The sequence below is a fragment of the Pseudooceanicola endophyticus genome (genome assembly GCF_018760365.1).
Lineage (GTDB): Bacteria > Pseudomonadota > Alphaproteobacteria > Rhodobacterales > Rhodobacteraceae > Pseudooceanicola > Pseudooceanicola endophyticus.
Genome location: NZ_JAHIAB010000013.1, coordinates 114,287 through 157,142, shown reverse-complemented (window position 1 = coordinate 157,142; position 42,856 = coordinate 114,287). Strand labels below are relative to the sequence as shown.

39 protein-coding genes (1 of these 39 only partly in view) are annotated in these 42,856 nt (G+C 68.1%); 14 read left to right on the top strand and 25 right to left on the bottom strand.

Annotated features, from left to right (window positions below; translation table 11 throughout):
• Nucleotides 1-72 precede the first annotated feature (72 nt).
• Both KM176_RS20255 and KM176_RS20250 read left to right on the top strand, forming a co-directional pair.
• Nucleotides 73-1,602 carry an aldehyde dehydrogenase (NADP(+)) gene (locus KM176_RS20255; RefSeq protein WP_160895500.1) on the top strand — a complete coding sequence of 510 codons (1,530 nt, stop codon included), beginning with the start codon at nucleotides 73-75 and terminating at the stop codon, nucleotides 1,600-1,602.
• A gap of 143 nt (nucleotides 1,603-1,745) precedes the next feature.
• A complete protein-coding gene (locus tag KM176_RS20250; RefSeq protein ID WP_160895501.1) occupies nucleotides 1,746-2,456 on the top strand; it encodes a ribonuclease activity regulator RraA in 711 nt (236 codons plus the stop codon).
• A 90-nt stretch (nucleotides 2,457-2,546) separates the two neighbouring features.
• Here KM176_RS20250 and KM176_RS20245 read toward each other — a convergent pair whose 3' ends face one another.
• The 5 genes from KM176_RS20245 to dctP all read right to left on the bottom strand — a co-directional run bounded on the left by KM176_RS20245 (nucleotide 2,547) and on the right by dctP (nucleotide 6,833).
• Nucleotides 2,547-3,011 (bottom strand): DUF3237 domain-containing protein, encoded by a 465-nt coding sequence (locus KM176_RS20245; RefSeq protein WP_215558814.1) that lies wholly within the window; start codon nucleotides 3,009-3,011, stop codon nucleotides 2,547-2,549.
• A gap of 3 nt (nucleotides 3,012-3,014) precedes the next feature.
• A complete protein-coding gene (locus tag KM176_RS20240) occupies nucleotides 3,015-3,950 on the bottom strand; it encodes an alpha/beta hydrolase (RefSeq protein WP_160895502.1) in 936 nt (311 codons plus the stop codon).
• 23 nt (nucleotides 3,951-3,973) lie between these two features.
• Nucleotides 3,974-5,269, bottom strand: a complete 1,296-nt coding sequence (locus tag KM176_RS20235) for a TRAP transporter large permease (RefSeq protein ID WP_160895503.1) — start codon at nucleotides 5,267-5,269, stop codon at nucleotides 3,974-3,976.
• A complete protein-coding gene (locus KM176_RS20230; RefSeq protein ID WP_160895504.1) occupies nucleotides 5,262-5,777 on the bottom strand; it encodes a TRAP transporter small permease in 516 nt (171 codons plus the stop codon). The genes KM176_RS20235 and KM176_RS20230 overlap by 8 nt, the downstream gene beginning before the upstream one ends.
• Nucleotides 5,778-5,840: 63 nt before the next feature.
• Complete coding sequence (dctP, locus tag KM176_RS20225; protein ID WP_160895505.1) at nucleotides 5,841-6,833, bottom strand: TRAP transporter substrate-binding protein DctP; 993 nt, start codon at nucleotides 6,831-6,833, stop codon at nucleotides 5,841-5,843.
• A 192-nt stretch (nucleotides 6,834-7,025) separates the two neighbouring features.
• Here dctP and KM176_RS20220 point away from each other — a divergent pair, with 192 nt between their 5' ends.
• Entirely contained in the window at nucleotides 7,026-7,709 is a 684-nt protein-coding gene (locus tag KM176_RS20220) for a TetR/AcrR family transcriptional regulator (protein WP_160895506.1), read from the top strand.
• A gap of 27 nt (nucleotides 7,710-7,736) precedes the next feature.
• On the opposite strand, the gene KM176_RS20215 is transcribed toward KM176_RS20220, so the two are convergent.
• From KM176_RS20215 to KM176_RS20185, 7 genes are all read right to left on the bottom strand, one after another.
• Nucleotides 7,737-9,110: an FGGY-family carbohydrate kinase gene (locus KM176_RS20215; RefSeq protein ID WP_160895507.1), complete on the bottom strand. Its 1,374-nt coding sequence runs from the start codon at nucleotides 9,108-9,110 to the stop codon at nucleotides 7,737-7,739.
• Nucleotides 9,107-9,421 carry an L-rhamnose mutarotase gene (locus KM176_RS20210; RefSeq protein WP_160895508.1) on the bottom strand — a complete coding sequence of 105 codons (315 nt, stop codon included), beginning with the start codon at nucleotides 9,419-9,421 and terminating at the stop codon, nucleotides 9,107-9,109. The genes KM176_RS20215 and KM176_RS20210 overlap by 4 nt, the downstream gene beginning before the upstream one ends.
• Nucleotides 9,421-10,440 carry an ABC transporter permease gene (locus KM176_RS20205; RefSeq protein WP_160895509.1) on the bottom strand — a complete coding sequence of 340 codons (1,020 nt, stop codon included), beginning with the start codon at nucleotides 10,438-10,440 and terminating at the stop codon, nucleotides 9,421-9,423. Before KM176_RS20205 ends, KM176_RS20210 begins: the two co-directional genes overlap by 1 nt.
• On the bottom strand, nucleotides 10,437-11,414 hold the full coding sequence (locus tag KM176_RS20200; RefSeq protein ID WP_160895510.1) for an ABC transporter permease: 978 nt from the start codon (nucleotides 11,412-11,414) through the stop codon (nucleotides 10,437-10,439). The genes KM176_RS20205 and KM176_RS20200 overlap by 4 nt, the downstream gene beginning before the upstream one ends.
• On the bottom strand, nucleotides 11,411-12,952 hold the full coding sequence (locus KM176_RS20195) for a sugar ABC transporter ATP-binding protein (RefSeq protein WP_160895511.1): 1,542 nt from the start codon (nucleotides 12,950-12,952) through the stop codon (nucleotides 11,411-11,413). Before KM176_RS20195 ends, KM176_RS20200 begins: the two co-directional genes overlap by 4 nt.
• 62 nt (nucleotides 12,953-13,014) lie before the next feature.
• Nucleotides 13,015-14,013: a rhamnose ABC transporter substrate-binding protein gene (gene rhaS / locus KM176_RS20190; protein ID WP_160895512.1), complete on the bottom strand. Its 999-nt coding sequence runs from the start codon at nucleotides 14,011-14,013 to the stop codon at nucleotides 13,015-13,017.
• A gap of 36 nt (nucleotides 14,014-14,049) precedes the next feature.
• Nucleotides 14,050-14,853, bottom strand: coding sequence for a DeoR/GlpR family DNA-binding transcription regulator (locus tag KM176_RS20185; protein WP_160895513.1), 804 nt, complete (start codon nucleotides 14,851-14,853; stop codon nucleotides 14,050-14,052).
• Between the two features lie 188 nt (nucleotides 14,854-15,041).
• Here KM176_RS20185 and KM176_RS20180 point away from each other — a divergent pair, with 188 nt between their 5' ends.
• The gene (locus KM176_RS20180; protein WP_160895514.1) at nucleotides 15,042-17,150 is read left to right on the top strand and encodes a bifunctional rhamnulose-1-phosphate aldolase/short-chain dehydrogenase; all 2,109 of its coding nucleotides are present in this window, start codon (nucleotides 15,042-15,044) and stop codon (nucleotides 17,148-17,150) included.
• A gap of 113 nt (nucleotides 17,151-17,263) precedes the next feature.
• A complete protein-coding gene (gene rhaI / locus KM176_RS20175; RefSeq protein ID WP_160895515.1) occupies nucleotides 17,264-18,535 on the top strand; it encodes an L-rhamnose catabolism isomerase in 1,272 nt (423 codons plus the stop codon).
• 63 nt (nucleotides 18,536-18,598) lie between these two features.
• Here the strand turns inward: rhaI and KM176_RS20170 are convergent, their stop codons facing one another.
• Nucleotides 18,599-19,609 (bottom strand): LacI family DNA-binding transcriptional regulator, encoded by a 1,011-nt coding sequence (locus KM176_RS20170; protein WP_160895516.1) that lies wholly within the window; start codon nucleotides 19,607-19,609, stop codon nucleotides 18,599-18,601.
• Nucleotides 19,610-19,876: 267 nt separating this feature from the next.
• Between KM176_RS20170 and KM176_RS20165 the strand changes: the two genes are divergently transcribed.
• On the top strand, nucleotides 19,877-21,214 hold the full coding sequence (locus KM176_RS20165) for an alpha/beta hydrolase family protein (protein ID WP_160895517.1): 1,338 nt from the start codon (nucleotides 19,877-19,879) through the stop codon (nucleotides 21,212-21,214).
• A 70-nt stretch (nucleotides 21,215-21,284) separates the two neighbouring features.
• On the opposite strand, the gene bglB is transcribed toward KM176_RS20165, so the two are convergent.
• Together bglB and KM176_RS20155 are read right to left on the bottom strand one after the other, a co-directional pair.
• The gene (gene bglB, locus KM176_RS20160; RefSeq protein ID WP_160895518.1) at nucleotides 21,285-22,382 is read right to left on the bottom strand and encodes a beta-galactosidase BglB; all 1,098 of its coding nucleotides are present in this window, start codon (nucleotides 22,380-22,382) and stop codon (nucleotides 21,285-21,287) included.
• A gap of 39 nt (nucleotides 22,383-22,421) precedes the next feature.
• Nucleotides 22,422-23,396 (bottom strand): TRAP transporter substrate-binding protein, encoded by a 975-nt coding sequence (locus KM176_RS20155; RefSeq protein ID WP_160895519.1) that lies wholly within the window; start codon nucleotides 23,394-23,396, stop codon nucleotides 22,422-22,424.
• 392 nt (nucleotides 23,397-23,788) lie between these two features.
• Here KM176_RS20155 and KM176_RS20150 point away from each other — a divergent pair, with 392 nt between their 5' ends.
• From KM176_RS20150 to kduD, 3 genes are read left to right on the top strand one after another with little or no spacing between them, the layout of a single operon-like run.
• Nucleotides 23,789-24,289: a TRAP transporter small permease gene (locus KM176_RS20150; protein ID WP_160895520.1), complete on the top strand. Its 501-nt coding sequence runs from the start codon at nucleotides 23,789-23,791 to the stop codon at nucleotides 24,287-24,289.
• Nucleotide 24,290: 1 nt separating this feature from the next.
• Nucleotides 24,291-25,619 (top strand): TRAP transporter large permease, encoded by a 1,329-nt coding sequence (locus KM176_RS20145; protein ID WP_236045387.1) that lies wholly within the window; start codon nucleotides 24,291-24,293, stop codon nucleotides 25,617-25,619.
• Nucleotides 25,620-25,631: 12 nt separating this feature from the next.
• On the top strand, nucleotides 25,632-26,372 hold the full coding sequence (gene kduD, locus KM176_RS20140) for a 2-dehydro-3-deoxy-D-gluconate 5-dehydrogenase KduD (RefSeq protein WP_160895521.1): 741 nt from the start codon (nucleotides 25,632-25,634) through the stop codon (nucleotides 26,370-26,372).
• Nucleotides 26,373-26,375: 3 nt separating this feature from the next.
• Here kduD and KM176_RS20135 read toward each other — a convergent pair whose 3' ends face one another.
• On the bottom strand, nucleotides 26,376-27,392 hold the full coding sequence (locus tag KM176_RS20135; protein WP_160895522.1) for a LacI family DNA-binding transcriptional regulator: 1,017 nt from the start codon (nucleotides 27,390-27,392) through the stop codon (nucleotides 26,376-26,378).
• Between the two features lie 247 nt (nucleotides 27,393-27,639).
• Between KM176_RS20135 and kduI the strand changes: the two genes are divergently transcribed.
• The 5 genes from kduI to KM176_RS20110 are packed head-to-tail and all read left to right on the top strand — an operon-like array spanning nucleotide 27,640 to nucleotide 34,975.
• Complete coding sequence (gene kduI / locus KM176_RS20130) at nucleotides 27,640-28,476, top strand: 5-dehydro-4-deoxy-D-glucuronate isomerase (RefSeq protein WP_202397891.1); 837 nt, start codon at nucleotides 27,640-27,642, stop codon at nucleotides 28,474-28,476.
• A 3-nt stretch (nucleotides 28,477-28,479) separates the two neighbouring features.
• Complete coding sequence (locus KM176_RS20125; RefSeq protein WP_160895523.1) at nucleotides 28,480-30,951, top strand: hypothetical protein; 2,472 nt, start codon at nucleotides 28,480-28,482, stop codon at nucleotides 30,949-30,951.
• Nucleotides 30,952-31,005: 54 nt separating this feature from the next.
• Entirely contained in the window at nucleotides 31,006-32,547 is a 1,542-nt protein-coding gene (gene glpD, locus KM176_RS20120) for a glycerol-3-phosphate dehydrogenase (RefSeq protein WP_160895524.1), read from the top strand.
• Nucleotides 32,544-34,025 carry a glycerol kinase GlpK gene (gene glpK, locus KM176_RS20115; RefSeq protein WP_160895525.1) on the top strand — a complete coding sequence of 494 codons (1,482 nt, stop codon included), beginning with the start codon at nucleotides 32,544-32,546 and terminating at the stop codon, nucleotides 34,023-34,025. The genes glpD and glpK overlap by 4 nt, the downstream gene beginning before the upstream one ends.
• 35 nt (nucleotides 34,026-34,060) lie before the next feature.
• Nucleotides 34,061-34,975, top strand: a complete 915-nt coding sequence (locus tag KM176_RS20110) for a sugar kinase (protein WP_160895526.1) — start codon at nucleotides 34,061-34,063, stop codon at nucleotides 34,973-34,975.
• Nucleotides 34,976-34,981: 6 nt separating this feature from the next.
• Here KM176_RS20110 and KM176_RS20105 read toward each other — a convergent pair whose 3' ends face one another.
• From KM176_RS20105 to KM176_RS20065, 9 genes are all read right to left on the bottom strand, one after another.
• Entirely contained in the window at nucleotides 34,982-35,890 is a 909-nt protein-coding gene (locus tag KM176_RS20105; protein ID WP_160895527.1) for a LysR family transcriptional regulator, read from the bottom strand.
• Nucleotides 35,891-36,003: 113 nt separating this feature from the next.
• A complete protein-coding gene (locus tag KM176_RS20100) occupies nucleotides 36,004-36,762 on the bottom strand; it encodes a LamB/YcsF family protein (protein WP_160895528.1) in 759 nt (252 codons plus the stop codon).
• Between the two features lie 187 nt (nucleotides 36,763-36,949).
• Entirely contained in the window at nucleotides 36,950-37,918 is a 969-nt protein-coding gene (locus KM176_RS20095) for a 5-oxoprolinase subunit C family protein (RefSeq protein WP_160895529.1), read from the bottom strand.
• Complete coding sequence (gene pxpB / locus KM176_RS20090) at nucleotides 37,915-38,571, bottom strand: 5-oxoprolinase subunit PxpB (RefSeq protein WP_160895530.1); 657 nt, start codon at nucleotides 38,569-38,571, stop codon at nucleotides 37,915-37,917. Before pxpB ends, KM176_RS20095 begins: the two co-directional genes overlap by 4 nt.
• 113 nt (nucleotides 38,572-38,684) lie before the next feature.
• Complete coding sequence (locus KM176_RS20085) at nucleotides 38,685-39,302, bottom strand: RraA family protein (RefSeq protein ID WP_160895531.1); 618 nt, start codon at nucleotides 39,300-39,302, stop codon at nucleotides 38,685-38,687.
• A complete protein-coding gene (locus KM176_RS20080; RefSeq protein ID WP_160895532.1) occupies nucleotides 39,302-40,522 on the bottom strand; it encodes a pyridoxal phosphate-dependent aminotransferase in 1,221 nt (406 codons plus the stop codon). The genes KM176_RS20085 and KM176_RS20080 overlap by 1 nt, the downstream gene beginning before the upstream one ends.
• 81 nt (nucleotides 40,523-40,603) lie before the next feature.
• Nucleotides 40,604-41,911 (bottom strand): TRAP transporter large permease, encoded by a 1,308-nt coding sequence (locus tag KM176_RS20075; RefSeq protein WP_160895533.1) that lies wholly within the window; start codon nucleotides 41,909-41,911, stop codon nucleotides 40,604-40,606.
• Between the two features lie 4 nt (nucleotides 41,912-41,915).
• On the bottom strand, nucleotides 41,916-42,434 hold the full coding sequence (locus tag KM176_RS20070) for a TRAP transporter small permease subunit (protein ID WP_160895534.1): 519 nt from the start codon (nucleotides 42,432-42,434) through the stop codon (nucleotides 41,916-41,918).
• A 53-nt stretch (nucleotides 42,435-42,487) separates the two neighbouring features.
• Nucleotides 42,488-42,856, bottom strand: the final stretch of a protein-coding gene (locus tag KM176_RS20065) for a TRAP transporter substrate-binding protein (protein WP_160895535.1). Its footprint extends 600 nt past the window's final position; only the last 369 of its 969 coding nucleotides appear in the window; its start codon lies off the right edge, out of view — the gene reads right to left on this strand; it ends in the stop codon at nucleotides 42,488-42,490.

Below are 42,856 nucleotides of genomic sequence, written 5' to 3'. Positions count from 1 at the left end.
CATTTTCTTGTTTTAAATACCTCTGGGGTCCGGGGGCAGCGCCCCCGGGGTCTCCACCGGAAAGGACATTTCATGGATGGCATGACACCCGCCTTCACCCCCCACGGCAAGCACCTGATCGCGGGCGAGTGGGTCGCGACCCAAGCCCGCTTCCCCTCCGAACCCGCCCATGGCCCGGTGCACAGCTTCTCCGTCGGCACCCCCGATCTGGTCAACGCCGCCTGCGAGGCAGCAGAAGAGGCCTTCTGGTCCTACGGCTATTCCACCCGCGCGGAACGCGCCGCCTTCCTCACCGCCATCGCCGATGAGATCGAGGCCCGCGCCGACGCGATCACCCAGATCGGCTCCCAGGAGACCGGCCTGCCCGAGGCCCGCCTGCAGGGCGAGCGCGGCCGCACCACCGGCCAGCTGCGGCTGTTCGCCGACCACATCCTGAAGGGCGCCTACCTCGACCTGCGCCACGACCCCGCGCTGCCCGAGCGCAAGCCCCTGCCGCGCCCCGACCTGCGCCTCGTGCAGCGCCCCATCGGCCCGGTCGCGGTCTTCGGCGCCTCGAACTTCCCGCTCGCCTTCTCGACCGCGGGGGGCGACACCGCCGCCGCGCTCGCCGCCGGCTGCCCGGTCGTCGTCAAGGGCCACTCCGCCCATCCCGGCACCGGAGAGATCGTCGCCGAGGCGATCCATGCCGCGATCAAGACCTGCGGCCTGCACCCGGGCGTCTTCTCGCTGATCCAGGGCGGCAAGCGCGAGGTCGGCACCACCCTCGTGCAGCATCCGCTGATCAAGGCCGTGGGCTTTACCGGCTCGCTCGGCGGGGGCCGCGCGCTGTTCGATCTTTGCGCCGCCCGTCCCGAGCCGATCCCGTTCTTCGGCGAACTGGGCTCGGTCAACCCGATGTTCGTGCTGCCGGGCGCGCTTGCTGCGCGGGCCGAGGCGATGGGCAAGGGCTGGGCCGGATCGCTGACCATGGGCGCGGGGCAGTTCTGCACCAACCCCGGCATCGCCGTCGTCCCGACCGGCGCCGAGGGAGACAGTTTCGTCGCCGCCGCCACCGCCGCGCTGAAGGAGGTCGCCCCCCAGGTCATGCTGACCGAGGGCATCGCCGCCGCCTACCGCGCCGGCAAGGAGCGTTTCGAGAGTCGCAACACCGTGCGCACCCTGCTGGCGACCCCGCAGGAGGGCCGCAGCGCCGCGCCGAACCTCTACGAGACCGATGCCGAGGCCTATCTGCAGGATCATGCCCTGGGTGAAGAGGTTTTCGGGCCGCTGGGTCTGGTGATCCGGGTGCCGGGCCAGGAGGCGATGGCGGTTCTGGCGAAGGGCTTCGAGGGCCAGCTGACGGCGACGCTGCACATGGACGAGGGCGACCTGGCCGATGCGCGTGCGCTGCTGCCGATCCTGGAGCGCAAGGCCGGCCGCGTGCTGGTCAACGGCTTCCCGACCGGCGTCGAGGTGGCCGATGCGATGGTCCATGGCGGGCCCTATCCGGCCTCGACCAACTTCGGGGCGACCTCGGTCGGCACCCTGTCGATCCGCCGCTTCCTGCGCCCGGTCTGCTTCCAGGACCTCCCCGAGGGGCTGCTGGGCGAGGACATGGTCTGAGACCGCTGGCCTGAAAGCCGGCACGGGAAAGGGGCGCTGCCCCTCTGCGCGTGCCGCGCATTCACCCCGGCATATTTCCTGAAAGTTGAATGCATAAGGGGGGCCTTGCGGGCCCCCCGGATGATCCCGGAGGAGATCCCAGAATGAATCCCGAAACCCGTGAAAAGCTGATGGGCGTGTCGGTGGCGACGCTGGCGACCGCGCTTTATCGGCGCGGCCTGCGCCACCAGGTGATCCAGGGCGTGCACCCGGTGGGCTGGAAGGGCGCCAACATGGTCGGCCCGGCCTTCACCCTGCGCTACATGCCCGCGCGCGAGGACCGCAACACGCTCGCGGCCTTCCGCGATCCCGAGCACCCGCAGCGCGTCGCCATCGAGACCTGCCCCGAGGGCCATGTTCTGGTGATGGACAGCCGCAAGCAGGCCGATGCGGCCTCGGCCGGGGACATCCTGATCACCCGGCTGATGAAGCGCGGCGGCGCCGGCGTGGTGACCGACGGCGGCTTCCGCGATGCCCGCACCATCGCCGGGCTGGAGATCCCGGCCTATCATACCCGGCCCTCGAGCCCGACCAACCTGACCAACAACGAGGCCATTGCCATCAACGACCCCATCGGCTGCGGCGATGCCCCGGTGTTTCCCGGCGACATCATCGTCGGGGATGCCGATTGCGTCATCGTCATTCCCGCCGACATTGCCGACGAGATCGCCGACGAGGCCGTCGAGATGACCGCCTACGAGGATTTCGTCGTGCACCAGGTGAAGGATGGCGCGACGATCATCGGGCTTTATCCCTGCACGAAGGACGAGCACCAGCTGGCCTTCAAGGCCTGGCGCGAGGCCGAGGGGCGCTGAACCTTTGGGGCTACCTGAAGGGGAACCGCCGCCGGTGTGCTGCACCGGCGGCGGTTTTCTTTGGGAGAAGGGGAGGGGGCGGCCCCTGGATCAGGGGACGCGGAACACGTCCACCGTGACGCCGCCGGGGCAGGGGGTGACCCGGCTGACGAAAAGCGTTTCCCGCAGCCACTGGAAGGGGCCGTCGGGCGCATCGAAGACCGGGGCCGCACGGAAGTAGAAGGCCGAAGGATCCACCGGGCGTCCGGCGATCAGATCGGCGCGCACCGCCGGATCGGCGACCCGCAGACCCCGGTTCTGCACGTAGATCAGCGTGCCGTCCTCGGTTTCGAGCGAATAGTGGGCGTTGATCTCGGCCACCCCGTCGGGGCGCTGCCAGAGCCAGTCCGACCCGCCCGAGAGGACCTTTCCCCTCAGCCGCGGCCCCTGGACCGTGCCGCCGGTGACCTCGATATGCTTGCGCTCGCCGTTGATGCCCGCCCCGTTGCTGCGGGGGCGGGCGATATGCACGTCGAGGGTGAAGACGTGGTCGGGGGCGGGGATCGGCGTCGGCATCGCTCAGGCGGCCGCGTAGCGGTCGGCCAGCCAGGCGGTCATGCGCGCGAGGCTGGCGCGGGCGTCGGCGCAGTATTCCATCGCGCGCAGGTAGCCGTGGATCAGCCCCTGGCCGGGATCGAGCTGCACCGCGATGCTCTCGGCGCGCAGTTTCTCGGCATAGGCATGGCCGTCGTCGCGCAGCGGGTCGTGTTCGGCCACGGCGATGAAGGCGGGGGGCAGGCCGGCATGGCTGTCGGCATGGAGCGGCGCGGCCAGCGGGTGCTTCAGGTTCTCCTCGTTGCCGCAGTACATCAGGTTGGTCTTGGCCATGCCGGCGGTCTGGATCAGCGGCCCCTCGGCATTCTCCTGGTAGGAGGGGAAGGACATGTCGAAATGGACGCAGGGATAGACCAGCATCTGCGCCATCGGGGCGGCGGCGGTGCCGCGCAGCGCCAGGCAGGCGGCGGCGGCCAGGTTGGCCCCGGCGCTGTCACCGCCGATGGCGATGCGGGTGGGGTCGATCCCGAGGCTTTCGGCGTTGGCATGGACCCAGTGGGCCACGGCGATGACCTCGTGGATGGCCTTGGGGAAGGGATGTTCGGGGGCCAGCGCGTAATCGACGCTGATCACCGTCTGGCCGTTGGCGGCGGCGATGCGGGCGGTGATGTCGGAATGGGTCATCGGGCTGCCCTGCATCCAGGCGCCGCCGTGCATGTAGATCAGGCAGGGCTGGGCGGGAAGGCCCGCCGTCGCGCGTTCGATCCGCATCAGCACGTTGCGCCCCTCGTGGGCCAGGAAGGCGGTCGAGACGGCGATACCCTCGGGCTGGGGCAGGCGCATCGCATCGGCGATGTATTCGAACAGCAGCCGGCGGTCGGTGATCGGGGCGCCGGCGGGCAGCACGGCCCAGCTGTCGTTCCACTTGGCCAGGAAGGTCTCGATTTCGGGGTTGATCATGGAAGGTCTCCGGAAAGGGGGGCTCAGCCCTGGTAGCCCAGCAGGCGGGGCAGGAAGAGGACGAAGTCCGGCACGAAGGTGATGATGCCGAGCGCGACAAGCAGCGCGACGATGAAGGGCCAGATGTCGCGCACGATGGCGCCCATGGGCTGGCGGGTGATGGAGGCGGTGATGAACAGCAGTAGCCCGTAGGGCGGGGTGATCAGGCCCAGCATGGCGTTGACCACCACGATGACGCCGAAATGCACCAGGTCGATGCCCATGGCCTGCACGGCGGGGATCAGGATCGGCACCACGATCAGCAGGATCGCGCCGCCCTCAAGGATGCAGCCCAGCAGCAGGATCAGGATGTTGATCGCGATCAGGAAGCCGGTCTGCGACAGGTCCATGCCCTGCAGGAAGGCGGCCAGAGCATTGGGCACGTCCTCGCGGGTGATGACGTAGTTGAAGGTCAGCGAGCCGCCGATCAGCACCCCGATCGCCCCGGCCGAGCGGGCGCCGGAAATCAGCGTCTCCCAGAAGGCGCGGAAGGTGACCGAGCGGTAGAGCAGCACCGAGATCACCAGCGCATAGGCGGCGGCGACGGCGGCGGCCTCGGTCGGGGTGACGATGCCGCCGTAGATCCCGCCCAGCAGGATGACAGGCAGCATCAGGGCGGGCAGGGCCTCCCAGGTGATTTTGGGCAGTTCGCGCAGCGGCACGGCCTCGTCCACGGGGAAGCCCCGGCGGCGTGCCATCACCCAGTTCATGAAGGCCATCACGGCGGCCATCAGCAGGCCCGGCGCCATGCCGGCGGCAAAGAGGTAGCCGACCGACTGGTCCGAGACCAGAGCATAGAGCACCATCGGGATCGAGGGCGGGATGATCGGGCCGATGGTGGCGGTGGCGGCGGTGATCGCGGCGGCGTAGCTGGGCGGGTACTTCCCGTCCTTGGTCATCATGTTGATGATGATCTTGCCCATGCCCACCGCATCCGCCACGGCCGAGCCCGACATCCCCGAGAAGATCACCGAGCTGAAGACGTTGACATGCCCGAGGCCGCCTCGGAAGCGTCCGACCAGGGCCTGGCAGAAACGCAGCAGCCGGTCGGCCAGGCTGCCGATGTTCATGATGTCTGCGGCCAGGATGAACAGCGGGATCGCCAGCAGGGTATAGCCGTTGAACAGGCCCTGAAGCAGTTGTTCCGAGGCGATGGAGGGGTCGAAGCCCGACAGGATCAGATACAGGAAGGAGCCGCTCATCATCGCCAGGCCCACCGGGATGCCAGCGATCGACAGCGCGACGATGGCGACCATCGCAAGCGTGAAGGGATCAGTCATAATCGTGGGTCTCGGCATGGGTTTCGGGGACCGGGGCACCGCCGGTCAGCCCGTTCCAGGCGACCAGCAGCATCCGGATGATCACCGCGATGTGGAACGGCATGTAGATCGCGAAGACCCAGGAGAACGGCAGCCGCATGTAGGCGGTGCGCTCGATGTCCATGAAGGTCACGTAGTCCCAGGCCTTGGGCAGGGTCCAGGCGAAGATCGCCGCCGTGACCAGCCCCGCCACCACGTCCAGCACCCGGCGCGCGCCGCGCGGCAGCAGCGCATAGATGATGTCGAGCTTGATCATGTTGTCGGTGGGGATCACGAAGGCCGCCGCCAGCAGGATCCCCCAGAGCCAGGCCAGCGTGACCCATTCGACGGTCCAGCCGACGGGCAGGTCAAGGGCGTAGCGGAAGACGATCTGCAGGATGAAGACCGCGAACATGCTGCCGAACAGCAGTGCGGAAAGATGCGCCGGCAGGGCCGCTGCCCTGCGCAGGAGCGGATGAAGCTGTTTCATGAGGGCACTCCGGAAGGAGGGGCCGGGGGGCGGCAGGCAGCGCCGCATCCCCCGGGACTGGGATCATTCGCCGACGGCGGAAATCTTGTCGAGCAGACCCGGCGGCCAGTCCTTGGCGTATTTCGAGTTCTGGTAGACCTCCAGCACATGCTTGCGGAAGGCGGCGTTGTCGGGGGTGTAGACGTCGATCCCCTCCTGCTTGAAGGCGGCCTCGTATTCGGCCTCCTGGTCCAGGGTCACCTTGTCCAGCGCGGCCTCGAAATTGTCGGCGCAGCTTTGCACCTTGGCCTGCTGCTCCTCCGTCATCGAATTCCATTTCTTCAGGGAAATGGTGAATTCGTTCGCGGCGATCAGGTGGGCGGTCTTGCCGATATGGTCGATGATCTCGTCGAACTTCATCGAGTGGATCGCCGGGAAGCCGTTGTCCTGGCCGTCGATGGCGCCGGTCTGCAGCGCGGTGTAGGTCTCGGCGAAGGGGATCGGCACCGGGGTCGCGCCCATGGCGGTGCCGACGAACTGCCAGCCCTCGCCCGGGGGCATCCGCAGCTTCACGCCCTTCAGGTCCTCGGGGGTCATGATCTCCTTGTCGCCCTTGTAGCCGATGTGGCGGGCGCCGATGTAGGGGAAGGACAGGATCTTGACCTTGGCCTTCTTCTCGATCTCGGCCAGCAGGTCATCCAGAACGTCGCTGTCGTAGACCGCCCGCATGTGGGCATAGTCGCGGAACAGGAAGGGCGTGCCCAGGATCGAGGTCGCGGGCACCTGGTTCTGGAAGTCGTAGATCGCCAGGTTGCCCATGTCGAGGTTGCCGCGCTGCATCGCGTTCAGCTCGGTGCCCTGCTTGAACAGGGTGGCGCCGTGGTAGTCCTTCAGCTCGAACCCGTCCCCCAGGCACTTGCCGAAGCTCTCGCGCAGGGTGGTGGTACGGATGTCGTTCTCCGAAACGGTATCGGAATAGATCAGCTGGACCTTCTTGTCCGCCGCCACGGCCGGCAGCGCCGCGTTCAGCGCGGTGACGGCAGCCCCGCAGGCCAGAATCGTTTTGAGAAAGCGCATGTCATCCTCCCTTTTGCGCCACTGTTCGCGGGATCCGAACCTGCCGTCCCCGTCCTCCTAACGGGCCCGGCGGGCCTCCTCCGGCCCCCGCTTGTCGTTTTATGTACCATGTGGTTCAATCATGTAAAGGAGAAGTTTTAACCTTGTTTCACCCTCTGCGGTGGGGCAGGTCGAAACGGAGGAGGACAGGCCATGACGGAAGAGGCACCCACGCGCGGTCGTTCGGGGCGGCGCAAGCTGAAGGCGGATCAGGACACGGCGGCGCTGGCCGAGGCGACAAGGGCCGACATCATCGCGGTGGCGACGCGCGCCTTCGTGCGCTACGGCTTCGACGGCGCCTCCGTGAACGAGATCGCGGCGGCCTCGGCCACCTCGAAGCGGATGATCTACTACCATTTCGGCTCCAAGCAGGATCTCTATCGCGCCGTGCTGGAGGCCGCCTATGAACGCGTCGGCCACCGCGCCCCGAGCGAGGCCCCGGCCTGTCCGCCCCTGGAAGAGCTGCGCGCCTATGCGGTCGATGCCTACGACAACTTCCGCCGCAACGAGGATTTCGTGCGTCTGGTCATGGCGGAGAACCTGAAGGACGGAGAGACGATCCTGGGGTCGGATTTCGTGCGCCAGCGCTCGGCGGCGAACCTTGCCTCGCTGGAGGAAATCGTCGCGCGGGGGCGGGCGGACGGCAGCATCCGCGTGGGTTTCCGGGTGGTCGATCTGTACCTCGCGGTGGTGGCGGTCTGCTTCCACGCGGTGTCAAACCGGATCTCGACCGGGATTTCCCTGCAGATGGATCTGGGTTCGGACAGCGAGGTCGCGTTCCGCCGCCAGCTGGTGGGCGATGTGGCCTGCCGTTACGCGGCCACGCCCGGCACCTGAGGCACCGGGCGTATCAGACCGGGGCGCTTACTGCGCGGGCAGGGGGGCGGTCAGCGCCTGCCAGCGCGCGGCATAGGCCCTGAGCGCTTCGGCATCAGCCGGGGGGGCGATGGCACGGGTGTCTCCGCTGCGCCGGTCCTCGAACAGCAGCGCGGCGCCGATGCTGGTGCCGGTGGCTGATGTCGCAACCCGTACGCCCTCGGGACGCAGGCACGCCAGCATCCCGGTGTAATCGGCATTGCGCCCGAAGGGGCCTTCCACGATCACCGGGCCTTCGGCCCCCACCAGCGTCAGGCAGGTGTCTGTGACAAGGGCCAGATACCACGACAGCGCCAGCATCTTCGCGCCTTCGGTCGCAGGCGACCGTGTCCAGCCGTGCCGCCGTCCCTGGAACGGCCCGCTGTCGGGGGTGACCGAGGGCAGCAGGGCGACGCCGGAAAGCACCTCGGCCCGGTCGGCATCGGTCGGGGTGGCGGTGCTTCCGTCGCGGATCACCTCGTAGGCGCGCCCACCCATGAACCGCGCCGAGGGCACCGGCTGGCCAAGCGCATTCACGTTGACCAGCGTGTCGCGCGCCGGATCCAGCGCCGCGGGGCTGCCCCCCATCGCCATGGCGACCACCCAGGTCCCGGTCGAGACAACCGAGAAGGCCCCCCTTTGCGAGAGCACATGAGGATAGAGCGAGGCATTGCTGTCATGGATGCCGCAGACCACGGGCACCTCGGGCGAAAGCCCGGTGCGCGCGGCGATCGCGGCATCAAGCCTTCCCAGCATGTCCGAGGAGCGATGCGCGGGCGCGATCTTCCCCGCCAGCCCCAGCCGTTCGACCAGGGTGGAGAACTGCGCGGTCTCGGGCTCCCACAGGTCGGTGTGACAGCCCAGAGAGGTGACGTCGGTGGCCATCTTCCCGGTCAGCCGATAGCCCCAGTACTGCGGATAGGTCAGCACATGGGCGGTGCGTTCGCGCAGCCCGGGGCAGGTCTCGAACTGCCAGAAAAGCTGCGCGCCAAGGTTCAGGCCCAGAGGCAGGCGGGGCGATCCGGTCTGCCCGAAGGCGGGGCGGATCGCGTCATAGGCGGCGGCCAGCGTGTCGGGGCCGGGGTGTTCGTAATCCAGCATCGGTGCGGCCAGCGCGCCGTCCTCCTCCAGCAGCACCGCCGCCGCCCCGTGGGTGGTGACCGAGATCGCGTCGATCCCGTGCGCGCCCTGGAAGGCGGCAAGGTGTTCCAGGAAGAAGGCCCAGTGCCCCTCCAGGTCGAAATGCGGCCAGGGCGGGCCGGCCAGCACCCGGTTGGGGCGGGTGACGACGGCGATCTCGCGCAGGGTGGCGGCCTCGACGAGGGCGAGCTTGGCGTTGGTCTTGCCGACGTCGATCACGGCGATATGGCGAGGGCGGCTCATGGCAGGTGGAACACCGGGATCAGCGGCGCCTCCCGGGGTCGGTTGTCGGGATGGGTCGCCATGATGTCGGCCATATGCGCCCACCATTGCTGCATCACCGGATGATCGGGCAGGGCGGCCATGGCGTGATCCTTGCGCCGCCACAGCACGCCGAACAGCGCGTTCGTCTCCGGGTCGAAATGGATCGAGTAATCCTCGACCCCGGCGTCCTTCAGCAGGGTGACCAGCTCGGGCCAGATCTCATCATGGCGCTTGCGGTACTCCTCCAGACAGCCGGGGTTCAGGGTCATGCGGAAGGCGTGCTTTTCCATCAGGCCCTCCGCAGCTTCTTCCAGAGGCGGGGCAGGGCGATGACCCCGATCAGCAGCAGGCCGATGAAGATCGACATGACGATGCCCGGCACGTTCAGCAGGCCCAGCCCGAAAGTCACCAGACCCATCACGAAGGCCGCGATGACGACGCCCGCGATGCTGCCCGATCCGCCCAGGATGTTGACGCCGCCGAGGACGACCATGGTCACCACCTCAAGCTCCATCCCCGTGCCGATGGAGGGGCGGGTGGAGCCCAAGCGCGAGGTCAGGCAGACCGCCGCGATGCCGGACATGAGGCCTGTCAGCAGGAAGAGGATCATCTTCACACGGCCCACCCGGATGCCCGAGAACAGCGCGGCGGTGGCATTGTTGCCCACCGCATAGACCGCCCGCCCGAAGTTGGTGCGGTGCAGCACCACGGCGTAGATCACCGCCAGCACGGCAAACAGCACGAATTCGAAGGTGAAGACCCAGAACACGTAGCCCTGCCCGAAGAAGGCGAAATCGGCCGGGTAGCCGCGGAAGGCGCCATCCCCCAGAACGATGTAGCTGATGCCGCGAAACAGGCTCATGGTGCCGATGGTCACCACGATGGAGGGCAGCCCCAGCCGCGTCACCAAAAGCCCGTTGAAGGCGCCGCACAGCAGCCCCACCACCAGCCCGGTCGCCACCAGCGCGGGCGTGCCGAAGCCCGCCTGCATCATCAGCCCCATGGCGGTGGAGGCCAGCGCGATGATCGAGGCGACGGAAAGGTCGATTTCCCCCGCGATGATCAGAAGCGCCATGGCGAAGGCGATCATCGCCTTCTCGGTGAAGTTGTAGGTGGCGTCGGACAGGTTCCAGGCATCCAGGAAATAGGGCGAGGCCAGGGCGTTCATCAGGAAAATCGCCACCGCCACCAGCAGCAGCAGGCTTTCCCAACTTTTCAGTGCCTTCGTCGCCGGAGAGCTGAGCTGATCGGGGATCTTGCGGGGCCCGGCGCTGTCGCGGGGGGCGTGGTTCGTGCTGAGGGTGCTCATTGCGCATGCTCCGCCGATTTCAGGATGACCCGGCCCCGGGCGCGGCCCGAGCGGGAGTTGAAGGTGACCGCGACCAGGATCGCCGCTCCCGAGATCGCCATCTGCCAGAAGGGCGAAATGTCGATGACCGGCAGGGCGTTCTTGATCACCCCCAGGAACAGCGCACCAAGGATGGTGCCGACCACCGTGCCGACGCCTCCGGCAATCGAGGCGCCGCCGATCACGCAGGCCGCCACCACGTCCAGTTCGAACCCGCCGGCGATATCCACGTAGGCGACCGCGTAGCGCGAGATCCACAGGTAGCCCGCCAGCCCCGCCAGCGTGCCCGAGATGGTGAAGGCCAGGAACTGGCTGCGCCCGACGTCGATGCCGGTGTAGACGGCGGCATGGGGGTTGTTGCCGGTGGCGTAGAAGCTGCGGCCCATCGGGGTGCGCGACATCACCACGGCCATGATCAGCGCCACCACGATGGCGATCCAGCCCAGCAGCGGCAGGCCCAGGATCTGGGTGCGCGGCACGCCGGTGAAGGCGCGGCTCATTTCATGGGAGTTCACCCAGGCGCCGCCCGAGAGCAGGAAGATGATGCCGCGATAGATCGTCATCGTGCCCAGCGTCACCACGATGGGGGGAATATCCAGTTTCCAGACCAGCAGCCCGTTCACCGCACCCATCAGCGCGCCGCAGGCCAGCGCGATGACCATGATCACGCCGATGGGCATCCCCGGCCAGGCGACGTTCAGCATGGCGCAGACCATGCCGGTCAGCGCCAGGTTCGCCGCCACCGACAGGTCGATGCAGCGCGTCAGGATCACCACCATCTGACCAAGGGCCAGGATGATCAGCGGCGAGGTGTCGTTGAACACCTCCAGCAGGTTCTTCGGTTCGACGAAGGCCGGAAAGCGGGTCGCGATCAGCACCAGCAGCGCGACAATCGCCGCCCCAAGGATCGCTTCGCGGGATTTCAGCAGGCTCATGCGGCGGCCTCCGACGGGGTGTGGGTGATGCCCGCCGCGTGGCGGACCAGGGTTTCGGGGGTCAGGGCGTCGCCTTCCAGTTCGGCGGCGATGCGCCCCTCGCGCATGACGATGACCCGGTCGGACATGCCCAGGATCTCGGGGATTTCCGAGCTGACCATGATCACCGAAAGCCCCTCTGCGGCCAGTTCCGACATGAAGTCATGCACGGCGGCCTTCGATCCGATGTCGATGCCCTTGGTGGGTTCATCCAGGATGATCACCTTGGGCTGGGTTGCCAGCCACTTGGCGATCACGACCTTCTGCTGGTTGCCCCCCGACAGTGCCCCCACCCGGGTATCCAGCGAGGCCGCGCGCAGGTCCAGCCGTTCGGTATAGTGCCGCGCCAGCGCGAATTCCTCGGCCATGCGGGTGAAGCCGCGCTTCGAGGTCTGCCCGAGAGAGGGCAGGGTGACGTTCTGGAAGATCGGCATGTCGAGGATCGCCCCCTGCTTGCCGCGATCCTCGGGCACATAGACGATCCCGGCAGAGATCGCCTCGGCGGGGGAACGGATGACCTTGATCTTGCCGTCCAGCTTCACGGCGCCCTTCGAAGGCCGCGTGATGCCGATCAGGCTTTGCATGAACTCGGAGCGCCCGGCGCCAACCAGCCCGTAGAAGCCCAGGATCTCGCCCCGGCGGAGGGTAAAGTTGATGTCCTCGAACTCCGTCGGATGGGCATAGCCCACGACCTTCAGGACCTCTTCGCCGATGCGGGCGGCGCGCTTGGGGAAGATCTGGTCGACCGAGCGGCCCACCATCATGCGCACCAGATCGCCCTCGTCCACGTCGCGCATCAGCCCCTGGCCGACGAACTGGCCATCGCGGAAGACCGCCCAGCGATCGGCAATGCGGAAGATTTCGTCGAACTTGTGCGAGATGAACAGGATCGCCTTGCCCTGCGCCTTGAGCGTATCGACCAGCTCGTAAAGCTCCTCGATCTCCTTCTGGGACAGGGCGGCGGTGGGTTCGTCCATGATGACAACGCGGGCCTCAACCGACAGGGCGCGGGCGATGGCGACCAGATGGCGCGAGGCGATGCCCAGATCCTTCAGCTTGACGCCCGGGTCGATCTGCGCGCCGATCCCGTCCAGCAGCGCCCTGGCGCGGGCCTTCATGGCGGCGGTGTCGATCAGGCCGAAGCGGCCGCGCGGCGCATGGCCCAGGAAGATGTTCTCGGCCACCGACAGCTCGTCGAACAGCACGGTTTCCTGGTGGATGGCGGTCACGCCATGGTCCTGCGCCGCCTGCGCGGTGGGAAAGGCGACGGGCTGGCCGTCCATCAGGATCTGGCCGCCGTCGGGCTGGTAGATGCCGGTCAGGGTCTTGACGACGGTGGATTTGCCCGCGCCGTTTTCGCCGATCAGCGCGGTGACCTCTCCGGGGTAAAGCGCCAGCTTCACACCGTCGAGCGCCTTCACGCCGGGAAATGTCTTGGTGATGCCGTCGAGCGCGAGCACGGGATGCTCGGCTCCGGCCTTGGAACGGGTGTCGTCCATGGGGGCCTCGCGGTCTGGAAGGGGGGGGCGGCACGGGATGCGTGCCGCCCGGAAAGAGCCGATCAGAAGATGGTCTTGAACTGTTCGATGTTGCTCTTGTCGTAGACGAACGGGTCCGCCATGGCGGCCGAGTTGGTCTCGTCCAGCGTCACGCTGCCCATGCGCCCGATCGGGATCTCGGCCTCGGGCTGGGGTTTCACGTCGCCCTTGGCGATGTGATAGGCCATCATCGTCGCGGAATAGCCAAGGTCGATCGGGTTCCAGATCGCGAAGGATTTCGACGCGCCGCTCTCGATGGCGCCGGCCATCTCGGAGGGCAGGCCCAGCCCGGTCACGTTGACCTTGCCGACCTTGCCGGCATCGACCACCGCCTGGGCGGCCGCCACGATCCCCACCGAGGTCGGCGCGATGATCGCATCGAGGTCCGGATAGGACTGCATCAGCCCCTGCGCCTCGCGGTAGGACTTGTCGGCCAGGTCGTCGCCGTAAACCGTCGCCTCGAGCTTGATGTTGGGATAGTCGGCCTTCATCGCCTTCTTCATCTCGTCGATCCAGATGTTCTGGTTCGTCGAGGTGGTGGTGGCCGACAGCACGGCAACCTCTCCGGTCTGGTCGGGCAGGTTGTCGGCGGCAAGCTTGATGATCATCTTGCCGATCAGCTCGTTCGAGGAGGGGTTGAGGTGCGCCATGCGCCCCTCGGGGGCGACGGCGGAATCCCAGGAAATCACGGTGATCCCGCGTTTCATCGCCTTCTGCAGCGTCGGCACCAGCGCGTCGGTGTCATTGGCCGAAATCGCGATGGCATCCACCTTCTGCGCGATCAGCGAATTGATCACCTCGATCTGGCCCTCGGCGGTGGTATCGGTCGGGCCGGTGTAGATGATGTCGACATCCCCCAGCTCCTTCGCGGCCTCCTGCGCGCCCTTGTTGGCGGCTTCGAAGAAGCCGATGCCAAGGGCTTTCACCACCAGCGCGATGCGCATGTTGTCGGCCTGCGCCCCCGAGGCCATGAGCCCCGTCGCCATGGCCGCGGTCATCATCAGTCCCGCAAGTTTCTTCATGTTTTCCTCCCTTTTCTCCTCCCGACGATGCCGGCCCTAGCCGGTGTTGACCTCCCCTCTCGTGGCGGTCGGGCGCGCCACGATCAGTTTCACATCCGCGCTCTCCACCATGGCGGCGGCGCGGTCGCTGATCCCCTCGTCGGTGATCAGCACGTCGATGCGCTCCAGCGGGCACAGCACCAGCGAGGAGCGGTTCTCGAATTTCGTCGAATCGACCAGCAGCACCAGCTCGTCGGCCTGTCCGATCAGCTTCTGCTCGGCCTGGATCAGCAGCGGGTCCGCCTCCATCAGACCCAGCGGACCGACGCCCTGCGCCCCCATGAACATGCGCCGCGCATAGAAATTGCGCGTCACGTCGTTGTCGAAGGGCGACAGGATGATGTTCTGCTCGCGGTAGATCGCGCCGCCGGACAGCATGATCGTGTTCCTCGAATGCTTCAGCAGGTGCTCGGCGATGGGAAAGCTGTTGGTGAAGATCTGCATCCGGCGCGAGGCCAGCGGATGCACCATCTGGAACGTCGTGGTGCCGCCGTTGATGATGATCGGATCCCCTTCATCGCAAAGCTCCACCGCGGCGCGCGCAATCGCGCGCTTCTGCTCGATCATGATCGTTTCGTTGATCGAGAAGGGCCGCCCCGCCAGCCCCGGGAAGGCGTTGGGATTAAGCGCCTCTGCCCCGCCCCGCACCCGCCGCAACTTCTTGGCGACATGGAGCGCGGCGATGTCGCGGCGGATCGTGGCCTCCGAAGCCCCTGTCAGCGCACAGAGTTCCACCACCGTCACGACGGGGCGGTCCTGTATCGCGGACAGGATGATCCGATGGCGTTCCTTCTCGTGCATGATGTCCTCCTGGTAACCTTGTCCTGAATCGCAAAATCAAAGTCAATCATTTTTGATCATGAAAACCTTCTCTGCGACGCAGAATGATTGTTCATGATCGTTTTTGATTGACAAGCCCCGGTGCGCCCGTGCAGCTTCGGGCCAGTTCCAGGACCTTTACCAGACCGTTCACCGGGAGGAGAATACCGATGACGACCGTCGACAAGCGGCTGCATGCGCGGCTGCAATCGCTGTGGGATGATGCCCGCGCCGCCGGGATGAGCGAACCCGAGAAGCTGCTCTACCGGTCCAACCTGCTGGGCTCGGACAAGCGGATCACCAATTACGGGGGCGGCAACACCTCCTGCAAATGCACCGAGGTCGATCCGCTGACCGGCGCGGGCGCCGAGGTGCTCTGGGTCAAGGGCTCGGGCGGCGATGTCGGATCGATCCGGATGGACGGGTTCGCGACCCTCTACATGGACAAGCTGCGCGCCCTGAAGGGCAAGTATCGCGGCGTTGACTTCGAAGACGAGATGGTCGGCTACCTGCCGCATTGCACCTTCAACCTGAACCCGCGCGCCGCCTCCATCGACACGCCGCTGCATGCCTATGTGCCCAAGGCGCATGTCGATCACATGCACCCCGACGCGATCATCGCCATCGCCGCCTCGAAGAATTCGAAGGCGCTGACCGCCGAGATCTTCGGAGACGAGATCGGCTGGCTGCCCTGGAAGAAACCGGGCTACGAGCTGGGCCTCTGGCTGGAAAAGTTCTGCCTGGAGAACCCCGAGGCCAAGGGCGTGGTGCTGGAATCCCACGGCCTGTTCACCTGGGCCGATGATGCGAAGGACTGCTACGAGCTGACGCTCGAGATCATCAACAAGGCCATGGCCTATTTCGACGACAAGACCAAGGGCAAGCCGGCCTTCGGTGGCGCCGTGCATGACAGCCTGGCGCGTCCCGAGCGCCGCAAGGTGGCCGCCGCCCTGATGCCGGTCATTCGCGGCTTCGTCTCGGGCAACCAGCACATGGTCGGTCATTTCGATGACAGCGAGGCGGTGCTGGAATTCGTCAATTCCGCGCAACTTCAGCCATTGGCGGCGCTTGGCACCTCCTGCCCGGACCACTTCCTGCGCACCAAGATCCGCCCCCTGGTGCTGGGCTTCGACCCGGCGGCGATGAACCTCGATGCGGTTCTGGCGGGCCTGCCGGACCAGATCGCCGCCTATCGCAAGGACTACGCCGCCTATTACGACCGCTGCAAGCACGACAACTCGCCCGCCCTGCGTGACCCGAATGCGGTGGTCTACCTGGTGCCCGGCGTCGGCATGATCACCTTCGCCAAGGACAAGGCGACGGCGCGCATCTCGGGCGAATTCTACGTCAACGCGATCAACGTCATGCGCGGCGCCTCCGCCGTCTCCGAATATTGCGGCCTGCCCGAGCAGGAGGCCTTCGACATCGAATACTGGCTGCTGGAAGAGGCCAAGCTGCAACGGATGCCAAAGCCCAAATCCCTCGCCGGTCGCGTGGCGCTGGTCACCGGGGGCGCGGGTGGTATCGGCATGGCCACGGCGGCGCGCTACCTGGCGGAAGGCGCCTGCGTGATGCTGGCCGATATTGACGAAGGCGCGCTGGCCTCCGCCGCCACGGCCCTGTCGCAGGCGCATTCCGGCGACGTGGTGCGCACCATCGCCATGAACGTCACCGACGAAGCGGCGGTTGCCGCCGCCTATGACGCCCTCGCGGTGGAATTCGGCGGGCTCGACATTCTGGTCTCGAACGCCGGCATCGCCTCCTCGGCCCCGATCGAGGAGACCACGCTCGATCTGTGGAACAAGAACATGTCGATCCTTTCCACGGGCTATTTCCTGGTCTCGCGCGCGGCCTTCACGCTGCTGCGCAAGCAGGCGATGGGCGGTGCGGTGGTCTTCGTGGCCTCCAAGAACGGCCTTGCCGCCTCTCCCAATGCCTCGGCCTATTGCACCGCCAAGGCCTCGGAAATCCACCTCGCCCGCTGCCTCGCCCTGGAAGGCGCCGAGGCCGGGATCCGCGTCAACGTGGTGAACCCCGACGCGGTGCTGCGCGGCAGCCGGATCTGGCAGGGCGAATGGCTCGACCAGCGTGCCTCGACCTACGGCACCGACAAGCAGGGCCTGGAAGAGATGTATCGCAACCGCTCCATGCTCAAGCGCTCGGTCCTGCCCGAGGACATCGCCGAGGCCGCCTATTTCCTGGCTTCGGACCTCTCGGCGAAATCCACCGGCAACATCCTTAACGTCGACGCGGGCAACAAAGAGGCCTTCACCCGCTAGATCCCGGCAGGCGGGGCCTTTCCCGCCTTTCATCTTTCCACAAATATGCCGGGGGGAGCGCGCTGCAGGCGCGTGGGGGGCAGAGCCCCCCGGCCCCCCGAGGGAGGAGACCCATGTTCGACGAATCCAGCATCCACGCTGCCAACGAGACCGTCCAGGGCGATCTCGCCCGCGATTACGACGCCCTGGGCGAAAAGCTCGCCCGCGAGGGCATCGACATCGAAACGATCCGCAAGCGCGCCACCGATTTCGCCGTCGCCGTCCCCAGCTGGGGCACCGGCACCGGCGGCACCCGCTTTGCCCGCTTCCCCGGCGGCGGTGAGCCCGCCACCATCTTCGACCGGCTCGACGATTGCGCGGTGATCAACGACCTGACGCGGGCCACGCCCACCGTCTCTCTGCACATCCCCTGGGACAAGGCCGACCCCGCCGACCTCCTGGCCAAGGCCGAGGAAACCGGCCTCGGCTTCGATTGCATGAATTCCAACACCTTCTCGGATACCGGCGGCGATCACAGCTACAAGTACGGCTCGCTCTCGCATACCGATGCCGCGACCCGCGCCCAGGCCATCGCGCACAACCTCGAATGCATCGAGATCGGCGCGAAGCTGGGCTCGAAGGCGCTGACGGTCTGGATCGGCGACGGCTCGAATTTCCCCGGTCAGACCCATATGGGCCGCCAGTTCGAGCGCTACCTTGGCTCGATGAAGGAGATCTACAAGGGCCTGCCCGAGGACTGGCGGATCTTCTCGGAGCACAAGATCTACGAACCCGCCTTCTATTCCACCGTGGTGCAGGACTGGGGCACCAGCCTGCTGACCGCGCAGGAGCTGGGCGAGAAGGCCTTCTGCCTTGTCGATCTTGGCCACCATGCGCCGAACGTGAATATCGAGATGATCGTCTCGCGCCTGATCCATGCCGGCAAGCTGGGCGGCTTCCACTTCAACGACAGCAAGTACGGCGACGATGACCTCGACAGCGGCACCATCGAACCCTACCGGCTGTTCCTGGTCTGGAATGAACTGGTCGATGCCGAGGCGACGCCGGGCCTGAACCTGGCCCATATGATCGACCAGAGCCACAACGTCACCGATCCGATCGAAAGCCTGATGGTTTCCGCGATGGAGATCCAGCGCGCCTATGTGCAGGCCAGCCTTGTCGATCGTGCGGCGCTGGCGGGCTACCAGGCGGACAACGATGCGCTGATGGCCTCGGCCACGCTGCGCCGTGCCTTCCGCACGGATGTGGAACCGATCCTGGCGCGCGCCCGGCTGGATGCGGGCGGTGCCATCGACCCGATCCGCGCCTATCGCGCGGCGGGCTACCGCGCCCAGGTCACCGCGCGCCGTCCGAAGGTTGCGGGCGGCGGCGGCGGTATCGTCTGAGCTCTGCTGCGGCGGTCTTCCCGGGACGGGGGCCGCCGCTGCAACAGCGGGACCAGGGCCGGCTCAGCCGGGGCGCAGGTGCAGCCGGTGCGGCAGGAAGCAGCGGCTGCCGGCGCGCGGCGCGGGCAGCTGCGCCAGGACGGCGGGGCCGAAGGCCGCCGGGTCTACCGCGACCGAGCTCAGCCAGGGCGCAACCCAGTCGTTGAACAGCAGGTTGTCGAACCCGTAGAGGTCGAAGCCCTCCTGTCGCCCGGCCTCGCGTGCGCCGCGCCAGGCGCCGTAGGCCAGCGCATCCGACAGGCACAGGACCGCACGGGGCGGGTCCCGCAGCGACAGCACCTGGGCCATGGCCTGCAGGCCGCCGGTCAGCTGGTCCAGCCCCGGCGCTTCCACGGCAATCAGTTCTGCATCCGGAACGGCGGCGAAAGCGGCGCGGATGCCGCGCGCGCGCTCGGTCCCCGCCGTGCGCTCAAGGCTGCCGTGCAGCAGGATGGCGCGCTGCGTGCCCAAGGCCAGCACATGCCGGGCCAGGGCCTCTCCGGCGGCGGCATTGTCGATGCCGACATAGGCGCCGCCGGGCGCCGGGCCGGGATCGGGGCGGTTGACGAAGATCAGCGGTGCGCCGGCGGCCCGCAGCCGGGTCAGGCCGGGGCTGTCCACGGCCCCCACCAGCACGAAGGCCCGGGCGTTCTGGGCCTGCATCTCGGTCAGGAAATCGTCCTGGATCGCGGCGTCCTCATGGGTGTCGCACAGCGCCATCACCAGCCCCTCGGCGCGCAGCGCATGGCCGATGGAGGCGACGATGGTGGCCATCACCGGGTTGATCAGCGCGGCGGCCAGCACCGCGACGATCCGGCTTTCGCGCCGCCGCAGCGCCTGGGCCGCCCCGCCGGGCCGATATCCCAGCCGTTCGGCGGCCTCGCGCACCCGTAGCACCGTTTCCGCCGAAGCCTTGTCGGGGCCGTCGTTCAGAACCCTCGAGGCCGTGGCAATCGACACGCCGGCGGCCTGCGCCACCAGGCGCAGCGAGACGCGCGGCCGGGCCTGCCAGTCTGCGGTACTGTCCTGGGTCATCGCGGGCCCCTCCTTCCTGTCCGTCAGGCATAGCCGGTTTCGGCGCGCCGGGCAGCCCCGAGTTGCGCCCCGGGGGATCCGAACTATGCCTTGATCCTGCAACCGAAACGGGTCAGCCTGCGGTTGGGTAATCGTTTACCTAATGGAGGACATCCCATCTTGGGACGCGGGCCGAAGGCCCGTCACGGAGCTGTCGGGAAGGGCCCGGCGGCGGCGCCGTTGCGTGGAGGGCCTGCGGGCCGTGGCGGCGCCTGGAGGAGAAAAATCATGACATTCCTGAAGCATACCGGCGCGGTATGGCTGGCCGTGCTGTACCTGCCGTCGCTGGCCCTGCCTCTGGCGGCAGAGAATAGGATCGACGTGATCCGGCCCGATGCACCGGAACTGGCGGCCTACGGGCCGCACCGGATCGGCGTCCGCGAGATCCTGTTGCACCATGCCGACCAGCCCGACATCGCGCGGGCCGCCAAGGGCGACACCCTGGCCACGATCCCGCGCGCCGACCGGCCCCTGCCGGTCGAGATCTGGTACCCCGCCGCTGCCGATGCCGAGGGCGCGACGGTGGTGCAGACCTACCTGCGCGACGGCCACACCCGGATCGACCTGCATGCCCGCGCCATGGTCGATGCCGCCCCCGAGACCGGCGCGCGCTATCCGCTGGTCATCGTTTCGCATGGCTACCCGGGCAACCGCTTCCTGATGGCGCCGCTGGCGGAAAACCTGGCCTCAAAGGGGTATGTCGTGGCGTCGATCGACCATACCGACACGACCTACAGCACGCTGAGCTCCTTCGCCTCGGCGCTGGTGAACCGTTCGGAGGACCAGCTTTTCGTGCTGGACCAGATCGCCCGGCAGGAGGCCGATCCCGGCAGTTTCCTGCACGGGCTGGTCGATGCCGACACCACCGCGATCATCGGCTACTCGATGGGCGGCTACGGCACGCTGATCAGCGCCGGGGCCGGGCTGACCGAGGCCGCCGTCACCGCGCGGGAGGGCATGTGGTCCGCGCCGCCCGGCACGCTGGATCAGTACCGTGCCGGAAGCGCGGCTTTCGCGGCGCAGCACGATCCGCGCATCAAGGCCGCCATCGCCTTTGCGCCGGCGGGCTACCGGGTGGGCTTTTTCGATGACGAGACGCTGCGTGGCATCCACATCCCGATGCTTTTCATCGGCGGATCGCGCGATGACACGGTGGGCTACGAGGACGGCGTGCGTCCGACCTTCGAGGCGGCGGTGAATTCGGACCGGGCGCTGCTGACCTTCCTGGGGGCGAACCACAATGTCGGCGCCCCGATGCCGCCCCCGGAAGAAGCCTTCACCTTCGATCCGGAACTGAACTTCAACCTGGCGCTGCACTACTTGGATTTCACCTGGGACAATACGCGGATGAACAACATCTCGGCGCATTTCGCCACCGCCTGGCTGGATCTCTACCTCAAGCATGACAGCGACCGGGAACGGTTCCTGGACCTGATCCCGAATTCCAATGACGGGGGCTGGGACATGCAGGACGGCAAGCCGGCCGCCGATCACAGCTACTGGGCCGGGTTCGACCGGCGCACCGCGCAGCAGCTGACCTTCGAACGCCGTTCCGCCGGGCAGTGAGACATCAGACGGCCCGGTCCTTTGCAGGACCGGGCCGCAGGCCGGGAGGGCAGGGAACTTGGACAGGCCGTCAGCCTTCTGCGTGATGCAGCGCCTCGACCAGACAGAGCAGGGCCATCGACTGGCCGTAGCCGGTGGGCTGGATCGGGATGTCGCGGTAGAACTGCAGGTCGTGGCCCATCCGGGTCCCGTAGGAGACCTGCTGGACCACGCCCTGGGCATCGATATTGTCCAGCACCGCGCGCAAAGCCTTCAGCCCGGCATCGCGCCAGCGGGCGTCGCCCAGACCCAGTCGATGGCCCTTCAGCAGCGCATAGCCGATGGCGGCGGTGGCCGAGATTTCCTCGTAGGAGGTCGGATCGTCGACCAGGGTGCGCCAGGCGCCGCTGTCGCACTGGTAGCCGATCAGGGTTTCCAGCTGGCTGGTGACGATCCAGGACAGGAACCGGTGATCGGCGGGCGAAAGTTCGGCCAGATCGAAAAGATCCAGCACACCGGCCGAGATCCAGCTGTTGCCGCGCGCCCAGCGGGCGCGGGCAAAGTTATGGTCGCCCTCGAAGGTCCAGCCGTGGAACCACAGGCCGGTCTCGCGTTCGGCCAGGTAGTGGGTGTGGACGAGGAACTGGTAGACCGCCTCGTCCACCAGCTCGCGCCGGCCCGAGGCCTGGCCGTAGCTGGCCAGGAACAGCGCCAGCATGAACAGCGTGTCATCCCACAGCTCGCCCTTGTTGACCTTGTCGGAGACATCGTGCTGGAAGCCGCCCGAGGCGGTGCGCGGCGCCTCGCTCATCAGGCGCTGCGCCCAGTCCTGCATCGCCGCGTCCCACTTCGGATCGCGGCTTTCGGACCACAGGATCGACAGCGCCAGCATCGGCGCCGTCGTGTTGACGTTCAGCCCGGGGAGCCCGCGGGCGAACTGGGTGTCGTACCAGTCCTCCAGCAGGGCCTTCGCCGAGGCATCCCCGGTCTGCCGCCAGAGCTGCGCAATGCCGTAGAGGCCGACGCCCTGAGGCCATTCCCAGCTGTCAAAGCTGACGTAATCCCCGGCGGTGCCGTCCAGGTTGGGTTCGTCGAACCGGCCTTCGTCGCGCAGGTTGCGCAGCCCGGTGACGATCAGGCCGATCTTGTGCCGGATGTCATCCTGCAGGGTCGCGGTCTCGGTGGTCATGATGCGTCTCGCTTGGTCTGGGAGGCTGGGGGCGTGGGCTTACTCGGTGGCGAGGATCTGGGTCAGGATCTTCCCGAAGTCCGGATCGTCGCGGTATTCGTCGAGCAGCGGCATCACCTTTTCGCGGAAGGGGGCCTGGTCGGGCTTGATGAAGGTCACGCCCATGGCCTCGGCCTTGGTGCGGGCATCGGCGATGGCCTTGTCCCAGATGCCGCGGAAGGCCTGGGTGGCGTGGACGGCGGCTTCCTTGACGATCTTCTGCTGCTCGGGCGTCAGTTTCGCCATCGCCGCGTTGGAGATCACCAGGAAGTCGGGCACGCGCAGGTGTTCGTCCTGGCTGTAGTACTTGGCGACCTCGCCGTGGCGGCCGATGGTCAGCGCGGTGACGTTGTTCTCGGCGCCGTCGATGACGCCCTGCTGAAGCGCGGTGTAGATCTCTCCGTAGGGCATCGGGGTCGGGGTGCCGCCCATCATCTCGACCATGCGGATCGAGCTGTTGGAGTTCATCACCCGGATCTTCAGCCCCTTGAGGTCGGCGGGCGTGTTGATCGGTGTGTCGCGGGTGTAGAAAGAGCGCGCGCCGCTGTCGAAGAAGGTCAGCCCGATAAAGCCGCTGTCCTTGGTGGCATTGTAGACCTCGTCGGCGACGGGGCCGGTCATCACCCGGTAGAACTGGTCCTCGCTGGTAAAGATGTAGGGCAGGGTGAAGGCCTTGAAGATCGGATCGAAGTTCTCGAGGTTGCCGGCGCTGACGCGGGTCATGTCGACGGCACCGTTCTGGAGCTGCTCCAGCACCTCGCGTTCAGAGCCCAGGACGCCGTTGAGGTAGAGCCGGATCGAGACCTCTCCATCGGTCTTCTGTTCGACTTCGTCGGCGAACTGCTTGAGCGCGGCGCTGGTCGGATGATCCTCCGAGAGCGAGTTGGCCAGGCGCAGGCGGGTTTTCGCATCCACGCTTCCGGCCATGAGCGCGACAACGGCGGTGGCGGCAATGGCAAGTGTCTTGAGCTTCATGATTTCCTCCCTGGGTGGGGCCGCCCCCTCCATCGGGCGGCGCTCCGGTGTCGGCCCGCGGGGGCTGCGACGGGCCCAGAATGCGCGGTATGAAAATTGCTTGCTAGATGTAAATTTATTACACAAATCTTTTGCGGGTGCAGATTGCGGGGCATTTTTCCGCAACGATCTGATTTAAAAAGGTTTCAAGGAAGTCCTTCGGCAAGGCTGATCCGGGCAGGATGCCGCGCTGCGGCACGCCTCACGCGAATGCGGGGTCAAAACTTTTCGTTATGCAACATAATTTCATATTGCATAGGTGATTTTCACAACCCATGCTCCGGCCAGGCACACCACCGCGGGAGGGACGCGAGGCTCCGGTGTTCCGCAAGGCTTCGAGAGGAGGCGAAGACATGCTGTTTCTCAAGAGGGCCCTGGAGCGTCTGCTCCTGGTCCTGATCTGCGTATTGCTGGTGATCATGGTCTGCCTGATGCTGTGGCAGGTGTTCACCCGCTACGTGCTGGCCACCCCGGCGCTGTTCACCGAGGAAACCCTGCGGTTCACCATGATCTGGATGGCGCTGCTGGGCACGGCCTATTGCTTCGGGACCCGGCGCCACCTGTCGCTGGAACTGGTGATCCACCTGTGCCCGCCGATCCTCCAGCGCATCCTGGGGGTGTTCAACGGGCTTGTGTCCATCGCCTTCGCGGCGCTGGCAATGCTGATGGGCGGCTGGCAGGCCAGCCAGTCGGCGCTGACCCAGCTGTCGCCGATCATGCAGATCTCCATGGGAATGGTCTACCTGGCGGTGCCGGTGGCGGCGGTGCTGATCATCCTGCTGCAGGGCATGAACACCCTGCTGATCGCCACCGGGCAGACCAGCCCGGTCGATGTCCCCGAGGAGACGCTCTGACATGGATGCCCTGATCGACTACATGCTGGACCCCGCCGGGGCCGCAGTGACCCTGTTCGCGCTGTTCTTCGTCCTGCTGGTCCTCGGCACGCCGATCTCGGTCGCCATCGGGGTCTCTTCGCTGCTGCTGGGGCTGGCCTACCTGCCACCGGACGTGATCTTCTTCGTCGGTGCGCAGAAGATGTTCTCGGGCATCGACAGCTTCACCCTGCTGGCCATCCCCTTCTTCGTGCTGGCCGGCAACATCATGAACAAGGGGGGCATCGCGATCCGGCTGATCAACCTGGCCAAGCTGCTGGGCGGGCGGATGCCGGGGGCGCTGGCCCATACCAACGTCATCGCCAACATGCTGTTCGGCTCTATCTCGGGCTCCTCCATCGCGGCGGCGGCGGCAGTGGGCGGGGTGATGGCGCCGTTGCAGGCCAAGGAAGGCTACGATCCGCGCTTCTCGGCCGCCGTCAACATCGCCTCGGCCCCCACCGGCATCCTGATCCCGCCCTCCGGGCCGCTGATCCTGTTTTCGCTGGTTTCGGGCGGCACCTCGATCTCGGCGCTGTTCATGGGCGGCTACGGGCCGGGCATCCTGATGGGCCTGTCGGTGATGCTGGTCATCATGATCATCGCGCACCGGCGCGGTTATCGCAGCGAAGCGCGCACGACGGCGGGCGAGGTGCTGCGCACCTTCTGGGCGGCGGTCCCCTCTCTGGCGATGGTCGTGGTGGTCATCGGCGGCATCGCCGTCGGCGCCTTCACCGCCACCGAGGGCGCGGCGGTGGCGGTGCTCTATTCCTTCGGGCTCTCGCTCTGCTACCGGATGGCCAGCTGGCGGGAATACCTGGAGGCGCTGAAATCCTCCGCCGTGACCAGCTGTTCGATCCTGTTCCTGATCGCGGCCTCGGGGATCATGTCCTACGTGATGACGATTGCCGGCATCCCGGACATCATCGCCGACGGCATCCTCAGCTTCAACAGCCCGATCACCATCCTGCTGATCATGAACATCAGCCTGCTGATCATCGGCTTCTTCATGGACCTGACGCCGGCGGTGCTGATCTTCACGCCGATCTTCCTGCCGATCGCGCAGCAGATCGGCATGGACCCGGTGCACCTGGGGATCATGATGATCTTCAACCTCGGCGTCGGTTCGATGACGCCGCCGGTGGGCAGCGTGCTGTTCGTCGGCTGTGCCGTCGCCGGGCTGCGCATCGACCAGGTGATCCGCCCGATCCTGCCGTTCTTCCTGGCGACAAGCCTCGCGCTTGCGCTGGTGACCTACGTGCCCTGGTTCACGCTGGCGCTGCCGCGGTTCCTGGGCCTTCTCCAACCCTGAGGGGAGTTTCCCATGTCCGCCTTTTCGCTTTCCGGCCGCACCGCCCTTGTCACCGGCGCCAACACCGGCATCGGCCAGGCCATCGCCGAGGCGCTGGCCCGTGCCGGGGCCCGCGTGATCTGCGCCGGCCGCCGCAGCAGCGCCGAAACGGTCCGGCGCATCACCGAAGCCGGTGGCCGCGCCGAGGAGGTGCAGGTGGATCTGAGCGATCCGATGGCCGCCGTGCCGCTGTTCGAGGGGGCCGGGATCGACGTGCTGGTCAACAACGCCGGGATCATCCGGCGCGCCGACAGCACCGATTTCACCGAGGCCGACTGGGATGCGGTGATGGACGTGAACCTGAAGGCGGTGTTCTTCACCTCCCAGGCCTTCGCGCGCGAGGTGCTGGCGCGGGGCGGCACCGGCAAGATCGTCAACATCGCCTCGCTGCTGTCGTTCCAGGGCGGTATCCGGGTGCCCTCCTACACGGCGTCGAAACACGGCGTGGCGGGGCTGACCAAGCTTCTGGCCAATGAATGGACGGCGCGGGGAATCACCGTGAACGCCATCGCGCCGGGCTACATCGCCACCAACAATACCGAGGCGCTGCGCGACGATCCGGTCCGCGCCCAGGAGATCCTGGGCCGCATTCCCGCCGGACGCTGGGGCCGGGCCGAGGATATCGCCGAAAGCGCCGTCTACCTGGCGGCGCCGGCCAGCGATTACGTCTCGGGCGCGGTGCTGAATGTCGATGGCGGCTGGCTGGCCCGCTAGGGCCTAGCCCTGCGGTGCCGGGCCCGCGCTGGCCCGGTGCAGCAGCTCGCAGGCCAGCTCGATCCGGCGCGAGGGCATCTGCACGCCTGCCGTGCGCAGCTTCACCGTTTCGACCAGCAGGTCCAGCGACAGGCCGCCCACGGCGGGCATCGGGATGCGCACCGAGGTCAGCGCCGGCGACATGTACTGGCCCTGCGGCAGGCCGTCGATGCCGATCACCGAGATGTCGCCGGGCACCGACAGGCCGCGGGTCTGGATGGCCTGGATGGCGCCGGCGGCCAGGATGTCGGCGGCGGCCACGACCCCGGTGAAGGCCAGGCCCGCGTCCAGCGCGCGGGTGATCGTCTCGGCGGCGGCCTCGGCGGTCCAGTCCTCCACCTCCAGCTCCAGTGCCTTGGTGGCGCCGCTGCCCAGCACGTCGCGCCAGCCCTCCAGCCGCCGGGTGATGGTGCGCCGGCCCGGGCGGCTCAGGAAGGCGATGCGCTCATGCCCCATGCGCACCAGGTGCCGGGTCGCCAACGCTGCCGCAGAGCGGTTGCAGGGGGTGACCGAGCTTAGGCACATCTCCGGGTCGTCGCCGTTGACCAGCACCGCCGGCACGTCGAGCCCGCGCACGAAATCCAGCACATGCTCGTCGACCGAGACCAGCAGCAGCCCGATCAGCGCCTCGTCCTCGGTCGCGGTCTTCAGCGCCGCCAGATCGCGGGAGCCCTGGTAGATATGGGTTTCCAGCCGGATATCCTGGGCCTCGGCCCGGTCGCGCAGCCCCTCCAGCACGTACATGGTGAACTGGCTGCGCTTGAAGTCGATGATGGCATCCTGGGAGGAAACGATCAGCGCCTTCTGGCCCGCCGCCGTGCCCGGCATCGCATAGTTCATCTCGATCGCGACCGAGCGGATCCGGGTCGCCAGCGCCTCGCGCACATAGCCGTTGCCGCTGAGGGCGCGGGACACGGTGGCGGTCGAGACGCCAAGCTTCTGGGCAATGTCGCTGATGCGGGGACGCGAGGAACCGGCCATGGATGTCTCCCTCCGGAGCGGGTGGCTGTTCTGTTCATTATGCAATTAAATTACACGTTGCACAAATATTTTCCTAATGGGATTTCTGAGGAAGGAAGCGCGGGAGGATGCGCTTCGGGGAGGATGACGGTTGCCCGGACGGGCGGGAACGCGGCGTGCCGCGCGCCCGGGATCCGGTCGCTCTCTCCCCGCATGACGATGGCTGCCGGCAGGGCCGGTGGCGCGAACTCGGAAGGAGGATCATCCCATGGGGATGCTGCAGAAATACGGCGCCGGGCCGGATCAGATCGACGGGATGAACACCGACCGCCTGCGCGAGGCCTTCATGGTCGAAGGCATGTTCACGCCGGGCCGGATCGGCTTTGCCTATACCCATTTCGACCGGATGATCGTCGGCGGGGCGGTGCCCACCGACAGCGTTCTGGGCTTTGGGGACGGTGCCGATGTCGGCACCGAGACCTTCTTCGAGGCGCGCGAGATGGGCGTGGCGAACCTGGGCGGCGCCGGCTGGATCGAGGTCGACGGCGCCCGTTACGCGCTGGCCAACCGCGACGTGCTCTACATCGGGCGCGGCAGCGGTGCGGTGACCATGGGCAGCGACGATCCCGCCGCCCCGGCCTGGTTCTACATGAACTCGGTGCCGGCGGGCGCCGATATCCCGACCCGGCTGATCCCGCGCGCCGAGGCCAAGGTGCTTGAGATGGGCGCGGCCGAGAAGAGCAACATGCGCTCCCTGGCGATGTACATCCACCCCGAGGTCGCGCCCTCCTGCCTGCTGCTGATGGGCATCACCGATCCGGCCCGGGGCTCGATCTGGAACACCATGCCGCCGCATCTGCACGAGCGCCGCATGGAGGCCTACTGCTACTTCCAGATGGCCCCCGAGGACCGCGTGATGCATTTCATGGGCCGTCCCGACAACACCCGCCACCTGGTCGTGCAATCGGGCGATATCGTGATGTCGCCGGCCTGGTCGATCCACATGGGCGCCGGCACCGGCCCCTACGGTTTCGTCTGGGGCATGACCGGAGAGAACCAGGCCTATACCGACGTCGATCCCGTCCAGATCTCGGAGCTGCGCTGAGCCATGCTGAAACCAGGTGCCCCCATTCCCTACTGGCAGGTCACGCCGCTCGAGGAAGCCGAGTACAACGTGGCCGACATGCCCATGGAAGGCGAGATGGATTCGACCTTCTTCCTGACCAAGGAGAAGAACTTCATCCCGCACACCTATCCCTGCCGGACCGCCTATATCGAGGAGCGCCGCGACCGCGCGCTGCCCGCCGAGGAGGCCCCCGACTGGGAAGGCGCGCGCAATATCCTGCCCTTCGGCTCTCCCTTCGCGGATCTGTCGGGCTTCTGGTTCCGCGCCACGAAGGTCCGCGGCTGGGCGCGTACCTCGATCGAGGCCGAGACCGCCGGCCCGGCGCGGCTGCGGCTGGGCATCTGCGGCGCGGCGCGGGCCTATGTGAACGGCCAGCCGGTGGCCTGGCTGTCGCCCGCGACCCGCAATGCCATGGACGAGGTCGATTTCGACGTCGATCTGGTGGCGGGTCCCAACGAGGTGGCCATCCGCTTCGAGGACCTGGCCGAGCGTGACGCGGTGATCCGGATCGCGCTGAGCTGGCTCGACGGGCCGGCAGCCCGGGCCGGCCATACCTTCCCCGCCACGGCCGAGGTCGTCTCGGGCGTCGAGGCGGCGCTGGAGGCCATGCACCTGGACCGCAAGGTCTACGACGGAGAGGACATCGTGCTGAAGCTGCCGGTGCCCTTCCCGGCGGCGGTTTCGGGATCCATCCGGGTGGCGGGGCATTTCATGTCCCATGACCACGACGAGGTGGCCTTGGCCATCGCGCCCGGCGCAGAGGCGGTCCGGCTGGCCTCTTCGGCGGATTTCCCGGCGGACTACCGGTATTTCGACTTCCGCCTGGACTGCGGCGGCTTCACCACCGAGGCCCGGCTGGGCGCCGAGGTGACCTGGCGCAGCCGCACCGGCCCGGCGCCGCAGGACGCGCAGGCGCGCATTGCCGAGACCATCCACTGGATCGCCCGCCATGCCGAGACCGACACCGAGACGGCGCTGGCCTGTGCCGATCTGGGCGATCCCGAGGCGCTGGCGCGGGCCGAACGCATCCTGACCACCGCCCTTCCGGGGATCGAGCGCTGCTTCGACTGTGCCGATTTTGCCCTCGTGCCGCTGCTGTGGACCCGGATGGTCTATCCCGACCGGCTCTCGCCCGCGCTGCTAAAGCGGATCGACGCCGCGATCCTCGATTTCCGCTACTGGATGGACGAGCCGGGCAACGACGTGCAGTGGTACTTCTCGGAAAACCACGCGCTGCTGTTCCATACTTCGGCCTATCTGGCCGGGGCGCTGCTGCCCGAGGCGCGGTTCCGCCGCTCGGGGCGGCTGGGCGCCGAGCAGAGCCGCATCGGCCATGACCGCCTTCAGGCCTGGTTCGACCATTTCGAGGCCGCCGAGATGGCCGAATTCAACTCGGCCACCTATTTCCCCATCGACCTCAAGGGGCTGAGTGCGCTCTACGCGCTGGCCCCCGATGCCGGGATCCGCGCCCGCGCCCATCGCGCCATCACCCGGCTGGTCACCATGGTTGCCCATTCGGCGCATCACGGGGTGATCACCGGGGCGCAGGGGCGCAGCTACGAACATTCGCTGCTGGTCGCCGATACCTCAGAACTGACCGGCATGGCGCGGCTGCTCTGGGGCAGGGGCCAGTTCGGTGCCCATGTGAACTGCCTCGCGCAGATGGCGCTGGCGCTGCGCGATCACGCTCTGGATCTGCCGGACCTTACCGCCATCGCCAACTGGGAACGCCCGGAGGCGGCGCAGGAATGGAGCTTCTGGCAGGGCGAGAACGCCTTCTGCCGGCTCTACCACTACAAGACCGCCGAGACGGCCCTGGGCAGCACCGCGCTCTATCGCTGGCAGGACTGGGGCTACCAGGAGACACTGATCCAGGCGCGGATCGGGCGTGACCCCTCGGCGAGCCTGTTCATCAACCACCCCGGAGAGATCGTGCAGTCGGGCTTCGGGCGACCCTCCTTCTGGGGCGGCTCGGCCAGCGTGCCGCGGGTGCAGCAGTACCGGGACCTCGCCATCGTGCGCTTCGACGGTGTGGCGCCGCAGCCCGATTTCACCCATGCCTGGTTCCCGGCCCCGGTCTTCGACGAATGGGCGGTCGAGGGGCACCGGGCGCAGGCGCGCGCGGGCCGGGGGGCGCTGCTGCTGCGCGCCTCGGGGCCGCTGGAGCTGATGCGCCAGGGCGGCTCTGCGGGGCACGAGCTGCGGCTGGCCGGGCGTCAGGGCCTCTGGGTCGTGCGGCTGGGCGAGACGCAGGACCTGTCGGGCTTCGCCGCCGCCCATCCGCTGGAGGTCGCCGAGACCACCGATGGCACCTTCGTCATCGAGGATGCCGATTACGGCCCGGTGCAGTTCCGCCGCGACGGCAAGGTGATCGCCGAGGGGCGCACCCTGGATCCGCTGGCCTGGACCCTGGCGGGGCACCGCCAGGAACTGCCGCTGAAGGTCACCGCCTGAGGCCGGCTCGGGGCCGCCCGCCCGGGCGGCCCGTTTCCCAGAAGGAGAGCGGGGATGGAAGATCCTTACGACGTGCTGGTCATCGGCGGCGGCGTCAATGGCTGCGGCATCGCGCGGGACGCGGCGGGGCGGGGCCTGTCGGTGCTGCTGGCCGAACGGGGCGACCTGGCCTCGGGCACCTCTTCGGCCTCGACCAAGCTGTTTCACGGCGGGCTGCGCTACCTCGAACACCGCGAATTCCGCATGGTGCGCGAGGCGCTGATCGAACGCGAGCGGCTGCTGGGCGCCATGCCCCACATCAGCTGGCCGCTGCGCTTCGTGCTGCCGCTGGGCGGCGGCGGTGGGCGCCCGGCCTGGGTGCTGCGGCTGGGCCTGTTCCTGTATGACAGCCTCGGGGGGCGGAAGATCCTGCCGGGCACCACGCGGCTGGACCTGCGGCGCGGCCCCGAGGGGCGGATCCTGAAGGATCACCTGTCCCGCGCCTACGAATATTCCGACTGCTGGGTCGATGATGCGCGGCTGGTGGTGCTGAACGCCCGCGACGCCGCCGCGCGCGGCGCCGTGATCTGCCCGCGCACCACCGTGACCGGGGCCCGCAGCGGCCCCGACGGCCTGTGGGAGGTCACGCTTGAGGACAGCGAGACCGGCGTTCGCCGGAGCGTGCGCAGCCGCGCGCTGGTCAACGCCGCCGGGCCCGCCGTGGCGCAGGTGCTGGGCGGCCCGCTGGGGCAGGCAACCCGCGATCATGTCCGCCTGGTGCGCGGCAGCCATATCGTCGTGCCCCGGCTTCAGGACCACGACAAGGCCTATTTCCTTCAGGGCGAGGATGGCCGGATCATGTTCATCCTGCCCTACGAGGACGACTTCTCGCTGATCGGGACGACCGATGTGGATCATGGCGACCCCGACCAGCCGCCGGTCTGCACCGGGATCGAACGCGACTACATGCTGGCCTTCGTGAACCGCTACCTGTCCACCCCGCTGGGCGCCGAGGACGTGGTCTGGAGCTATGCCGGCGTCCGGCCGCTGCATGACGACGGCGCGGGCGAGGCCGCGCGGGCGACCCGTGACTACGTGCTGCGGCTTCAGGACGGCGCCGGGCCGCCGCTGCTGTCGGTCTTCGGCGGCAAGATCACCACCTACCGCCGGCTGTCCGAGCAGGCAGTGGACCTGCTGGCGCCGCAGCTTGCAACGACCGGCCCGGCCTGGACCGCCGGGGTGGCGCTGCCGGGCGGTGATTTCGCGGTCTCCGACAGGCCCGCGCTCCTGGCCCGGCTGAAGGCCGATTTCCCCTTCCTGAGCGCGGCCCATGCGGCGCGGCTGTTCCGCCAGTACGGCACAGAATGCTGGAAGATGCTGGAGGGCGCCCGGAGCGAAGGCGATCTGGGCCGCCATTTCGGCGCCACCCTGACCGAGGCCGAGGTCCGCTGGCTGATGGATCACGAATATGCCCGCAGCGCTCAGGACGTCACCCATCGGCGGACCAAGCTGGTGCTGCGCATGACGGAAGCGCAGGTCGCCGCACTCGACGCCTGGATGCAGGCCCAGCAACCGCCCGCCGTGGTGCCCCTGCGTGCCGGAGGGCCCGCCGCATGAGCCGGATCATCGCCATCGACCAGGGCACTTCCTCAAGCCGGACGATCCTTTACGATGCCGCGCTGACGCCGCTGGCCAGCGCGCAACTGCCGATCACCCAAAGCTACCCGCAGGGCGGCTGGGTGGAGCAGGACCCCGAGGCCACGCTGGCCTCCGTGCTGGAGACGATGCGCCGTGTGCTGCGTGAAAGCGCGACCGATCCGGCGCGGATCGCCGGCATCGGGCTGACCAACCAGCGCGAGACGGTGGTGGTCTGGGATGCGCGCACGGGGCGGTCCCTGCATCCGGCCATCGTCTGGCAGGACCGGCGCACGGCGGCGGACTGCGCCGCGCTGGACGACGCGGTCCGAGAGCTGGTGCGGGCTCGCACCGGGCTGGTCGCCGATCCCTATTTCTCGGCCACCAAGCTGCGCTGGCTGCTGGATCACGTCCCCGGCCTGCGCGCGGGCGCGCAGCGCGGAGAGGTGCTGTTCGGCACCATGGACAGCTACCTGCTGTGGCATCTCAGCGGCGGGCGCATCCATGCCACCGACGCCACCAATGCCAGCCGCACCATGCTGTACGACATCCACAAGGGCCGCTGGAGCCGCACGCTCTGCAGCCTGTTCGACATCCCCGAGGCGATGCTGCCGCAGGTGCGCGACAGTGCCGCCGACTATGGTGTCACCGATGCGGGGCTGTTCGGCGCGGCGATCCCGCTGCGCGGCGTGGCCGGGGATCAGCAGGCCGCCGCGCTCGGGCAGAACTGCCGGGTGCCGGGGGCGATCAAGGCGACCTACGGCACCGGCTGCTTTGCGCTGCTGAATACCGGGGCGCAGCCGATCCGCTCGACCCACCGGCTGCTGACGACGATCGCCTGCCAGCTTGACGGGCAGGTCAGCTATGCGCTCGAAGGGTCGATCTTCGTGGCCGGTGCCGGGGTGCAGTGGCTGCGCGATGGTCTGGGCATCCTTGACCAGGTGCCGCGCAGCCAGCTTCTGGCCGAGGCCGCAGACCCCGCGCAGCGGCTGGTGCTGGTGCCGGCCTTCGTGGGGCTGGGCGCGCCCTGGTGGGATGCCGAATGCCGGGGTGCGGTGTTCGGCCTGACGCGCGGCAGCGGCCCGGCGGAATTCGCCCGCGCCATGCTGGAAAGCATCGGCTTCCAGACCCGCGACCTGCTGGATGCGATGATCGCCGACCTGCCCGAGACTCTGCGCCCCGGGGCGCTGCGGGTCGATGGCGGCATGGCGGCCTCGGACTGGACGATGCAGTTCCTCGCCGACATCCTCGAGATGCCGGTGCAGCGCCCCGGCGATACCGAAACCACGGCGCGCGGCGCCGCCTGGCTGGCCGGGCGGCAGGCCGGGATCTGCCCCGAGACCGTCGAGGCGGCGCAGGACCGCACCTTTGCCCCGGCGCTGGATCCCGAACAGGGCGCCCGCCTGCGCCGAACCTGGCGCGCGGCGGTCGATGCCGCCCGCGCCGTGCCGGTCTGCTGAGGCGGGACACGGGCGACAGGAAAGGGAAAGCAGCCATGAAGATCACCTCTATCGGCGAATGCATGATCGAGCTTTCGGGCACCGGACAGCCCGACCAGTGGCGGTCCGGCTTTGCCGGCGACACGTTCAACACCGCCTGGTACCTGGCCCGGCTGGTGCCGCCGGGCTGGCAGGTGTCCTACCATACGCAGGTCGGGTGCGATCCGCGCTCGGAGGCGATGCTGGCCTTCTTCGCGGCCGCGGGGCTGGGGACGGGCAGCATCGCGCGGCATCCGACCCGGGTGCCGGGCCTCTACATGATCGACCTGCAGGACGGCGAGCGCAGCTTTACCTACTGGCGCGACAGGTCTGCCGCGCGCGCGCTGGCGCAGGACGGGGAGGCGCTGGCGCGGGTGATCGCGGCGGTCGATGTCGTCTATGTCTCGGGGATCACGCTGGCGATCCTGCCCGAGGCGGGCCGCGAGACGCTGGTCGGGCTGCTGGCGGACAGCGGCCGCCATGTGGTCTTCGATCCGAACCTCAGGCCCCGGCTGTGGGAGGACGGCGCGCAGATGCGGCACTGGATCACCCGCGCCGCCGCCACCGCCCGCACCGTGCTGCCCAGCCATGACGACGAGGCGCAGCATTTCGGCGATGCCGACCCGGCGGCCACCGCGCGGCGCTACCTGGGGCTGGGCGCCCGAGAGGTGGTGGTGAAGAACGGCGGCGGTCCGATGGTGCTGGGCACCCCGCAGGGCATCACCGCGCTGCCACCGCTGCCCCGGGTCGATCCGGTCGACACCACCGGCGCCGGCGACAGTTTCAACGCGGGCTACCTGGCGCGGCGGCTGGCCGGCGCCCCGCCCGGGGAGGCCGTGGCCGAGGGGCACCGGGTTGCGAGCGCCGTCATCGGCGTGCGCGGCGCCCTTACGCCCGATCTTGCGCCCGCCGCCCCGGTTCCGGGCGGCTGATCCCCCTCAGGCCTGGTAGCTCTGGTCGAAATTGGCGCAGTCTCGGGCCATTTCGGCGACCTGGTGAATGAAGGCATGCGGGCGGTCTTGCCGGTACATCGCAACATAGGGCACCGCCGGCAGCGGCGTGTCGGTTTGCACGATGCTCAGCTTGCCGTCTTCCACGAGGCTCTGGAAGCAGTGGTTCGGCAGGTAGGAGATCCCCAGCCCCGCGACCACCAGCCCCAGCAGCGCGGTCATGGAATCGCAGACCAGCGTCGAGGGAAAGCGGATGCCCTGGTTGCGCATCCACTTGTCGTAGAACAGCCCCGATCCCGACTGCCGCCCCTGGATCAGCATCGGGTGCTCGGCCAGGTCGAGCAGGCTGTAGACCCGGTCCTCGTCCAGCAGGCCGCGCCGCGCCATCCAGGTGTTGCCGACCTCGCGCAGCGGCACCGAGACGAAATCGGGCAGGCTGAACATGCGCGGCACGATGATCAGGTCCAGCTGGTCCTGCTCCAGCTCGGCAAAGAGGTTGCGCGACATGTCGACCTTGGGGGAAAGCCGGGTCTGGCCGAACCGGTGCTGGATGCCGGTGATCAGCCGGGGCAGCCAGGTCATCGCCGTCAGCTCGGTCACGCCGATGCGCAGGTGGCGGGGCTGGTCGATCTCTCCGGTGCGCAGGCCCTGGATGCGGTCCTGCATCTCCAGCATCTCGCGGGCGATCTCGTAGAGCTCCTCTCCGCGCGGGGTCATCCGGGCGCCCCGGGCGCTGCGGTCGAAGATCTCGATGCCGGAGCTGCGCTCCAGCTCGGCGATCCGCTTGGAAACCGCCGACTGGGAGGTATAGAGCCGCGCCGCCGCCCGGTCGAAGGTGCCAAGCCGGGCAATCCAGTAAAGCGTTTCAAGCTGCTTGAGGGTGATCTGGCTGGTCATCGTCGGGTCGCTGCGCTGTTCAGTCCGTTTCTTCCAGCTTTCCGGCGGATATGCATGAGAATTCGGAATGTATGGCGCCGTTTCGGAGCGCATTGCCCGAAACGGCGGCAGGTTCAGCCATAGGCGGCGATGGTCAGCCCGGCATCGGCGATGCCGGCCCGGATCGCATGGGCCAGCTCCAGCGCCCTGGGCGTGTCGCTGTGCACCAGCACCGAGCGCGCCCGCAGCGCCACCTTGCTGCCGTCGACCAGCGTCAGAAGGCCGGTGTCCAGCGTCTCGGCAACGCGCTGGCGGACCGCCTCGGTGTCGGTGATCAGCGCGCCGGGGACGCCACGCGGTGCCAGCCGACCCGGGGCGCTGTAGCCGCGATCGGCCAGGAAGGACGGGATGACCTCGATCCCCAGCCGGTCGGCGGCGCGCACCGCCTCGGTCTCGGGCAGGCCCACGAATTTCAGCGTCGGATCAAACGCCTTCACCGCCTTCAGCAGGGTGCGGGCGACATCCGTGTCGGCGAAGGACAGGTTGCCGAGCGCGCCGTGGAAATTGGCATGGCTCAGCTTCTGGCCGCGGTGTTCGGCCAGGGCGCGCAGGGTGCCCAGCTGGGCGATGGTGGTCAGTTCCAGCTCGCGCAGCGACAGGGCCATGGCGCGGCGGCCAAAGCCCGGCAGGTCGGGATAGCCGACATGGGCGCCGATCTTCACCTGATGCGCCGAGGCCAGCGCCACGGTTTCATCCATCACCATCGGATCGCCCGCATGGGCCCCGCAGGCGATGTTGGCCGAGGTGATCAGCGGCATCAGCTCGGCATCGGGGGCGATGCGGTAGCGGCCATAGCCCTCGCCCAGATCCGAATTCACGTCGATCGCGGTCATGCTTGGGTCCTTTCGCGGGGCAGGAAATCGTACAGCGGCGTGCCTCGGCCCGCCAGCGCATGAAGCTGCGACGGGCGGTGGAGGGCGCACGGGTGGGCAGCTGTGGCGGGCCTGTGCCGTGCCGCCGTCAGGACGGTGGGGCCGCAGGCGCGGGCCCGGCGCGGCGGGCTGTCAAGGATTTCGGGGGTCACGGGCGGTCCTCTCGGAACGGGGCGGTGCAGCGCCGCAGGGTGTCGATCATCCGGGCCTCCTCGGCCTTCGCGGCGCGGGCCTCGGCGGGGGAGCAGGGGGCAAAGCGCAGGGCACGGCCCAGCGGCGCCTGCGCCAGGCGCGGCAGGTCGGCGGCGATCACCGCGCCCAGCTTGGGATAACCGCCCGCCGTGTTGGCATCCAGCATCTGGATCACCGGCTGGCCCGAGGGCGGCAGCTGGATCGTGCCCGGCAGGATCCCGTGCGAAAGCAGTTCCCGGCGGATGCGCGGCGTCATCACCGGGCCGTCCAGCCGGTAGCCGATGCGGTTGCTCTGGGGCGACAGGGTCCAGTCGGTGCCGGTGAACAGCGCCTGGCTGTCGGCATCGTGGTCGTCCCATTCGGCGCCGGGGATGAAGCGCAGCGGGGTCTGCGGGGCATCCCAAAGGTCCGGGAAGGCACGCGGGCTGGGGCCAAAGCCCAGCTCGCTCGCGCCCAGCCGGGGCCGCAGGGCCTTCAGGCGGTCGCCGGCGCGCAGCATCCGCCCCTCCAGCCCGCCGAAGCCGCCCTTGAGGTCGGTGGCGCGGGCGCCCATCACCTCGGGCAGGTCCAGCCCGCCGCCGACGGCCAGATAGATCCGCATTCCGTCGCGGGCATGGCCCGCGCGCAGCCGCTGGCCGCGCCGCAGGGTGCGCACCCACCAGCGCGGCTGGCGCTGGCCGTCGACGGTGACCTGGGCTTCGGGGCCGGCCAGGCAGATGTCGCAATCGGTCTCGGCCTCGATCTCAAATCCGCCCAGGGTGAATTCGATCCCGGCGGCGGTTTCGGGATTGCTCAGCAGGGCGTTGGCGATGCGCAGGGCGCGGGCGTCCATGGCACCGGCACTGCCGACGCCGATGGCGCGCCAGCCGCTGCGGCCCAGATCCTGCACGCTGGCGCCCAGGCCGGGGGAGTGGATGCGGATCACGGGCGGACCTCCTGGAGGACAAAGCGCAGCCGGTCGCCGGGAGCCAGAAGTGCAGGTTCGGCCCGGTTCGGGTCGAAGAAGACGGTTTCGGTGCGCCCGATGATGTGCCAGCCCGAGGGCGAGCTGCACGAGATCACGCCGGCCTGCGCTCCGCCGATCACCACGCTGCCAGCTTCGACATGCAGGCGCGGGCTATCGAGGCGCGGGGTCGCCAGCGCCGGATCTAGGCCGCCCAGATAGGCAAAGCCCGGCTGGCTGCCAAGCGCGAAGACCGTGTAGGTGCCCGCCGCGTGGCGTTCGGCCAGCGCCCGGGGCGAGAGGCCGTGATGGTCTGCCACCGGCCCCAGATCCGGCCCCGTGTCACCGCCGTAGCTGACCGGCACTTCGATCAGGCGACCGGGGCGGGGATCGGCGGTAGCATTGGACCAGAACGCGTGCAGCCGGGCGATCAGCGCCTCGGGATCGGCATCGTCGGTCATCATCACCAGAACGGAATGCACGCCCAGAACCGTGTCGGCGACCCCGGGCAAGGGGGCGAGCTGCCGTTCCAGCGTCCAGACCCGGCGCTGCACCTCCAGCGACATGGGGCCGGGGGTCTGGGCCAGCAGCGCGGCCTCGCCCAGCCAGGAGATCGAGAGTGGGTGATCAGCCATCGGCCCGGATCCTCTGCCGGAGGCATCGACAGGCTTGCGGCGCGGCGGCAAGGCCGGCAATGATCGGCGCCGCGCGTTCGGGCAGGTCCCTGAGGTCGCTTGTCATCGGGCCCTCACTTCGCATAGGCGCCGATATAGGTGCCGGCGGCGATCTGGGCCATGATCTCGGCCTCCTTGCGGGCCTGGGCGCGGGTTGCCTCCAGCAGGGTGGGGCCGATTGCGGGCGCGAAGGCGACGATGCCGTCGGCATCCCCCAGCACGATGTCGCCCGGCGACACCAGCATACCGCCGATGCTGACCGGCACGCCGATCTCTCCGGGGCCGTTCTTGTAGGGGCCGAGGTGGCTGATGCCGCGCGCGAAGACGGGAAAGTCGCCCGCCGCGATTTCCTCGACATCACGGATGGCACCGTCGACGACCAGCCCGACCGCGCCGCGCGAACGTGCGATGGCGGCCATGATGCCGCCGGTCAGGGCACGGTCGAGGTAACCCGCACCATCCACCACCACCACGTCGCCCGGGCGCACCTGATCGAAGGCGCGGTGGATGGCGGCATTGTCGCCCGGCGCGGTGCGCACGGTCAGCGCCCGCCCGCACATGCTGCCGCCCCGGTGATAGGGCAGCAGGCCGCGCGCCCCGACCATCCGGTTCAGGTTGTCGCTGACATTGGCAACGGCGCAGGTGGCGAAGCCCTTCACCAGGGCGTCGATCTGGGTCTCGGTCATGGACATCAGGCGGTTTCCTTCAGGCTGAGGGCCGAGAGGGCGCGGCGCATCGCCGAAAGCCCCTCGCGGATCGTGTCGGTGTCGGTGGCGAAGGACAGCCGCAGGAAGCCCGGGCTGCCGTAGGAGGTGCCGTCCATCACCGCGACCGAGGCGGCCTCCAGCAGGTAGCCCACCAGGTCGAGGTCGGAAGCGATCACGCCTCCCTCCGGGGTGCGCGCGCCGATCAGGGCCGAGACATCGGGGAAGACGTAGAAGGCGGCATCGGGGGCGGTGCAGGTCACGCCCGGCAGCGCGTTCAACCCCTCGACCAGCAGGGCGCGGCGTTCGGCGTAGATGGCGTTCATTTCGGCCACCGGATCTTGCGGGCCGGTCAGCGCAGCCACGGCGGCGGTCTGGGCGAAGGCGCAGGCGCAGGTGGTGCTTTGGCCCAGCAGCTTGGTCACGGCGGCGATCAGCGGTGCGGGGCCGGCGGCATAGCCCACCCGCCAGCCGGTCATCGCATAGGCCTTCGACAGCCCGTTGATGATCACGCAGCGCTCCCGCAGGGCGGGGGCCACGGCGACCGGCGTCAGGTTGCGGATGCCGTCATAAGAGACCAGCTCGTAGATCTCGTCGGTCATCAGGGCGACATCGGGGTGGCGTTCCAGAACCTCGGCCAGGGCCAGCCATTCGTCGCGGGTATAGACCGCGCCGGTGGGGTTCGACGGAGAGTTGATGACCAGCCAGCGGGTGCGCGGGGTGATCGCGGCCTCAAGTGCCGGGGCGCTCAGCTTGAAGCCCGTTTCGGCGGTGCAGGGCAGGATCACCGGGGTGCCGCCGTTGACCTTGACGATATCGGGATAGCTGACCCAGCAGGGCGCGGGGATGATCACCTCGTCCCCCTCGGACAGGGAGGCCGCGAAAACCTCGAAGATCAGCTGCTTGGCGCCGATGCCCACGACGATCTCGGAGGGGTCGTATTCCGCACCGTTCTGTTGGCGCAGCTTGTCGGCAATCGCCCGGCGCAGCGCCGGAATGCCCTGCGAGCCGGTGTAATGGGTATCGCCCGAGCACATCGCCGAAATGGCGGCCTCGATGATATGCGCGGGGGTGTCGAAATCCGGCTCTCCCAGGCAGAAGTCGAGGACCCGGCGCCCCTGGGCCTGCAGCTCGTTCACGCGCTGCTTGGCCGCGATGCTGGGCGAGGGGCGCAGCTGGCGGATCTTGTTGGACAGGGAAATGGTCATGTCGGGGTCCTTCTGGGCAGGACGACGGGATCGGCTGTCGCCGTCATCCGGGAAATTGGGGGGGAGTGGTGCGGGGCCGGCTCAGGGCCCCAGCAGCAGCGCGGGCAGGCCGGTCACGACGCCGGGGAAGACCGCGAGCAGCACCACGAAAAGCATCATCAGGGTGAAGAAGGGCAGCGCGGCGCGCACGATCTGCGACAGCGGCTTGCCCGTCAGGCCCTGCAGCACGAAGAGGTTCATGCCCACGGGCGGTGAGATCTGGGCAAGTTCGACCATCAGGATCAGGAAGACGCCGAACCAGACCTTGTCGTAGCCCGCGGCCTCGACCAGGGGCAGCACGATGGGCAGGGTCATGACGATCAGCGACATGCCTTCCAGGAAACTGCCCAGCACGATGTAGATCACGATCAGCAGCAGGATCAGCACCAGCGGGGCCAGATGCAGGCTGCCGACGAAGGCCGAGACGGCGCGCGGCATTCCCAGAAAGCCCATGGTCACCGACAGGAAGGAGGCCGAGGCGATGATCAGCCCCAGCATCGAAACGGTGCGCGCGGTGCCGATGGCGGCGTCGCGCAGGGTCGAAAGCGTCAGCGTGCGTTCGAAGGCCATGATGATGGCGGTGGCGAAGACGGCGAAGGCGGCGGCCTCGGTCGGGCTGGCCAGTCCGCCGTACATTGACCCCAGGATCGCCAGAATCAGCAGCAGGAAGGGCAGCAGCTGGGGCAGTTTCGACAGCCGCTGGCGCCACAGCTCGGACCGCGTGACGGGTTCCGAGGTGCCGGTGATCGCGGGATCGATCCAGGCGCGCACCGCGACATAGCCCATGAAGCAGGCTGACAGCAGCAGCCCCGGCAGGATCCCGGCAGCAAAGAGCTTCAGCACCGAGGTCTGCGACAGCACGCCATAGACGATCATGATGGTCGAGGGCGGGATCAGGAACCCGAGCGTCCCGGCGCCCGCCAGCGTGCCGATGGAGAGCCGCTCGGAATAGCCGCGCGATTTCAGCTCCTGCACGGTGATCCGCCCGATGGAGGTGGTGGTGGCGGCGGAAGAGCCCGAGATCAGCGCGAAAAGGGCGCAGCCGATGATGTTGGTATGCAGCAGGCCGCCGGGCAGGTTGCGCAGCCAGGGCTCCAGCGCGCCAAAGACGCCGTCGATGAATTTCGAGCGGAACAGCAGTTCCGCCATCAGGATGAACAGCGGCAGCGCCAGTAGTTCCGCCGACGAAAGACCGTTCCACATCGACTGCGCCAGCAGCTTTTCCACCGGCATGTTGCGGAAGATTTCCAGGCTGAAGATGCCGATGCCGGCAAGCCCCAGGCCTACCCAGACACCGGAGCCCAGGATCGCGATCAGGATGAGGAAGGGGACGATAAGGGTAGGGGTCACGGTCTCAGTCCATGATGGGGGCGGGGGTATCCTCGCCGGTGGTGGCAAGTTCGGGATCCCGGCCCAGGGCAATCGAGAGCAGGCGCAGGGCGATCTGCACGGTCAGCAGCACGGCCCCGAAGGCCATGATGGTCGCGGGGATCGCCAGCGGCGTATTGGTCGTCGTGCCGGTGGTGCGGCCGGACTTGATATAGCCCCAGGCCATCTGCACCAGCGCATTGCTGACCATCGAGGAAATGACGAGGCCCAGCAGCGTCGCCCAGAGTTCGAACAGGCGGGGAGAGAGGCCGCGCAGCAGGGTGACGCGGATGTGCCCGCCGGTGCGCAGCGTCCAGCCGGCCCCCAGGAAGACCGCCGTCATGTGCACGAAGACGCCGTACTCCCACAGGAAATGCAGGCTGATCCCGGCGAATTTGCGCAGCAGGATCTCGGCCACGATCAGCAGGGCGACCGAGCAGAGCGCGATGCCGGACAGAAGGGCAAGGGCGTAGGACAGGCGGTCCACGAAGCGGATGAGCGGCATGGGGGCACTCCTTCGGAGGGGCGCGGCCCGGGGAGGGGCCGCGCGGGAGGGCATTACTCGGGCTTGAAGCCGTCGACGATCTTCTGGGCCTCGGGACCCAGTTCCTTCAGCGTCGCCTCGCGCAGCGGCGCGGCGCGCTTGGCCAGCTCGGCGCGCAGATCGTCCGAGATCGGCTCAAGCTTCAGGCCATGCTCGGCGAGGGTCTTCATGTTCTTCGCATCCTCGTCCTGGGCGGCCTGCCAGAAGGTCGGCTGCAGCTTGTGCGCGATGTCGAGGATGGCCGTCTGGTCCGCTTCGCTCAGCCCGTTCCAGCTGTCGAGGTTCACGGTCATGGCGTTCATGTTCCAGGTCTGGCGGGTCGGGTAGCCATAGCCCAGGAATTCCCAGAACGAACCGTCCACGGCAGAGGGCGAAGAGGTCGC

What these genes read in the sequence shown, in the direction of transcription:
- KM176_RS20255 (WP_160895500.1), top strand. Translation starts at nt 73, where the DNA reads ATGGATGGCATGACACCCGCCTTCACCCCCCACGGCAAGCACCTGATC.
- KM176_RS20250 (WP_160895501.1), top strand. Translation starts at nt 1,746, where the DNA reads ATGAATCCCGAAACCCGTGAAAAGCTGATGGGCGTGTCGGTGGCGACG.
- KM176_RS20245 (WP_215558814.1), bottom strand. Translation starts at nt 3,011, where the DNA reads ATGCCGACGCCGATCCCCGCCCCCGACCACGTCTTCACCCTCGACGTG.
- KM176_RS20240 (WP_160895502.1), bottom strand. Translation starts at nt 3,950, where the DNA reads ATGATCAACCCCGAAATCGAGACCTTCCTGGCCAAGTGGAACGACAGC.
- KM176_RS20235 (WP_160895503.1), bottom strand. Translation starts at nt 5,269, where the DNA reads ATGACTGATCCCTTCACGCTTGCGATGGTCGCCATCGTCGCGCTGTCG.
- KM176_RS20230 (WP_160895504.1), bottom strand. Translation starts at nt 5,777, where the DNA reads ATGAAACAGCTTCATCCGCTCCTGCGCAGGGCAGCGGCCCTGCCGGCG.
- dctP (WP_160895505.1), bottom strand. Translation starts at nt 6,833, where the DNA reads ATGCGCTTTCTCAAAACGATTCTGGCCTGCGGGGCTGCCGTCACCGCG.
- KM176_RS20220 (WP_160895506.1), top strand. Translation starts at nt 7,026, where the DNA reads ATGACGGAAGAGGCACCCACGCGCGGTCGTTCGGGGCGGCGCAAGCTG.
- KM176_RS20215 (WP_160895507.1), bottom strand. Translation starts at nt 9,110, where the DNA reads ATGAGCCGCCCTCGCCATATCGCCGTGATCGACGTCGGCAAGACCAAC.
- KM176_RS20210 (WP_160895508.1), bottom strand. Translation starts at nt 9,421, where the DNA reads ATGGAAAAGCACGCCTTCCGCATGACCCTGAACCCCGGCTGTCTGGAG.
- KM176_RS20205 (WP_160895509.1), bottom strand. Translation starts at nt 10,440, where the DNA reads ATGAGCACCCTCAGCACGAACCACGCCCCCCGCGACAGCGCCGGGCCC.
- KM176_RS20200 (WP_160895510.1), bottom strand. Translation starts at nt 11,414, where the DNA reads ATGAGCCTGCTGAAATCCCGCGAAGCGATCCTTGGGGCGGCGATTGTC.
- KM176_RS20195 (WP_160895511.1), bottom strand. Translation starts at nt 12,952, where the DNA reads ATGGACGACACCCGTTCCAAGGCCGGAGCCGAGCATCCCGTGCTCGCG.
- rhaS (WP_160895512.1), bottom strand. Translation starts at nt 14,013, where the DNA reads ATGAAGAAACTTGCGGGACTGATGATGACCGCGGCCATGGCGACGGGG.
- KM176_RS20185 (WP_160895513.1), bottom strand. Translation starts at nt 14,853, where the DNA reads ATGCACGAGAAGGAACGCCATCGGATCATCCTGTCCGCGATACAGGAC.
- KM176_RS20180 (WP_160895514.1), top strand. Translation starts at nt 15,042, where the DNA reads ATGACGACCGTCGACAAGCGGCTGCATGCGCGGCTGCAATCGCTGTGG.
- rhaI (WP_160895515.1), top strand. Translation starts at nt 17,264, where the DNA reads ATGTTCGACGAATCCAGCATCCACGCTGCCAACGAGACCGTCCAGGGC.
- KM176_RS20170 (WP_160895516.1), bottom strand. Translation starts at nt 19,609, where the DNA reads ATGACCCAGGACAGTACCGCAGACTGGCAGGCCCGGCCGCGCGTCTCG.
- KM176_RS20165 (WP_160895517.1), top strand. Translation starts at nt 19,877, where the DNA reads ATGACATTCCTGAAGCATACCGGCGCGGTATGGCTGGCCGTGCTGTAC.
- bglB (WP_160895518.1), bottom strand. Translation starts at nt 22,382, where the DNA reads ATGACCACCGAGACCGCGACCCTGCAGGATGACATCCGGCACAAGATC.
- KM176_RS20155 (WP_160895519.1), bottom strand. Translation starts at nt 23,396, where the DNA reads ATGAAGCTCAAGACACTTGCCATTGCCGCCACCGCCGTTGTCGCGCTC.
- KM176_RS20150 (WP_160895520.1), top strand. Translation starts at nt 23,789, where the DNA reads ATGCTGTTTCTCAAGAGGGCCCTGGAGCGTCTGCTCCTGGTCCTGATC.
- KM176_RS20145 (WP_236045387.1), top strand. Translation starts at nt 24,291, where the DNA reads ATGGATGCCCTGATCGACTACATGCTGGACCCCGCCGGGGCCGCAGTG.
- kduD (WP_160895521.1), top strand. Translation starts at nt 25,632, where the DNA reads ATGTCCGCCTTTTCGCTTTCCGGCCGCACCGCCCTTGTCACCGGCGCC.
- KM176_RS20135 (WP_160895522.1), bottom strand. Translation starts at nt 27,392, where the DNA reads ATGGCCGGTTCCTCGCGTCCCCGCATCAGCGACATTGCCCAGAAGCTT.
- kduI (WP_202397891.1), top strand. Translation starts at nt 27,640, where the DNA reads ATGGGGATGCTGCAGAAATACGGCGCCGGGCCGGATCAGATCGACGGG.
- KM176_RS20125 (WP_160895523.1), top strand. Translation starts at nt 28,480, where the DNA reads ATGCTGAAACCAGGTGCCCCCATTCCCTACTGGCAGGTCACGCCGCTC.
- glpD (WP_160895524.1), top strand. Translation starts at nt 31,006, where the DNA reads ATGGAAGATCCTTACGACGTGCTGGTCATCGGCGGCGGCGTCAATGGC.
- glpK (WP_160895525.1), top strand. Translation starts at nt 32,544, where the DNA reads ATGAGCCGGATCATCGCCATCGACCAGGGCACTTCCTCAAGCCGGACG.
- KM176_RS20110 (WP_160895526.1), top strand. Translation starts at nt 34,061, where the DNA reads ATGAAGATCACCTCTATCGGCGAATGCATGATCGAGCTTTCGGGCACC.
- KM176_RS20105 (WP_160895527.1), bottom strand. Translation starts at nt 35,890, where the DNA reads ATGACCAGCCAGATCACCCTCAAGCAGCTTGAAACGCTTTACTGGATT.
- KM176_RS20100 (WP_160895528.1), bottom strand. Translation starts at nt 36,762, where the DNA reads ATGACCGCGATCGACGTGAATTCGGATCTGGGCGAGGGCTATGGCCGC.
- pxpB (WP_160895530.1), bottom strand. Translation starts at nt 38,571, where the DNA reads ATGGCTGATCACCCACTCTCGATCTCCTGGCTGGGCGAGGCCGCGCTG.
- KM176_RS20085 (WP_160895531.1), bottom strand. Translation starts at nt 39,302, where the DNA reads ATGTCCATGACCGAGACCCAGATCGACGCCCTGGTGAAGGGCTTCGCC.
- KM176_RS20080 (WP_160895532.1), bottom strand. Translation starts at nt 40,522, where the DNA reads ATGACCATTTCCCTGTCCAACAAGATCCGCCAGCTGCGCCCCTCGCCC.
- KM176_RS20070 (WP_160895534.1), bottom strand. Translation starts at nt 42,434, where the DNA reads ATGCCGCTCATCCGCTTCGTGGACCGCCTGTCCTACGCCCTTGCCCTT.